The sequence below is a fragment of the Oscillatoria salina IIICB1 genome (assembly GCF_020144665.1).
Lineage (GTDB): Bacteria > Cyanobacteriota > Cyanobacteriia > Cyanobacteriales > SIO1D9 > IIICB1.
Window position 1 is genome coordinate 57,672 of the sequence record NZ_JAAHBQ010000004.1, and the last position, 43,088, is coordinate 100,759.

At 40.8% G+C, this 43,088-nt stretch carries 34 protein-coding genes and 1 pseudogene (1 of these 35 only partly in view); 15 read left to right on the forward strand and 20 right to left on the reverse strand.

Features of this window, described 5'->3' with window-relative positions; translation table 11 throughout:
• From G3T18_RS01320 to G3T18_RS01365, 10 genes and pseudogenes are all read left to right on the forward strand, one after another.
• Positions 1 to 626, forward strand: the end of a protein-coding gene (locus G3T18_RS01320; RefSeq protein WP_224408708.1) for a CheR family methyltransferase. Its footprint begins 769 nt before the window's first position; only the last 626 of its 1,395 coding nucleotides appear in the window; its start codon lies off the left edge, out of view; its stop codon occupies positions 624 to 626.
• A gap of 172 nt (positions 627 to 798) precedes the next feature.
• A complete protein-coding gene (locus tag G3T18_RS01325) occupies positions 799 to 1,908 on the forward strand; it encodes a chemotaxis protein CheW (RefSeq protein ID WP_224408709.1) in 1,110 nt (369 codons plus the stop codon).
• A gap of 31 nt (positions 1,909 to 1,939) precedes the next feature.
• Positions 1,940 to 3,394: a methyl-accepting chemotaxis protein gene (locus G3T18_RS01330; RefSeq protein ID WP_224408710.1), complete on the forward strand. Its 1,455-nt coding sequence runs from the start codon at positions 1,940 to 1,942 to the stop codon at positions 3,392 to 3,394.
• Between the two features lie 86 nt (positions 3,395 to 3,480).
• Positions 3,481 to 4,842, forward strand: coding sequence for a methyl-accepting chemotaxis protein (locus G3T18_RS01335; RefSeq protein WP_224408711.1), 1,362 nt, complete (start codon positions 3,481 to 3,483; stop codon positions 4,840 to 4,842).
• A 27-nt stretch (positions 4,843 to 4,869) separates the two neighbouring features.
• Positions 4,870 to 6,315: a methyl-accepting chemotaxis protein gene (locus G3T18_RS01340; RefSeq protein WP_318013912.1), complete on the forward strand. Its 1,446-nt coding sequence runs from the start codon at positions 4,870 to 4,872 to the stop codon at positions 6,313 to 6,315.
• A gap of 29 nt (positions 6,316 to 6,344) precedes the next feature.
• Entirely contained in the window at positions 6,345 to 8,645 is a 2,301-nt protein-coding gene (locus tag G3T18_RS01345) for a hybrid sensor histidine kinase/response regulator (protein WP_224408713.1), read from the forward strand.
• Positions 8,646 to 8,761: 116 nt separating this feature from the next.
• The gene (gene cheB, locus G3T18_RS01350; protein ID WP_224408714.1) at positions 8,762 to 9,880 is read left to right on the forward strand and encodes a chemotaxis-specific protein-glutamate methyltransferase CheB; all 1,119 of its coding nucleotides are present in this window, start codon (positions 8,762 to 8,764) and stop codon (positions 9,878 to 9,880) included.
• Positions 9,881 to 10,530: 650 nt separating this feature from the next.
• Positions 10,531 to 11,871, forward strand: a pseudogene (locus tag G3T18_RS01355) (P-loop NTPase fold protein).
• 967 nt (positions 11,872 to 12,838) lie between these two features.
• Positions 12,839 to 15,064 carry an nSTAND1 domain-containing NTPase gene (locus G3T18_RS01360; protein ID WP_449867543.1) on the forward strand — a complete coding sequence of 742 codons (2,226 nt, stop codon included), beginning with the start codon at positions 12,839 to 12,841 and terminating at the stop codon, positions 15,062 to 15,064.
• Entirely contained in the window at positions 15,061 to 15,747 is a 687-nt protein-coding gene (locus tag G3T18_RS01365) for a WD40 repeat domain-containing protein (RefSeq protein ID WP_318013913.1), read from the forward strand. Before G3T18_RS01360 ends, G3T18_RS01365 begins: the two co-directional genes overlap by 4 nt.
• 395 nt (positions 15,748 to 16,142) lie before the next feature.
• Here the strand turns inward: G3T18_RS01365 and G3T18_RS01370 are convergent, their stop codons facing one another.
• The 7 genes from G3T18_RS01370 to G3T18_RS01400 form a co-directional block, all read right to left on the reverse strand.
• Positions 16,143 to 17,666: an alkaline phosphatase family protein gene (locus G3T18_RS01370; protein ID WP_224408716.1), complete on the reverse strand. Its 1,524-nt coding sequence runs from the start codon at positions 17,664 to 17,666 to the stop codon at positions 16,143 to 16,145.
• Positions 17,663 to 19,207, reverse strand: a complete 1,545-nt coding sequence (locus G3T18_RS01375; protein ID WP_224408717.1) for an alkaline phosphatase family protein — start codon at positions 19,205 to 19,207, stop codon at positions 17,663 to 17,665. The genes G3T18_RS01370 and G3T18_RS01375 overlap by 4 nt, the downstream gene beginning before the upstream one ends.
• An 8-nt stretch (positions 19,208 to 19,215) precedes the next feature.
• A complete protein-coding gene (locus tag G3T18_RS01380) occupies positions 19,216 to 20,451 on the reverse strand; it encodes a Rieske 2Fe-2S domain-containing protein (RefSeq protein WP_224408718.1) in 1,236 nt (411 codons plus the stop codon).
• 24 nt (positions 20,452 to 20,475) lie between these two features.
• On the reverse strand, positions 20,476 to 21,648 hold the full coding sequence (locus G3T18_RS01385) for a glycosyltransferase family 4 protein (RefSeq protein ID WP_224408719.1): 1,173 nt from the start codon (positions 21,646 to 21,648) through the stop codon (positions 20,476 to 20,478).
• A gap of 116 nt (positions 21,649 to 21,764) precedes the next feature.
• Entirely contained in the window at positions 21,765 to 22,655 is an 891-nt protein-coding gene (locus tag G3T18_RS01390; protein ID WP_224408720.1) for a sulfotransferase family protein, read from the reverse strand.
• Between the two features lie 145 nt (positions 22,656 to 22,800).
• Positions 22,801 to 24,312 (reverse strand): M16 family metallopeptidase, encoded by a 1,512-nt coding sequence (locus tag G3T18_RS01395; RefSeq protein ID WP_224408721.1) that lies wholly within the window; start codon positions 24,310 to 24,312, stop codon positions 22,801 to 22,803.
• Between the two features lie 32 nt (positions 24,313 to 24,344).
• Entirely contained in the window at positions 24,345 to 25,874 is a 1,530-nt protein-coding gene (locus G3T18_RS01400) for a M16 family metallopeptidase (RefSeq protein ID WP_224408722.1), read from the reverse strand.
• Positions 25,875 to 26,514: 640 nt separating this feature from the next.
• Between G3T18_RS01400 and G3T18_RS01405 the strand changes: the two genes are divergently transcribed.
• Positions 26,515 to 27,141 (forward strand): TetR/AcrR family transcriptional regulator, encoded by a 627-nt coding sequence (locus tag G3T18_RS01405; RefSeq protein ID WP_224408723.1) that lies wholly within the window; start codon positions 26,515 to 26,517, stop codon positions 27,139 to 27,141.
• Positions 27,142 to 27,191: 50 nt separating this feature from the next.
• Here the strand turns inward: G3T18_RS01405 and G3T18_RS01410 are convergent, their stop codons facing one another.
• Together G3T18_RS01410 and G3T18_RS01415 are read right to left on the reverse strand one after the other, a co-directional pair.
• Positions 27,192 to 27,413, reverse strand: coding sequence for a hypothetical protein (locus tag G3T18_RS01410; protein ID WP_224408724.1), 222 nt, complete (start codon positions 27,411 to 27,413; stop codon positions 27,192 to 27,194).
• A gap of 384 nt (positions 27,414 to 27,797) precedes the next feature.
• The gene (locus tag G3T18_RS01415; protein ID WP_224408725.1) at positions 27,798 to 28,868 is read right to left on the reverse strand and encodes a pentapeptide repeat-containing protein; all 1,071 of its coding nucleotides are present in this window, start codon (positions 28,866 to 28,868) and stop codon (positions 27,798 to 27,800) included.
• A gap of 147 nt (positions 28,869 to 29,015) precedes the next feature.
• Between G3T18_RS01415 and G3T18_RS01420 the strand changes: the two genes are divergently transcribed.
• Positions 29,016 to 29,867 carry an MOSC domain-containing protein gene (locus G3T18_RS01420; protein ID WP_224408726.1) on the forward strand — a complete coding sequence of 284 codons (852 nt, stop codon included), beginning with the start codon at positions 29,016 to 29,018 and terminating at the stop codon, positions 29,865 to 29,867.
• An 88-nt stretch (positions 29,868 to 29,955) separates the two neighbouring features.
• On the opposite strand, the gene G3T18_RS01425 is transcribed toward G3T18_RS01420, so the two are convergent.
• The 3 genes from G3T18_RS01425 to G3T18_RS01435 all read right to left on the reverse strand — a co-directional run bounded on the left by G3T18_RS01425 (position 29,956) and on the right by G3T18_RS01435 (position 32,767).
• Complete coding sequence (locus G3T18_RS01425) at positions 29,956 to 30,330, reverse strand: DUF1257 domain-containing protein (RefSeq protein ID WP_224408727.1); 375 nt, start codon at positions 30,328 to 30,330, stop codon at positions 29,956 to 29,958.
• A gap of 12 nt (positions 30,331 to 30,342) precedes the next feature.
• Positions 30,343 to 31,971 carry an AAA family ATPase gene (locus G3T18_RS01430; RefSeq protein WP_224408728.1) on the reverse strand — a complete coding sequence of 543 codons (1,629 nt, stop codon included), beginning with the start codon at positions 31,969 to 31,971 and terminating at the stop codon, positions 30,343 to 30,345.
• Between the two features lie 265 nt (positions 31,972 to 32,236).
• The gene (locus G3T18_RS01435; RefSeq protein WP_224408729.1) at positions 32,237 to 32,767 is read right to left on the reverse strand and encodes a hypothetical protein; all 531 of its coding nucleotides are present in this window, start codon (positions 32,765 to 32,767) and stop codon (positions 32,237 to 32,239) included.
• A gap of 210 nt (positions 32,768 to 32,977) precedes the next feature.
• Here G3T18_RS01435 and G3T18_RS01440 point away from each other — a divergent pair, with 210 nt between their 5' ends.
• Positions 32,978 to 34,678, forward strand: a complete 1,701-nt coding sequence (locus G3T18_RS01440) for a potassium channel family protein (RefSeq protein WP_224408730.1) — start codon at positions 32,978 to 32,980, stop codon at positions 34,676 to 34,678.
• Here the strand turns inward: G3T18_RS01440 and G3T18_RS01445 are convergent.
• The 3 genes from G3T18_RS01445 to G3T18_RS01455 all read right to left on the reverse strand — a co-directional run bounded on the left by G3T18_RS01445 (position 34,661) and on the right by G3T18_RS01455 (position 37,263).
• Entirely contained in the window at positions 34,661 to 35,467 is an 807-nt protein-coding gene (locus G3T18_RS01445; RefSeq protein ID WP_224408731.1) for a DUF4058 family protein, read from the reverse strand. The two genes, G3T18_RS01440 and G3T18_RS01445, sit on opposite strands and share 18 nt — an antisense overlap.
• A 58-nt stretch (positions 35,468 to 35,525) precedes the next feature.
• Positions 35,526 to 36,308, reverse strand: a complete 783-nt coding sequence (locus G3T18_RS01450; protein WP_224408732.1) for a DUF4058 family protein — start codon at positions 36,306 to 36,308, stop codon at positions 35,526 to 35,528.
• Positions 36,309 to 36,390: 82 nt separating this feature from the next.
• On the reverse strand, positions 36,391 to 37,263 hold the full coding sequence (locus G3T18_RS01455) for an MBL fold metallo-hydrolase (protein ID WP_224408733.1): 873 nt from the start codon (positions 37,261 to 37,263) through the stop codon (positions 36,391 to 36,393).
• Between the two features lie 648 nt (positions 37,264 to 37,911).
• Between G3T18_RS01455 and G3T18_RS01460 the strand changes: the two genes are divergently transcribed.
• Complete coding sequence (locus tag G3T18_RS01460) at positions 37,912 to 38,049, forward strand: CHAT domain-containing protein (RefSeq protein WP_224408734.1); 138 nt, start codon at positions 37,912 to 37,914, stop codon at positions 38,047 to 38,049.
• Between the two features lie 284 nt (positions 38,050 to 38,333).
• On the opposite strand, the gene G3T18_RS01465 is transcribed toward G3T18_RS01460, so the two are convergent.
• The 4 genes from G3T18_RS01465 to G3T18_RS01480 form a co-directional block, all read right to left on the reverse strand.
• Positions 38,334 to 39,107 carry a ZIP family metal transporter gene (locus G3T18_RS01465; protein ID WP_224408735.1) on the reverse strand — a complete coding sequence of 258 codons (774 nt, stop codon included), beginning with the start codon at positions 39,105 to 39,107 and terminating at the stop codon, positions 38,334 to 38,336.
• An 8-nt stretch (positions 39,108 to 39,115) separates the two neighbouring features.
• Positions 39,116 to 40,009 carry an alpha/beta fold hydrolase gene (locus tag G3T18_RS01470; protein WP_224408736.1) on the reverse strand — a complete coding sequence of 298 codons (894 nt, stop codon included), beginning with the start codon at positions 40,007 to 40,009 and terminating at the stop codon, positions 39,116 to 39,118.
• A 366-nt stretch (positions 40,010 to 40,375) separates the two neighbouring features.
• Positions 40,376 to 40,534, reverse strand: coding sequence for a hypothetical protein (locus tag G3T18_RS01475; protein WP_224408737.1), 159 nt, complete (start codon positions 40,532 to 40,534; stop codon positions 40,376 to 40,378).
• A gap of 25 nt (positions 40,535 to 40,559) precedes the next feature.
• On the reverse strand, positions 40,560 to 41,111 hold the full coding sequence (locus G3T18_RS01480; protein WP_224408738.1) for a hypothetical protein: 552 nt from the start codon (positions 41,109 to 41,111) through the stop codon (positions 40,560 to 40,562).
• A gap of 112 nt (positions 41,112 to 41,223) precedes the next feature.
• Between G3T18_RS01480 and rseP the strand changes: the two genes are divergently transcribed.
• Positions 41,224 to 42,315 carry an RIP metalloprotease RseP gene (gene rseP, locus G3T18_RS01485; RefSeq protein ID WP_224408739.1) on the forward strand — a complete coding sequence of 364 codons (1,092 nt, stop codon included), beginning with the start codon at positions 41,224 to 41,226 and terminating at the stop codon, positions 42,313 to 42,315.
• Here rseP and G3T18_RS01490 read toward each other — a convergent pair.
• Positions 42,309 to 43,088, reverse strand: a 780-nt coding sequence (locus G3T18_RS01490) for an RNA-guided endonuclease InsQ/TnpB family protein (RefSeq protein ID WP_224408740.1), incomplete at its 5' end; no start/stop codon positions are given. The genes rseP and G3T18_RS01490 overlap by 7 nt on opposite strands.

The following is a 43,088-nucleotide window of genomic DNA, read 5'->3' on the forward strand; positions in this document are numbered from 1 at the left end:
ACGCAGAATTATACGGTCAAAATCTCCAAAACTTCCAGACAAAAATCTATCCAGAATCAATTGTTTACCAGCGTAGCAAACAGCGATCGCTATTGAAAAGTCCCAGCGATCGTCCGGTGAGAGAGCGGGCGAAAATAATCGAAAAACCCCCCATTCGTCAGTCAATTACTCCAGCACCGACTACAGCCAAAAATCTTTACAGCGAAGCCCAAACCAGGTTTCAGCAGAAAGCATACACCAGCGCGATCGCCAAAGCCAAACAAGTGCTTCAGTTAGAACCTCGTAACTTTCGAGCTTACTTTCTCCTCGCTCAAATTTATGCTAATCTGGGCAAGTATGAGCAAGCAATCCACTATTGTCACCAAGCAATATCCATCGATTCATTTGCTATCGAAACTTACCAATTGCTAGCTAAAATTGCTGAAGAACAAGGAGATATTCAAACAGCCAAAAATTTGTTAAAAAAAATTATTTATCTCGACTATCGTTGTATCTCAGCTTATTTAGAACTTAGTCACTTATACGCCAGAGAAGGAGACAGCAAACGTGCCGAAAAAATGGAAGTAGCTGGGAAAGAACTTCTCAGAGAATTAACCAATGATTCTTCTTTCGCAGAACCCGGTTAAATGAAATTAAACTCCCTAAAAATTACCATTTTTAATCGCTGGAGAGCAAAAAAAACACAAAGATTGCCAAAATTAACTTTTTGTGACTAGAACTTAACTACTGTCAAGGCAGGATAAATAATAGAAAATGAGGGTGGGAAATTAGGCACCGAACGCCGAGTTAAGCAAATATATGAAAGAAAACCCCTATCTGATCTTTAGCTTGAATAATTCCTTGTATGGTGTAGAAGCACTCTCAGTTGAAGAAGTTTTTTTTCTACCTGAATTGACACCAGTCTTGGATGCCGATCGCTACCTAGTTGGTGTAGTTAATCTTCGAGGAAAAATTATTCCAGTAATCGATCTGCTTCTTCGCTTAGGCTATCGCACTCGAAACTACCAACTAACTGATAGCGTGGTGGTATTAAATTGGCAAAATCAACGTTTTGGGATCGTTGCTCATCAAGTTCGTGAAGTACAAAATATTGCCGAGGAAGAAATTAGCCGACGCCAAGAGTTTTCTGTTCGCTTAGCGTCTCCAACAAATTTAGAAGAAGAAGAAAATCGTCTTTCTTCTTCTTCTCTAGCTGAGGTAAATACTGATTCTTCCAGCAGTTTCTTATCTGGTATAGCTCGACTTGAAACGGAGATAGTTCTGTTATTAAATTTAGAAAATTTACTGCATTTAGAACCAATCCAGTCAAATTTGGTTTCCGAACTAGATTCCCAAACTTTAGCAGAAAAAGAGTTATTAGCAGAACGATTATTTGCTCCTCATGCTACTCCAGAAGAAAAAGCAATTTTTCGGCAACGAGCTAATCATTTAAGGCAAGTTAGCGAAAGTGAAAACCTTACTGGTGCGCTTCCTTTAGCAGTGATTAATTTAAACGGGGAATTGTTAGGAATTAACTTGCATTTAATCCGGGAATTCACCGAGATAGAAAGAGTAACTCCTATTCCCTGCACGCCAGAGCGGATTGTCGGAAATATGAATCTCCGAGGCGAAATCGTCACCTTAATTGACCTACGCAGTGCGTTAAACTTGTCTTTAAGTAATGCTCGATCTTACTCAAAAGCAATGATTGTTGAGGTAGAAGATTTAGTGGCAGGAATAACTATCGAAAACGTTCGTGATGTAACCTTTATTTCTCCAGAAAAAGTGACTGCTGTACCTGCTGCTCTCCATTCTACTAACGATGAATATTTTCAAGGAACAGCAAAATATTGCGAGCAGATCGTGACGATTCTCAACTTGCCCAAAATTTTCCAAGAAGGTGGCTTAATAGTAGACGAAGAAGTTTAAAGTTAGCTCGAAAAAAAGAGGTGAAATAGCTATGTTAGCTAAATTAAAACTGCGCGATCTAATTTTATTAGGATATGGAGTGCCTGTAGTCGTTTTGTCTATCGGAGCAGCCGGATTTATTTACTCGACAACTCATCAAGTATTTAAAACCTTAAAAGATGTCAAAAGAGTACAGTCGGTGATTATTCAAGCAAATGAAATGGGGCTGGAAACTCAGGATACTATTCGGAGCGTACGTGGTTATTTTGTCGATCCAAATCCCCAGTTTTTAGCAGAGTATCAACAGTCGAGAGAATCATTTACCCAAGCAGCAAATGTTTTAGATCGACTGATAATTAACGAAACTCAAAAAAGACGTTTGAATAGGATGATTTACCTGAATTCAGAATATCAAAAACTTTCCGAACGAATGTTAGAATTATTAGATAATGGTCAAGAAGAGCAGGCAGTAACTTTGTTTCAGCAGGGATTAGGTAACTCTTTTGTCGAAGAATTCGATCGCGTGAATGAAGAATTTCTGCAAGCAGAAAGCAATTTACTGGAAACAGAAACGCGACGAGCAGAAAAGGCTTTAGAATTTCTGCTGACAATACTGATTCTCGGTTCGTTGTTACTGGCTGGTTTAGGAGTAGGTTTAGCTTTTTGGATTTCTTCGGGAGTAACGAGAGCTATCGATCGCGCGACAAATGCGATCGCCACCTCTTCAAGCGAAATTGCTAGTACCATCGAACAACAAGAGCGTACTTCTAACCAACAAGCGGCATCAGTTAGCGAAACGACAACTACGGTGGATGAGTTGGGAGCTTCTTCGCGTCAGTCAGCCGAACAAGCTGAAGCTGCTGCAAATGCAGCAATGCAAGCACTTCATCTCACTGAAGGCGGAAGCCAAGCGGTAGATCGTAGCTTGGAGAGAATGTCAGAGTTGAAAGAAAAAGTAGGCGCGATCGCCGAACAAATTTTGTGCCTCAGCGAACAAACAAATCAAATTGGTAATATCTCTCTGCTGGTGTCCGATCTTGCCAATCAGACTAATATGTTAGCTCTGAATGCTGCGGTGGAGGCAGTGCGTGCGGGCGAACAAGGTAAAGGTTTCGGCGTCGTGGCAAGTGAAATTCGCAAATTGGCTGACCAAAGTAAGCAATCTGCGGACAAAATTAACACTTTGGTTGGCGATATTCAAAATGCAATTAATTCAACAGTGATGGTGACAGATGAAGGAACCAAAACTGTCGAAACTGGTGTAGAAATTGCTCGCCAAACTGCTGATGCTTTTGCTGGGGTTGCCGATGCAGTTAATAATATGGTTTTGAGCAATCAACAAATTTTACTTAATATCAAGCAGCAAGCTAGTGCTATTGAACAAATCGTCCAAGCTATGAACAGCATCAACCAAGGTGCTCAAGAAACTGCTAGCGGCATTAGTCAAACGAAAATTGGCACTGAAAAATTAAATGATGCTGCTATCGAGCTAAAAGCCATTGTCTAAATTAACTATTTTAATTGTTGATCGTTTATGAGTTTATTGATTTCAAGTTTCTTTTTAATTCAGTTTGTTGAACGCCAGGTAAAGACATGACTCAAGTTATTGCTCGGTTACGTTTAATTGTAATAGTTCTCTTTATTTTTGCCTTATTCAACTTAGTTACTATCTACACTCAAATTAAGACAATGACAAATGATAGTAGGATTATTAATTTAGCTGGTGTAGTTCGAGGTAATAGCCAAAGAGTAGTTAAATTAGAATTACTGAGGCAAGATTCAACGGAGCAAATTTTAGCAATCGAGGAAATTATTGAAGGTTTGCTGGTTGGCGTTCCCGACATTGATTTAGTCAAAACTAGCAATGAAGATTTTTTGACTAAAATGCGCGAAGTTAAACAACAGTGGTTAGAACTCGAAGCAATTCTTCAAGCAGTAAATATAACTCCTGAAAATTCCAACAAGCTTTGGCAAGCAAGCGAAGTTTTTTGGGAATTAACCAACGAAGCAGTAGCTGCTGCCGAAGCTTTTGCTAAAGCCAATGTTATTAAAACGGAAAATTTAGCAATTTTAATGTTTATTTTTCACTTATTTATTTTAACAATTATTTGGCTAATTCTGCGTAAAATTGCTTCAAGACTGCAAAGAACTACTTCTACTATTGCCTCTACTTCAACAGAAATTGCTTCCACAGTAACCGAACAAGAGCGAGTAGCTACCCAGCAAGCTACTGCTTGTAACGAACTAGCAATTACAATGGAAAATTTAGGCGAGTCTTCTGGCAATTGTACCCAACAAGCTCAGGCAGCCGCTAGTGCAGCTCAAGCGGCGCTAGAACTTTCAGATCTAGGTAGTAAAGCGGTAGATCGTAGCTTGGAGAGAATGTCAGAGTTGAAAGAAAAAGTAGGCGCGATCGCCGAACAAATTTTGCACCTCAGCGAACAAACAAATCAAATTGGTAATATCTCTTTGCTGGTGTCCGATCTTGCCAATCAGACTAATATGTTAGCTCTGAATGCTGCGGTAGAGGCAGTGCGTGCGGGCGAACAAGGTAAAGGTTTCGGCGTCGTGGCAAGTGAAATTCGCAAATTGGCTGACCAAAGTAAACAATCTGCGAACAAAATTAACACTCTGGTTGCCGATATTCAAAATGCAATTAATTCAACAGTGATGGTGACAGATGAAGGAACCAAAACTGTCGAAACTGGTGTAGAAATTGCTCGCCAAACTGCTGATGCTTTTGCTGGGGTTGCCGATGCAGTTAATAATATGGTTTTGAGCAATCAACAAATTTTACTTAATATTAGGCAACAAGCTGGTGCTATCGAGCAAGTTTGGCAAACTACGAATGATATTAATCAAGGTGCTAAAGAAACAGCTACTGGGATTAGTCAAACTAAATTTGGGACAGAAAGATTAAATCAAATAGCTTTAGCTCTCAAGGAAATGATCTAGAAAATAGCAAATTATCTAAGATTGAAAATGAAACTAAGCAAAAAATTATATGTGGGTTTAGCAATACCAGTCATTTGCATACTAGGCATTGGCGTATATTCTCTCAAAGCTTTCACGTTGATCGATCGGCAAGTAGGAACAATTTATGACGATCGCGTAATTCCTTTACAACAGCTTAAACTGATTTCTGACGACTACGCCGTGTATATTATCGATGCAGTAAATAAAGCAAATTCTGGTATATTCACAAGCGCACAAGCGTTAAACTCGGTCAATCAAGCGATGACTAGGATTGAAGAACACTGGCAAGAGTATAAAAACACAAACTTGACAGAGCAAGAAGTAGCAATTGTTGCCGAAGTCGAAAAATTGTTTGTCACAGCCGATGCAGAAATAAACCAGCTCGTAACAGCCCTAGAATCAGGCGATCCCGAGCAAATAGAGAATTTTGATGGCGAACTCTATGCCGTAATCGATCCTTTAACAGCGAAAATTCAACAATTAATTAGCTTACAATTAGAAGTTGCCCAAAACGAACGAGAAAAAGCAGCCCAGCTATACAATAATATTCGGATTTTTTTTTCAATCTTGTTAATTTTAGCCATTGTCTTAGCATCGCCAATTGGCTCGATCCTCAGCCGTTCAATTACTGCGAGTATCCAAGAAGTAATTAACTCCTTAGTTTCAGCTTCAAGCCAGATTGCCGCCGCTACCGAACAACAAGAACGCATCGCCTCACAGCAAGCCGCCTCAGTAAATGAAACTAGCACGACAATGGATCGACTCGAAGAAGCAGCGCAAACCACAGCTACACAATCAGAAACCGCAGTAGCAAATGCTCAACGGGTGCTCTCTTTGGCACAAGAAGGAATGGAAGCGGTGAATAGTACCCAGTCGGGAATGTGGGAATTAAACGAAAAAGTAGGCGCGATCGCGGAATTGACTTATCGTTTAAATGAACAAGCCGATCGAATTGGGATCGTCTCTCAATTGGTCTTCGAGTTAGCAAATCAAACTAATATGTTAGCCCTCAACGCCGCCGTAGAAGCGATTCGCGCTGGAGAACAAGGAAAAGGTTTTGCTGTGGTTGCTAGCGAAATTCGCAAACTAGCAGACCAAAGCAAACAATCTGCTGACAAGATTAATGTTTTAGTTGCCGATATTCAAACAGTAATTGGTAAAACTGTCACCGCTACCGAAGTGGGGACAAACAAAGTTAAACAGGGACTAAGTAACACCGAAAAAACTGCTACAGTTTTCCAAGAAGTCGCTGAAGCGATCGACGAAATCGTTCTTAGTTCGGAACAAATTTCTTTAACAGCCCAACAACAAGCGATCGCGATCGCCCAAGTTGTCCAAGCAATGAATGCCCTTAACCAAGCAGCTAAAGAAAGCGCCGAAGGTATTAGCCAAACCAAAATCGGCACTCACAAACTTAACGAAACTGCTTTAGAACTTAAAGAAATGGTTTAGTCAATTTTATATTTTAAAATGGGGATAAAATGACGATCGAAGACGAAGAATTACGCAATCTTTATCAAACTTCTAGTGAAGAACACTTACAAAAACTAAACAACGGTTTATTGTATTTAGAAGCGCATCCAGAAGACAAAACTCCCTTTGAAGAATTACTCCGAGAAGCGCACAGTCTCAAAGGAGATTCGCGAATGCTGGGTGTCAACGATGTAGAAACTTTAATTCATCAAATCGAACATATTTTAGGAACAATTTATCGCGGAGAAACCGAATTAACTCCCGAAGTAAGCGAGATTTTGTATGCGGGTTTAGATAATGTGACTAAACTGGTTCGCGAAGCTGTTACTGGCGAACTCAGTGGAGTTAATATTTTCCAAGCTCTGGCTCAATTAATGGGTGCATCAACTTCGAGTAATGAGGGTGAAAATGTTAGTAAAACCGAAGAAGAAATTGAGTCAGCAAATGATAGTATAACTGAGTCAGATAGTGAGAGTTTCACGGAAGAAATTGAGCCAAAAACTGAGCTTGTGAATCAAGATTTAGGAGAAATCCGCGACAATCTCACGGCAATTCCTAACGGAAAATCCCCAGTCCCCAGTCCCCAGTACCCAATTCCCAATCCCCAATCTCAACCTTATCGCATTGAAACAATTCGCGTCCAAACTCGCCATTTGGATGCGTTAATGACTGAAACTGGTGAGTTAACAGTCACGCAAATACGCATTGCTCACCAATTAAACCAAATTGAAGAAATTGCCGCTTTGTGGTCAGAAATGCAGGCTAACAAGCAAAAAAAGGTGGCTTCTCCAGAAATCGAACAGCGCATCGAAGCTAGTCTTAAACAGTTATTAACTTTCGCCCAAGAAAACGTCGCCCGACTCGACATTATCTCCAACGATTTAGAAGAAAAAATTCGTACGCTGCGACTTTTACCTTTAGCAAACATTTTTAACTTGTATCCGCGTACAGTTAGGGATTTAGCTAAAGAATTTGGCAAAGAAGTAGAACTAATTATAGAAGGAGGAGAAACCACCGCCGACAAACGTATTCTCGAACAAATGAAAGATCCTTTGCTGCATTTAATTCGCAATGCGATCGATCATGGAATTGAAACCAAGAGCGATCGCCGAGAATTAGGAAAGCCTAAAGTTGCTCAGTTGCGCTTGCGAGGCTACCAAACTGCTAATAATATAGCGATCGAAGTCTGTGATGATGGGCAAGGTTTAGATACAGAAAAAATTAAGCAAACTGCGATTAGCCGAGGTTTATACCATCCCGAAGAACTCGCAGCCATGACACCAAATCAAATTTATAGTTTGATTTTTGCTCCGGGATTTTCGACTCGCACCTTTATTACTGAGGTATCTGGAAGAGGTGTAGGTTTGGATGTGGTACGGTATCATGTAGAACAATTGAAAGGTACTATCGAAGTCGAATCTACGCCCAAAAAGGGAACCACGTTCCGTATGCTACTCGGTAAAACTCTCGCTACTGCACCAGTTTTGTTGGTAGAAGTTGACGGAATCGCTTACGGTATACCTTTAGAGTTCGTCCAAAGAAACTTACTTGTCTTCCCAGAAGAAATTTTTACGATTGGCGGAAAAGACGCGATCGCGATCGACAGACAAGCAATCTCGGTAGCTTGGTTAGCAGATTTATTAGAAATTTCTCCTAACTTAACTGACAAAAACAATCTCCCTAAAAAGCAACTAATTTGTATTCTTTTGCAAGTTGGACAAGAAAAATTTGGGCTATTTGTTGACCGATTGTTAGATACTCAAGATGTTGTCCTCAAACCCCAAAGTAAATTTTTGAAACGAGTGCGGAATGTCGCTGGGGCAACTATTCTCGGAACTGGAGAAGTTTGCACGATTCTTAACCCGATTGACTTGCTTAAATCAGTCCAAAAACAAACTTTATCTCTCTCAACCGTTAAAGAAAAATCTACTCCCACTCACTCCAACAAACCAGTAATTCTATTAGTTGAAGATTCCATTGCCACTCGTACCCAAGAAAAACGCATTCTTGAAGGTGCTGGCTACCAAGTAGTTACGGCTGTAGACGGTTTAGATGGCTATAATAAACTTCGCCTTAGTGACTTTGATGCCGTCGTCTCTGACGTCCAAATGCCCAATCTTGATGGTTTATCCTTAACCGCTCGCATTCGCCAACATCAAGAATATAACGAATTGCCAATTATTTTGGTCACTTCTTTAGCTACGGACGAAGATAAAAGAAGAGGCGCTGAAGCTGGCGCTAATGCTTATATCACAAAAGGAGATTTTAATCAACTGTTTTTGCTAGAAACTTTAAAAAGATTAATTTAACTAAGCTGAGGAGAGAAAAATGCCGTTTAATTCTTATCGAAACGGCTACTAAAAAAAGTAGATCTTTGCTCAATGTAAACTAGAGCTTAACAGTGGAGGAGTCTGACTTAAAAACAATGCCAATTCGAGTTTTAATCGTAGAAGATTCGTTGATTGCGATGACAATTTTAACTAGAATTCTCGCTTCATCACCAGAAATTGAAGTAGCGGGAACTGCTCGAACTGGTAAAGAAGCACTAGAGTTAATTTCTGAAGTTAAACCAGATGTAATTTGCACGGATTTACATATGCCGCAGATGGATGGTTTAGAGTTTACAAAAGAAGTAATGATTCGCTATCCGCGACCAATTTTAGTTATTAGCGCTTCCGTGCAACAACAAGAAGATTCGAGTAATGTCTTTCAGCTTTTAGAAGCGGGTGCGGTAGACGTTTTTCCTAAGCCTCCAGGCGGTTCCGCAGGCGATTACGAAGCAATTAAACGCGCCTTAATTAGTAAGATTAAAATTTTATCGGGAGTGAAAGTATTTACACGGCACTCGCGTCGCAATCAGGAGACTAAGCAAGAGCAAAAACCAAAAGAAAAATCAACTTCTACTTGTCAAAAGATTATTGAATCTCCACCTCGAAAAATTATCCGAAATCGCAGTCTGCGGCTGCCAGCAAATACACAATTTAAAATGATTGTAGTGGGTGCATCGACAGGAGGACCCCAGGCACTAAAAACCTTATTGACTGGCTTACAAAATCACTTAAATTTACCAGTAATTTGTGTTCAACATATAAGTGAAGGATTTTTACAAAGTTTAGTGGATTGGTTAGGAAGTAGCTGTCATTTACCAGTACAAATTGCTCGTCCCGGCGAGTTACCACAACCAGGAACAGTTTATTTTGCTCCCGAACAATTACACTTAGAATTAGATAATATTGGGCGATTTATTTATGCTGCTACGGTGCGAGTAGACGGACATCGTCCCTCAGTCACAGTAACATTTAAATCGGTAGCAAAATTGTATGGCAAAAGAACGATTGGAATTTTATTAACAGGTATGGGTAAAGATGGTGCAGCCGGAATGGAAGATATTGCGAAAGTTGGCGGTTTAACTATTGCCCAAGATGAAGCGAGTAGCGTAGTATTTGGAATGCCGAAAGCGGCGATCGCGCTGAACGCAGCCCAGTATATTTTACCAATTGACGCGATCGCGCCTCACTTGTTACAAAAAGTTATCCTGCGGTGAATGCGATCTCGTCAATCAAACATTGTCCCACAAGTTTCGCAGCAGTGAAACACTATTGACAGGGCATCACATACAAATCACTCACTGAACTTATCTCGCGGTGAAAAATATCGAGAAATTCACTGACGTAGCCAGATTTGGTCTGTTAGAGTAGTGCGAGCATCTTGCTCGCTAGTTTTAGACAATTTAAATGCAAGCTAGGTTAGTGTAGTCCGATCGCCACTCCAACTAAAATTGTTATTTGACGCTCCCCTGCCTAAAGGCGCGGGGATTCTTGGTTCAACGACACTCCTTACAACTAAAAGGAATCAGTCTCGCCGATTCGACCCCTCCCTTGACAAATTAACAAAAAAGCAATTTTATCAAGAGCGGCAATTAGTTCCAGTGGGATATATCTCCCCAAGCGTAAATTCTCGTGCGCCCCACGATACTCGAAAAAGCAAATTTCTTAACCACTGGTTTTCGGTACTCTGTCGAGTCCGGTGCGTTTTTTAAGAGGTTGTTCGCGCCTCATGTACTGGTATCGCTTTACGTCGTCAACTTAAGACAGTACCGACGAATCCTGTCTGTACCAGGCTACTTTCTTAGAATAGCATCAAAGCCGTCCTATAAGGACGGGGCTTGAAACCCATTATTCTTGGTCACTAGATATCAAACGCTTCTTTCAAGTCTGTAATCCGGCGAAAATCTTAGATTACGGTAATCCTGAAGACAGACAATACTACATTGATTTTTGTGAAGTTCGAGGGAGCGATAACATTAAAGAAATTAGACGCACGATTATGCTCTCTGGAGATGAAGCCACTTGTCAATTATTTACCGGACATATCGGTTGTGGCAAGTCCACAGAATTGTCCAGGTTGAAAGCAGAATTGGAAAACCAAGACTATCACGTGGTTTACTTTCAGTCATCCCAAGACTTAGACATGGCAGATGTCGATATTAGTGATATTTTACTGGCGATCGCGCGTCAAATTAGTCAAAGTCTCGAAGCCGCCAAAATTCGCTTGCAACCCACTCGCTTACAAAACTTACTTCAAGGCGCAGCGAATTTGTTAAACTCAGATATCAAAGGTTTCAAGTTAAACATCCCCCAAATGTCTGGTGTTGGTGTTACTTCTGAAGAAGGCAAAGTTTCTCTTGGTTTTGGAATTGGCGAACTTACCGCCCAAGCTAAGGATAGCAAAGATATTCGCGCTTTATTACGTCAACATTTAGAACCGCGTGTCAACAACATTTTAGCAGCAATTAACCAAGAATTAATTATTACCGCCAAACAGCAACTTCAACAACAAGGAAAAGCGGGTTTAGTCGTAATTATTGATAACCTCGATCGCATCGATAATAAACCAAAAACTACCTTACGAATGCAACCAGAATACTTATTTGTCGATCGCGGCGAACAATTAAATGAACTTCAATGTCACGTGATTTATACAATTCCTTTGGTATTGGCTTTTTCTAATGACAAAGAACAGCTTACCAATCGCTTTGGAAGTTACCCCCAATTGTTACCAATGGTAAGAGTACAAAACCGAGATGGAAGTATTTGCGAAGAAGGGTTGGAATCCCTACGACAGATGATTTTTGCGAGAGCATTTCCCGATTTATCACCTGAAGAGAGGCTTAATTCTCTTACCTAAATTTTTGACTCAAAAGCCACTTTAGATCGGCTTTGTCAAGCGAGTGGCGGTCATGTCAGAAATTTATTAGTTTTGCTCCATAGTTGTTTAAAAAAAGACGATCCGCCTTTTAAAAGTAAGTTAATTGAGCAAGTTATTAGTCAGCGTTGTGGCGAACTCAGCAAAGCAATTACACCCGACGAATGGGAATTATTGCGTCAAGTGAAAGTACAAAAAACAGTTAGAGGAGAAGACGAATATCAAACGCTGTTAAAGAGTTTGTTTGTCTTTGAATATCGCGATGAAAATGACAGTTGGTTTGATATTAATCCGGTTTTAGCAAGTGCTGAGGAATTGAGCGATGGCTAATCATCAACCAGAAGAAGTTGAGATTCACAATCAAGATTACTTGCGAGAAATTAAGCGCATGATTTCTTTTTATCAAGGTGAATTTGTCTTAATTTTGGCGAGTTGTAATAGCCCGATTTTGCGAGAAAAAGTTGTTACTCAGTTGCGACAAGAATCGGATTATAAAATTAAAGAATTACATTTAAACAAAGAACCAATTGCAACTCTTTATGGTACGCTTGTCGAAACTTTCGGCGCTGAAAATGAAGAAGCGGTGATGGTATTTGGCTTGGAATTATTGCCAAATTTAGATGCAGTTTTGACCGCAACTAATCAAATTCGCGAGGAATTTCGTTCGCTTCATTTTCCGTTAATTTTGTGGGTAACGGATGATTTATTAGCGAAAATAATTCGTTTAATTCCCGATTTCCATAGTTGGGCGACTACAGTTGAATTTACTCTGAGTACACCAGATTTAGTCAATTTATTGTCAACAAAAGCTACAACTATGTTGACAGATGACCTCGATTATGGTGCAGAAAATGATTTAGGAATTAATCTTTATCAGCCAGACGAACTAAAGTTTATTCTCCAAGAATTAGACAAGCGCGGAGAAGTTTTAGATGCAGAAAATGAGGCAAAACGAACCTACGTTGCCGGGAGAATTGCTTATTTTCACTGTCAGCAAGAAGCAGCGTTAAGTAATTATCAAGCTAGTTTAAATTTATGGCAAGAACAAGGTAAATTAGTTTATCAAGGTTTGTTGTCTTATCGCCTCGCTTTGTGTTATGCTGACCCACATCTTTATTGGCAGGTAAGTAAGTCTAATTGGCAACAAGCGAGGAATTATTTAGACCAGTGTTTGCATAGCTTTGAACAAGCAGAAAGGCAAGATTTAGTTGCAAAATTTATTACTTTTTTGGGCGAAACTTTACGTTATTTAGAATTGTGGGACGAGTTAGAAATACTTGCTCAGAAATCTTTAGTTATGCACGCAAGCGAAGAACTATTTTGCTTGGCTTTTTTATTAGCTAAAGATTACGGTTTTCTCGCCGAAGTCGCCCTTAAACGACAAAATTGGCAAACAGCAAAACAATTTGCTCAAACAGCAGTAAGAGAAGGAATAGATCGCACACCACGTCACGAACTATATCGCTTGTTTCTTGCCCAAGCTTACCATCATTTGGGTGAGTTAAATACAGCAATTTCAATCTTAGAAGAAGCGAAAGAGGAAGGTAAACCTGAATACGACCCGCCGCTTTATATTAAGATATTAGGAGAATTACGCGATCGCTATTTTCAACGAGGCGATTATCTCAAAGCCTTTGTCACCAAGCAGGAACAACAATCTCTTGAACAACAATACCGTTTTCGTGCCTTTATTGGTGCGGGACGTTTGCAATCGCAAAAAAGCGTCATTAATCGCAGTCGAGATGAGAGTAATTCTCAGGAAAAGGTAGCTCAAGAACTTACGGCTTCCGGGAGAAGTTTAACGATTGAGCGCTTAGTTAGTCGCGTAGAAAGGGACGATTATCAATTAACCATTATTCATGGTGGTTCCGGAGTAGGAAAAAGTTCTTTGCTACAAGAAGGTTTGATACCTAATTTACAAACCAAAATTATTGAGACGCGCCGCGTTATCCCCGCTTTGCAACGGTTGTACAGTAATTGGTGTCAAGAATTGCAACGCTGTTTGTTGAATAATCCCTTGACAAAAAGCTTAAATTGTGAAGCAAAAAATCCCGCAGATACGACGACAATTCTCAATCAATTGCGCGAACTTACAGACTCAAATTGCTTAGTTGTCCTCATTTTTGACCAGTTTGAAGAATTTTTCTTTGTTTATCCTGAACCAGCCCAGCGCCGGGAGTTTTTTCAGTTTTTACGTGAATGTCTTAACCTTCCTTTTGTGAAAGTGATTCTCTCGCTGCGAGAAGATTATATCGCTTATTTATTAGAAGGCGAACGCTTGATGAGTAAAGACAATTCCGACAGTCATTTACTCGATGATATTCTTCGCAAAAGCAATCGTTTCTACTTGGGTAACTTCGCACCAGAAGAAGCAAGAGAAATTATCCATAACTTAACTGCACAAAGTCAATTTACTCTCGAACCAGCATTAATTCAACAAATAGTTAACGACTTAGCCGCCGACTCTGGGGAAGTGCTACCAATTGAAATGCAAATCGTCGGCGCACAAATGCAAACCGCAGGTATTACTACGCTGGAAAAATATCATGAATTGGGGACAAATCCCAAAGCCAAACTCGTTGATGATTATTTAGCGAATATCGTTCAAGATTGCGGTCAAGAAAATCAAGAAACAGCCGAATTAATTTTGTATTTGCTGACTGACGAAAATAACACCCGTCCGCTTAAAACAAAAGCTGAATTAATTTCTGCTTTGTTTGATAAAGCCGCCCGACTAACTTTAGTTTTAGAAATTTTAGTGAAGTCGGGTTTAGTTTTTGAGTTGCCAGAACATTCTGAAGCACAGTATCAACTCGTACACGATTATTTAGTTCCCTTTATTCGTCAGAAACGCGGTGCAGAATTAGTTAAAGAACTCGAACAAGCTAAAGAAGCCAAACGCTTGAGCGAAGAAAAATACACTCGTTTTCTGAAAAAAGCTTTGGTGGGTACAGTCGCGGCTGTATTAGTGATGACAATCTTATCAATTACCACTTTTGTCTCGACACTCAAAGCTACTCGAGAAGAAATTAAAGCTTTGACTCGCTCTGCTGAATTAAGTCTAGAATCAATCTCAGAATTTGATGGCTTGGTGGGAGGTTTACGTGCAGCTAAAAAACTGCGGTCGGGGTTGGGAAAGTTAGCTTTTACAGGTAAATATGAACTAGAAAGAGATGTTAAGTTGGTTCTGGCTAAAGCATTTTATAGAAATGACAAACTAACATCTAAAGTAAAAAATCGCTTAGAAAAACATGAGAGAGTGGTGACTGACGCGATTTTTTCTCCAGATGGAAAACTAATTGCCACCGCTAGTTGGGATAAAACTGCTAAAATCTGGAGTCTTGATGGTCAAGAACTTGCCACTCTCAAAGGACACGAGGATTGGGTCAATCAGGTAAGCTTTTCCCCAGACGGAAAACTACTCGCTACTGCTAGTGGGGATGGCACTGCCAAAATTTGGAGTCTTGATGGTCAAGAACNTTTGCCACTCTCAAAGGACATGAGCAACTGGTCAATCATGTGAGCTTTTCCCCAAATGGAAAACTACTCGCTACTGCTAGTGGGGATGGCACTGCCAAAATCTGGAGTCTTGACGGTCAAGAATTACATACTCTCAAGGGACACGAGGGAATAGTTCCTGATGTGAGCTTTTCCCCAGAGGGAAAACTAATCGCCACCGCCAGTGGGGATGGCACTGCCAAAATCTGGAGTCTTGATGGTCAAGAATTGCATACTCTCAAGGGACACGAGAAATTGGTCAATCAGGTGAGCTTTTCACCAAATGGAAAACTAATCGCCACCGCTAGTTTCGATCAAACTGCGAAAATCTGGAGTCTTGATGGTCAAGAATTGCATACTTTCAAGGGACACGAGAAATTGGTCAATCAGGTGAGCTTTTCACCAAATGGAAAACTAATCGCTACCGCTAGTAAAGATGGCACTGCCAAAATCTGGAGTCTTGATAGTCAAGAATTGCATACTCTCAAGGGACACGAGAAATTAGTTAATCAGGTGATAATTATTTTACCGGATGGAGAACTACTCACCATTGCCGGTAATGATGGAACTGCGAAAGTCTTGCAGTGGGAGGATGTTAGTTTAGAAAATTTTATGGCGGAAGGTTGCGCGTTGATAAGCGACCATCTGAAGCATAACCCGAATGTGTCAGAGAGCGACAAGCATCTGTGCGATGATGTTTTACCGTGAGATTGGGGACTGGGGACTGGGGCGCATTGATCAGTTTTGCTTGTCTCCATTATGTCATCCTGAGCGAAGCGAAGGATCTGGGAGATTCTTCGCTTCGCTCAGAATGACATTGAGTGGATGGGATTCTATAGCAAAGAACGAATTAGTTAGGACATCCTCATTTTCGGAAAACCTTGCTAGCATAGGCTCTCATCACTGTTTACTGTTCACTGTTTACTGTTTACTGCTATTCTCTTCGAGAACGCTTGGCTCAGGATGACAGTGAGTGGATGAGATTCTACTCTACCCTTCGGGAAGGCTACGCCAACGAGAACGCTACGCGAACGCTTCGCTCAGGATGACATTTTATTTCCCTTAAAAAGAGGAGAAATTTCCCCTAAATACCAATAAAAATTCTATGTAAATTTTACCACATTTCCGGTTAATTCGGGTGGTATTTCTACTTTCATTAAATCAAGAAAAGTTGGAGCCAAATCGAGGATAGAAACATCCTCCAACTCACCTCGAACTTCGATCGCGTCTCCCGCAACTGCCATAAAGCCATTCTGAGAATGATAGCTACCTCGATGATAGGAAGATTTAGCCTGAGTTATTTCGGTTTGGGGATGAATTAAACTGGCTAAGAAATGTTGCGCGGGTTGCCACTCTACGAAGATATCTGGTAAATGTTCGGGTGGTTCGGTATTAAACCATTGTGCGGTTTTGACAATCTGTTTAATCGCAGGTTTATTAGTTACAGGATCGATGAGTTGTTGTAAGTTGGTTTCAATCTCTGTTAAAAGATCGTTGTAGTCTTTTCCTGGTTGAACAATTCCTTGGGGTTCTCTTCCTGCTAAATTAACCCGAATAAAGCTGGTATACAAAGAAGGAATGGCAAATGCACGGGTTTTTTCCCAGTCAGTGGTATTTGCGAAGTTATCATTAATTAATCTTTCTTGTACACTTAAAGGTAGACGCTGACTAATGGCTTCACGCCAAGATTGAGGGAGAAGCTTCCGGGCTAAAGGCAATGGTTTCAGCGATCGCTCCTCAGAAGCAGTCAGTAAGACTTGATAACCGAATTTTTGACAAAAATCAGGTATTAGTCCCGTCGTGGGATAACTATCTGCCATCCCAAAGGCAGAATAAATAACTACATTTGCTTGCTGAGGTAATTCCTGCAATAATAATTTAATTTGGGTATCAATTGCTTGGTAAATATCTCGGATTGCATGAGTCAGTTGATTTTCTTCCTCTGGGGCTGCTTTGAGATATTTCCAGAAATAATGACTTCCAGCATGGGATTCGTAAAAACCAAGACTAATTAAATCAAAATCGTCGCGCTGACACAACACACGACAGAGTTTTCCTTTTTTTTCGATTCGTTCTAAGACTCGATGATACATGATTACATCCTGAGCAAAACTTGTTTGAGGATTGAACTCAGAGATTGTAATCGGTTTGCCGAAAATTTGGCGTACATCTTCGAGTAATTCCGGTGGATTAGTGCAAGGAAGTAAAACATCCATAGAAAGGCGATCGCGATAAGCTGCCCAATTTGCCACTTGAATACCCTCAAGATTGGCAACCATAGCACTATCCGGTGCGTCAATAACGGCAACTTTTTTGTTGGTATTGCTCAAATGAGTCCAAAAAGGCAAAACTTTCGTATCAGTGAAATTATAAGGAGATAATTGATAAGTTTTCGGGACTAACTGGCGAAAATAATAGTATCCGTGAACCGCACGCGAAACACCACTAACCAGAGATAACGATGTCCCATGTTCAGCCAGAGATTCAACTCCGCCAACTTTCCCGTAACAGCCGCGTTCCATCACGGAAGCAATAGTCGGTAGATAGCCTGCTTTCACCCAAGTTTGAATTAGGCGATCGTCGGCACCATCAATAGCAATTAAAATTAGGGGAGGATGAGTTGTCATGATTGAATAGATGTATTTTTGAATAGGGTCGCAGCTTGCATCCAATCAGGTATATTATCGCCCATGAGAGCGACAAAAGTGGGAGCTAAGGATAAAAGAGATATCTCGCCGATGTCACCTTTTAAGGGGATATCATTTCCAGCAAAAGCAACAAATCCTTGATGAGTATGGTCGCTTCCGCGAAAGAATTCCGGTTTGTTTTGAGTTAATTCCACTGTGGGATGTTGGACTCGTTCCATGAAATAGGGAAACGGTTGCCATTCGATCAGTAAATCGGGTAATTCGGGATGGCTGTTGTGTCCAAAAAGCTCGTCACTACGCCAAATCTGCTTAACTGCTTTTTTCCCACTCCGCACATCAACAAGTTGGGCTAAATCAGCTTCAATTTGGCTCAAAACTTCTTCATATTCTGCCCCCGGACTCACAATACCCTGTGGTTCTCTCCCTTGTAAATTCACGCGAATAAAACTCATATAAGCTGAAGGAATGGCAAAAGCTTTCGTTTTACTCCAATCGGTGCTGTTGCGAAAGTTATCGGCTAATAGTTTCTCTTTAACATCTCTAGGTAGAGGTTGACTCAAAGCAATGCGCCACTTTTCGGGAATAATTTGACGTAGCAAAGCCAGAGGACTTTTTGGGGTATCTTGAGGAGGAGGGGAAGCTTGATAACCCAGTTGGCGACAAAAATCTTCAATCAATCCTTCGGTGGGATAACGGTCTGTTAAACCAACGCTCGAAACTAAGACTACATTAGCATCTTGGGGTAACTCGTTCAGTAATAAGCCAATTTCGCGATCGCACTCTTGATAAATTTCTCTAATTCCATCGGAAAGTTCATTCGGGAGAGCAACTTTCTCATCTCCTTGGGCTTCCGGGCGATATTTCCACAACTGATGTCCGCCCGTATGACATTCACCAAAAACAGCCACAATTAAGTCAAACTCAGCTTGGCTACAAAGCTGACGACATAACTTACCTTTTTTCGCTACTCGCTTTTTTAAACGCTCATAAATCCGTTTATCTGTGGCAAAGTTGTTGCTAAAATCTTCGGTAATATAATCCGGCTTACCCAAAGTTCGCTTAACTTCAGCTAATAAATGACTCGGATAACTCACTGGCGGCAGATAGTGAGAATTATGGACAGCCCAGTTACTTACCTGAACTCCTTGCAAATCAGGCAGAATAGACATTTCTGGCACATCAATCAAAGCTACCTTTTTTTTCGTTCCTTGGTAAAGTGACCAAAAGACTTGCTCAGTCGCATTAGTTTCGTCTACGGTATATAAGTCATAGCTACCTGCTTTCAGTTGCCGAAAGTAATAAAATCCCTGTTCTTTTTGGGGAATACCGCTAAATAATCTTGTCCAAGTCCCATCTTCATTAATCAAATCAACTCCTCTGGTGCGTCCCCAGCAGCCTTTTTCCATAATCGAGCGAATATTGGGTAGATAACCAACCTTAGCCCAATTTTCGATCCAATCTGGATCTCCGGCATCTAAGCCTAAAATAATTAGAGGTGAAGATTTGATGTTACTTGTCATGGCAGTTTTTAGGGATTAGGAATCTGTTTTTTTAGGGACAAAGGAGGAATAGCAGCACAATTAGGCTTTCCAGTTTCGAGATCGAAAGCAAGGTTATGCCAAGCACAATATAGCTTTCCCTCTTCGATATATCCCTGCGCTAAATCACCTCCTTGATGAGGACAATAGCGAGGAAATTCAATCATTCCATCTTCAGTATTAACAACACAGGTGCGAGCATCTTTGATTTTAATGACGTGGGGATGAGCTTTTAAATCAACATTGGGAGTAATGTTTAGAGATTCAGTTTTTTCTGGAGTAGTCTGGGGAAAAAATCGATTTTGCAGATGATTTTTTATTCTCTGCCATCTTTTCTTTTGATTTTTCAGTCGATAGCCAATATGAGCGTGAGAAAAATGCGATCGCGCTTGGGCTAACCATTTCCAGCGAGTCGATACCCAACGAGAATCATACCAAGAACGCCATTGATCGAAGCTTGGGCTTTGAGGAAAGGTTAACGAAAACCTCATTGTTACTGCACAACGAGTGTCTTCGGTAGTGTTAATTTCTGATGAATGCAAGTGTTCCACTGAAAACAGTAAAGTGTCTCCTGGTTGCAGAGCAAATCTTAACGGTTTCTCCAGAGGATGATTTCGCTCAATATGAGTAATCGCAGTAGGAAGAGGAATATGTTTTCCCCATTGCTGAGGGTAAAAGAGCATACTATTGCCTAATGATACCTCGTCAGTAGCGATCCACAAATTAATCGCTGTTTCTGCGAAACCTCCTCCCCAACTATCTCGGTGAGGAGACTGAAGTTGTAAAGTCCCTAAATGAGGTAGGAAAGTGCTTTGATTTTCGGCAAAAACCTGATATGGCACAAAAGTTCGGACAATAGTATCGCTGTAGAGATAAAAGCGATCGCGATATTGCAGAAAGTCACTGACAAATTCCTTTGCCCATTGTAGCAAGAAGGGTTCAGTTAACTGATTTATTTTTTGATTAATCCCAAGTAACTGTTCTCCTTGCAGATATAGATGCAACTTTTTCCAACTTTGAAGCTCGATGTCTGGATGAGATTTATGAATCGAATCGAAGGCAATCTGATTAAATTGCTGCACTTTTTCTTTCATGAACTCGCTGTCACGAATGATAATAATTTCCCCTTGTTGAACCCGCGATAAAACTTCTTCCAGAGAACAACTACGTTCTTGATAGGGAGGCTGAGGACTAATCGCCGTAATTTTAGCTTGATTTACTAACATAATATTTTTTCTAATAACTCGTTTCTAAAGTAACCTATTGTATAAACTTAAAAACCGATCGACAAAAATATCTTCAGTCAATTCTTGGCGGGCAAATCTCCGGGCGTTTTCTCCCAAGGTTTCTGCTAATTCTCGATTTTGTAAGAGAATTAATAACTTTTCTGCTAATGCTTTTGCATCTCCAGGCGGTACTAAAAACCCAGTTTCACCCGGTTTGATAATATCCTTTAATCCTCCTGTTGCACTAGCAATTACAGCCGTTCCCCGCATCATCGCATTTGCCACAATCAAGCCAAATGGCTCTGCCCATAAAGAAGGTACAACTTGTACCCAAGCTGTGGCAAACAGAGCTTCCATTTCTAAACGAGGCATTTGTCCAGGCATCACTACATTTTCAGTTAAATGAAGTTCCTTAATTTGCCGTTGCAACGATTCTCGCTCCAAGCCATCTCCAACCAAGTATAACTTTGCTGCGGGAATTTTGGCTGTTACTTCAGCAAAGGCACGTAACAAAACTTCTGCTCCTTTTTCTTTCACTAACCGAGCCGCAAAAGCAATTGTTGGCGGTGCTTTTAAAGCAGGGCGTTGGGGCTCTAAAGGTACTCCATGCCAAACCACTTCAACCGGGCTAATTTCTGCCTCTAACATTCGTTGTTTCACTGCTTCACTGGCTGCAACAAAAAGATTGAAATGATGGCGTTGTTTTTGCCACTGCTTCATCTGAAACCTCAGAGGAAGCCAATCTCGCAAAGGAAGACAATGATTTTGATAACAGGGAACTCCAAAAGTAACTTGACAAGGGGTTTTATCAGGTAGCAATTTCGTTCCCACTGGACAAATAGCGCGATACCAAACAGCATAATAAATACTGGGAATATCTTTGATTAAAGGCAAGATTAAAGGGGAAAGTTGGGTTAAAAAGAGGAAAACATGGACAACATCGGGCTGAAATTCTTGCAGCACTTGCTTTAAACGACGAACAGCCCAAGGATTAGCTGTTTGTAAAAGTGTCCGCAAGCGAGAAGTTGTGCCATAACAGAGGTAGTCGGCTTGGGTAGCAACTGGGAGAGGTTGGGCTGTACTGGAAAAGCAACGAGCATCATGTCCTCTCTGGCGTAACTTATCCCGCAAAGCCAGTATTAATAACTCTGCTCCTCCAGTGAGAGTTGAATAGTCATTAATCAGCAAAATTTTCATTGTTGAGCAGAAGTAAATAGCAATGATGGAACCGAAAAAACTTCCCTCAATAAATTAGGCAAAAATATGATTAATGTCAAATATTTTCCGATCGGCATTAAGCAATTTCCTAATCCTTAAATACACCAATCACTAAATTCTTTTCCAGTACATTCACGCAACTGATTGATGTCATCTTCTAGGTAGCTAATCAGTTTATCTCGCAAGTCTTGGTCGAGTTTTGGCTTCTTAATAGCAGTAGAAAAAGGAAAGTAAATTAGCTTATCTAGATGAAACCTGATGGGAGCAGGAAGATCGTTTAGTTGGCTCATTAATGGTAGCTCGGCAATAGCATTTCCGAGAGCGTTTTTCCTACGTTTGTGAAAAGATCGATGAAATTTTCCCCGATAGTCGATCGAACTGATGTCGTCAGAAACTTCTAAAAATCTACAAATGGTTGACAGCACTTTGTGAGGATAATTTGCTAATTCTTCACTGGTCAAAACTAAAATTTGAGATAAAGAATAATATTCTAAATACTGCTTTAACTGAAAATAGTAACGACTTCGACTAATATAATAATTGTGGGGATTATTTTCAAAATCAGCTAGAGCTTCAGTAATACTCCGGTTCTCTGTACCGCTTGCGTATTGATGCACATATTGGGAAATAATGCGTTCAATGGGATCTCGTAAAATATAAATTAGTTTAGCATGGGGAAGCACTTGATACATTCGTTTGGGAACTCCTACCCAACCAGGATATTTGGTATAGTTGGGAGATGCTTCGCCATAAATTTTGGCATTACCTCTAAATTGAGATTGATACCAATTAAGCCCTTTCTGCCAGTTTCTTTCTGCGATAAAGAAGTTTAATTCTTTATCTCTTGACATAGAAATTTCTGGATGGGAATTAAGATAGTAATATAAACTGGTAGTTCCCGATTTCATTGCACCAATGATAATAAAATCTGGAAGAATTTTTTGTTGCTTTTTTTGTAAAGATGAAGGTTGATTTTTGTTAATCATCTGAGATTATACTCGGATTGACTTGCTTATTTTTGTCTGAGTAGCAAATACCTGCTGTGAAAACTGGCTATCCCCCTTTTTTAGTAGTAGAGAATCTAAAAAAGGGGGAATATTAGTTAGTCTCGGTTAAAAAAGCGAGTGCAAACTAACTACTGGGTGGACTAGGAATGGAAACGTCAACGGTTTGCACTTGTGTCCCCAAACTACTCAAAGGTGGTTGCATTTGACTTTGATTTCCGACTACCAAAACGACAATTTTCTCTGGGGCTAAATATTCTTTAGCGACGCGCAGCACATCTTCTCTGGTGGTTGCTTTGACTTGCTGCTGATATTGGAAAATATAATCCGAGGGATAGTCGTAATATTCGTAGCGCATCAAGCGAGAAAGGGTTTGACTGGGGTCTTGAAAATTAAAGACAAATGAGTTGAGAATTGACTCTTTGGCATATTCTAACTCAGCTTCGGTGGGCGGTTCTTGGCGTAATTTTTGCAATTCCGAGACGATCGCCTGGACAAATGGTACTGTAGCATCGGAACGAGTTTGTCCGCCAGCGACGAATATTCCGTCATAGTCGTAACGAGGACTCCAAAAGCCGTATACTGAGTAAGCAAGTCCTTGACGCGATCGCACTTCGTTAAATAATCTTCCTCCAAAGCCATTGACGACACCATTGAGTACATCTAACTCTGGATAGTCGGGATTAATTAATTTACCGCCAAGATGACCCAAGAGTATATTACTTTGGGTAAGCTCCGGGCGATCGACGACAAAAACACCACCTGTTTGTTGCTGGGATGCGTCGGGAACCTCTGGTAAACCCACATTAGCAGGCGATCGCCAATCACCAAAGTTTTCCGCGATTAAAGCCTTCATTTCCTCGGAGTCAAAATCGCCGACAATGCCCAAAATCATGTTATCCGGGCGAAAATACTTTTGGTAAAAAGCAATCAAATCGTTCCTTTGGATATTATCCAGCGTCGCATACTCCACAGTCCGCGCATAAGGACTCATCGGACCATAAATTAACTTACGGAATTCCCGCGAAGCAATATCGCCGGGATTGTCATTCCGCCGCGCAATACCACCCCGCATCTGATTCTTCGCTAATTCCAGCTTATCTGGGGCAAAGGCAGGCTCGCGCAGCACTTTTGAGAATAATTTGAATACAGTGGGTAAATCCTCGCTGAGGGCGCTAAAACTGGCATTTCCGGCAGTTGTCCCAATTCCAGTTTCCACGCTAGCGGCTCGTTGTTCGAGCATTTGATTCAACTCATCCGGGGAATATTCTAACGTCCCCCCGCTACGCATCACAGCCCCAGTTAACTCAGCCAAACCAACTTTATCGGCTGGTTCGAGACGAGAACCAGTATGAATCAAAGCCATCCCACTCACCAAAGGCAATTCGTGGTCTTCCATCAAATAGACTACCATACCGTTCGGGAGTTGGTAGCGATCGTAGTCGGGGATTTTCACTTCCGAAAGCGGAGGAAAATCTAATTCGGTGTAATGTTGTGCAGTAGCGGCGATCGCTGGAGATAAAGTTGATAAAAATGAGTTAGGTAGAGAAATTATTCCCCCACTGACGAAGGTTAACAACATCGTCATTAATGCTATCCCTAGCAAGCGAATACTTTTACGCTTTTTGTTCTCGATCATTGCTTGTATGTTCTTAGTTATTAGTTCTCTGTTTATTTTGGTAAAATGCGCCCGATAGTTTTATTTTCTGGCTGGAAAGTTGACCGCGCAACTCGTTGGATATCCGCAGCCGTAACTTCATTCAAAGCTTCAAGTTGCTTAAACAAATTCCGCCAACTACCAGTTTTCACTTCATATTCTGCCAGCAATTGTGCCATGCCCATATTGGAATCTAAAGCCCGCAAAAGTTCAGCCCTCGCTTGGGTTTTCACTCGTTGTAAATCTTCCGCCGCTACAGGTTCGTTTTTCAATCTTTCGATTTCTATATCTAAAGCTTGGGCAACTTCTTCTACTGTGTGACCCGGCGCTGTGAGAGCATAAAAAAGCAATAAATTGGGATATTTATCGCCAGGAAAACCGCTAAATCCTACGGCAGAAATGGCTACTTGCTTTTCTTCAACTAAAGATTTATACAAGCGCGAAGTACGACCATCACTTAACAAGCGAGTGATAATTTCATATACTGCATGGTCGGGGTCATCTACACCGGGACGATGATATCCTTCTAAGTACCAAGGCTGACTTTCTAATCTTAAAGTAACTTCTCTAGTTTCGGTTTGTTTGGGTTCAATTTCTGTTACTTCTGGAGGTGCAGGTTTTGCTTCGTAACGACCAAAATAAACTTCGGCTAATTGTTTGACTCGTTCAATTTCAACATCGCCAACGATCGCTACTGTGAGATTATTGGGTGTGTAGTGTGTCTCGAAAAATTCTTGTACGTCTTCTCTGGTAAGATTACGAATGTCTTCGTCGTAACCAATAACGGGACGTTTGTAAGGATGTTTGGTGTATGCTGTATCGAGAAATGCTTCGACCATTTGACCGATTGGTGAGTTATCGGTACGCAATCTTCTTTCTTCGAGAATGACTTCTTTTTCTTTATAAAATTCCCGGAATACTGGGTCTAAAAATCGTTCTGATTCTAAAGACATCCACAGTTCTAATTTATTCGCGGGAAAGCTATAAAAATAAATTGTGTAATCGGTAGAAGTAGCTGCATTTAAACCTACTCCTCCGGCTGTTTCCACAATTCGCCCAAAAGCATTTTGTTCGACGTATTGATTAGCTTGGTTTTCTACTTTGGTAAATTCAGCTTGGAGTTTATTTACTTCTGCTTCTTTCCCTGCTGCTTTGGCTGCCCTAATTTGTTCGTCTAGTTCGTCTAAACGTTCTAAAAGTTGTTCTTCTGCTTGATAATTAGTAGTACCAATTTTAGTAGTACCTTTAAAGGCTAAATGTTCGAGAAAGTGAGCAACTCCTGTTTTGCCATCGGGTTCGTTTGCACCACCAACATCAGCATAAGTTACAAACGAAATTGTCGGCGATGTTTCTTGTTTTAGGATAATAAACTTCATGCCATTATCCAAAGTATACTCGGTGACTCGCGAACTTACTCGGTCTAAATATGGTTGAATAGAGTTAGCAGCTAGGATTGTTGTTTCGCTGCGTGCTTGTGCTACTCCTGGGATAAAGTTCCAGGTTAGTAAGAAAATACTCAGGAAACAAATTAAACTTCGACGCATTTTTTAACCTATAAAGATTGGGGATTGGGTATTAGGGATTGGGTATTGGGTGTTAGGATTATTTTTTGCACAAATACCCATGATTTAATAGATTACATCCTTTTTTATTGTGCTAGCGAAATAGATTCTGGCTCATAGGTTAAGTTAGATAAAAGCTAACTAAGAAGCCGAGAATGCTACAAATGTAGTCATGTTTTTTAGTTCGGCTATCGCTCGCTTGAACTTTACTTATAGTTTATTTTAAGCGACTTTATTAGTGAAGACGTGAAATTACGCCCTTTCTAAACTTCAAGCTGGGTTGGGACTAATTTGCAAAATGTTATCATCTCCAAAATTAACCTCCGCGATCGCCAGTGCCTTTTCCAGAATATCTGTTTAAATTAAAATTGTGTGTGCTTGAGAAAAGCTCGTCAGCAAGATTCTGGTTGAGAGAGATTATTGTTTAATTATGAAGCTTTGTTGTAATTACTGTTCGGCGATCGCTAAAGAAGGCTAGGGTATCTTTAACGATCGTTTAGCAGTTGTATTTAGCAAGTCACTTGCTTCCCTAAAATTCAAGTAGCGAGCTTAACGTATATCATAAAAATTCGTAAATGTCAACTGTTAATTGATAACTGATAACCGATAACTGTCAAGTGCTATGCGAGTTTTTCATCGGCGACAAAAGGGAGAAACCCACACAGAAGAAGATACACGCAGCCGTATTTTACAAGCGGCATTGCGCTTATTTGCCCAAAAAGGTTATGATGGCACGACGACAAGAGATTTAGCTGCCGCCGCAGGTGTGGCCGAAGGAACACTTTTTCGCCATTTTGTCAATAAGAAAGCAATTTTAGTCGAAGTAGCCACACAAGGTTGGGTAGAAATACTCACCGACTTATTGACAGAATTGAGTGAAATGGGAAGTTACAAAGCAGTCGCGCAAGTGATGCGAAGACGAATGCTGCGAATGCAAGAAAATAGCGATTTAATGCGAGTATGTTTTATGGAAGCACAATTTCACCCCGAATTGCGCGATCGCATCCAATCAGAAGTCATCGAAAAAATGACTGATGTCGCCGAAGCTTTCTTTGAAACCGCGATGGATAAAGGTATATATCGCCGCACGAATCCCAAAATAGTAGCACAAGTATTTTTAGGGATGTTCGCGATCGCGGGTTTCTCCGATCGTACCATCATCGACCCGCAAGCCTCCCCCCAAGCCATGAAAGAAATGGCAGAAGGTATCGCCGATATTTTCCTCAATGGAGTCTTAGCCAAAGATTAGAATTTCTCTCGATGCTAAACAATTCACCGTCATTGTTTTTTGTTTAACTTTTATCTCAACTGTGCCAAAAGTTCCTCACGAGAAAGATTAGACAAATTGAGCAATAACTGAGTACGCTCAGAATTAGAAAGTTGTACGATAGCAGGGATTAGGTTTGATAATTCCTCATCCAGCATTCCAAATCGCCCGATGAGTAAATTTTCAACCATCTCTGTTTGTCCTTCTACTCGCCATTGTTCCTTTCGTTTTAAGTAAGCTGATGATAAATTCATAATCAACTCGCGATCGTCATTAAACTGTTAATTTAGTAAATTGAAGATTAATTTGTTTCAATATCTCTTTCAATCTCTAAATTGTATTATCTTATCAAGAATCTGGAGGCGGAGCCTCCTAGAAGCATTCCCAGGTGGAACCTGGGAACGAGGAATTTGTTTCAATATCTCTTTCAATCTCTAAATTGTATTATCTTATCAAGAATCTGGAGGCAGAGCCTCCTAGAAGCATTCCCAGGTGGAACCTGGGTACGAGGAATTTGTTTCAATATCTCTTTCAATCTCTAAATTGTATTATCTTATCAAGAATCTGGAGGCGGAGCCTCCTAGAAGCATTCCCAGGTAGAACCTGGGAACGAGAAATTGCTCAGAATCACCACATTCTTACTCCGCAAAAATTGCGCCGCGTTGCTGTAAATTCTCTTTCATTTCTTTAGTAATTCCGGCATTTTTGCCAAATTTTGCATTAGCTACTTTCGCACCACTAAGATTAACATTACTCAAATTTGCTTCTAACAAATTGGCATTTTCTAAGTTTGCGCCGCTAAGATTGGCTAAGGCTAAACTGGCACAATGTAAGTCTACAAAACTTAAATTTGCTTCGCTGAGATACGCGCCACTTAAATCAGCACCGCTTAATTTTGCCCCTTGTAAATTCGCCCCGCTTAAGTCTGCGTCGTCTAATTCTGAACCGCGAAGATTGACTCGGAAAAGGTTAGCGCCACTTAGATTAATATTACTTAAATTAGTTGCCATTAAGTTACCGCCAGCGAGATCGGTAAGAGGATTAATTTGGGCGATTTTCGCTAATTCAAGGAAGTTATTAGTTTGGGCTGTGGTAATCTTTTCAATAATTTTTTTTAACTCGCTTAATGCTTCTGTAGCTTCGGAATTTTCGATTGGCTTGTTGGGTGTATCGCTGCACAACTGCGCTTGAGAAATATATGGAGTTAATTTAGTTGCTAACAAAAATAACGCTAGTTTACTATCAAGAATGGCGTGTTTGTTTGGGCTGATGTCGTGATGCCATAAACCTTCAGCTTCAGTTAAGCAAATGTCTTGTCTTTTGACTGTAAATTTGGCTTCTAAATGATAAGGTTGTGCTTGTACTTGTAAGGTTCCTAATTTGGCTTTTGACACGGAACCTTGTAAGGTGGTTATACCCGGAGGAACCGCAAAGGTTAAAACGAGGTTGCTATCGGTGGCTAAATCTGTCACCAGCGCAGCAAATTCGCCGAAATCCTGCTTATGAGTGGTGATTACCCCATTTTTGACGTTGAGACTCAATTGACCGCCTCTGAGCGCAAATTTGACTTTTCCATCCAGGAGATTTTCCCACTGTTGGTTAAAGTTTAGTGTCAAATAAAGTTCAAATTGCTCTTTTTCGCTGCGAATGGCTGTTAATTCTAGCAGCAAGCAGTCTGGGTATTGGTTGTGAGACTCAAGTGCAAGCATACAGCAAGGGGTTAGTAAGGTTCCTTTGTCAGATTAGCACGATCTTGAACGCGATCGCGCATTCGGCTTTAGCCGTTCCCGTAAGGGTAGGCGCGGAGGGTTTGCTTGTTTGGGGTAGGATTGCTATGTGGGAGTTTTTTTGGGTTTATGCGGGTTACTGGGGTTTTTGTTTATCCGATTAAGTCTTGTCGGGGTATTCGAGTTGATTGGGCTGAGGTTACTGCTAAGGGTTTTGTTGGCGATTGGGGATTAGGCGATCGCGAGTTTATGATTGTGGATGAGAAGGGTAAGTTTGTTACTCAGCGACAATATCCGAGTTTGGCGACAATTGAGGTAAAAGTTGCGGGAAATGAGCTTATTTTGTCGGCTGATGGGGTTAATCTCGATTTTTTGACGTTTCAGCCGAGTTTGTCGGGAAGGGAAATTAGGGTGGAAATTTGGCGCGATCGCACAACGGCGATCGATCAAGGTGATGAGGTGGCAAAATGGTTTCAAGCTGCCCTAAATGTCAGTCAAGATTTCCGTTTGGTGAGACAATCTCCTCGTTATCTTCGCCCGATTAATCCTCAATTTGCAACCGCAGAAAATCAATCAGTAAGTTTCGCTGATGGTTATCCTTTTTTATTAATTGGGACTGCTTCTTTAGCGGATTTGAATAATAAATTGGCGGCGAAGTATCAAGATGATTTTCAACCTTTACCAATGAATCGTTTTCGCCCAAATTTGGTTGTTGAAACTGATGAGGCTTTTGTTGAAGATAAGTGGAAAGTTATGCAAATAAATGACATTAAATTCAGTATAGTTAAGCCTTGTAGTCGCTGCGTTATTACTACTACAAATCAAGTTACTGGGGAAAGAAATAAGTTAAAAGAACCTTTGTTAACTTTGAGTAGTTATCGTCAATTTTCTGGCGGAATTATGTTTGGGCAAAATGTAATTCCGGAGCAAATTGGGACTGTTAATCTAGGCGATGAGGTGCAGGTTTTACAAGTATGTTGAATGGGGAAATTATTAATTAAAGTTAGCGCTGAAGCACTAACTACAAACTGTAGAGACGTTGCCGACAACGTCTCTACATAAGTGAAAATTAAACCCAACTGCCGACAACAACTCTAACAGTACCATCCGCGAGAGTTTCTTGTTCTTCAACATTGAAACCTTGCTCTTTGACGGTAGCCATTAAAGTTTTGTGAGCGTATTTTTGACTAATTTTGTGAACAAAATCTTGGCGATCGATTTTCGCACCCCAAAAATCTGCTACTAACTCATAATTTTCGCCATTACGACGAAATCCTAAATCGTAGCCATTGGCTTGACGAATCACGTATTCCGCATTAGTAGTATCGCCGTGATAACCACGCACTGTGGTATTCAACTCAACGTTGTAACCCAATTCTTGCAAAACCTCATTGAGAATTTCGCCCTGCTTGATTTGTACCTTAATCGTGCTGAAATGAGACATAGTAATTTACTCCTATTCAAACTCTGAGCGCCGAATACCCTGCTCTACCCTATATTGCCTCAACTCTTCCATTAACTGCACGTTATTCGAGGCTGTACGCGCACCGCTTTCCGCAGCCCAACGTTTGAGTGCGTCAATTTGAGCAGAAGCGATCGCGGCGAGCGGAACTGTTTCCCGAATTGCGCCAAATATATCTTGAGTGGTAAAATCTCGTCGTCGATTGTTTTGTCCGCTACTAAATGCTCGCTGCATTGCATCAACGATCGCTTGTTCGATTTCTGCACCACTAAAATCTTTAGATTGACTACCCAATAATGATAAGTCGAAATTTCGCCAGCTACTAGGGCGTAAACGCTGTAAATGAACCCGAAAAATCTCTTCTCGCTCGGTTTCGGTGGGTAAATCTAAGAAAAATATTTCATCAAAACGTCCTTTTCGCAATAACTCCGCTGGGAGAATTCGCACGTTATTTGCTGTCGCAACAATAAACACCGGAGAAGTTTTTTCTTGCATCCAGGTAATCAAGGAACCGAAGACACGCCGCGAAGTTCCCGAATCGCCATCTCTGCCACTAGCAATATTACCAAATGCTTTATCAATTTCGTCAATCCAAAGCACGCAAGGAGCCATTGCTTCGGAAATTTTAATCAACTGACGCACACGACTTTCACTTTCGCCAACAATACCACCAAATAAACGTCCGGCATCCAAACGTAACAAAGGTAAACGCCATTCGTGAGCAATTGTTTTCGCGCAGAGAGATTTACCAGTTCCCTGAATACCTACTAATAATAATCCTTTGGGGTTAGGAATACCATAGCGTCTGGCTTCTTCACTAAAGCCGTCTTGACGCATTCTTACCCATTGCTTGAGATTTCCTAATCCACCGACATTTTTGAGTGATTCAGCCGCAGGTAGAAACTCTAAGATTTCCGTTTGACGAATAACTTGTTTCTTTGCTTGTAAAACGCGATCGATTACAGATTCATCTACTTGTTGTTTTGCAGCGATCGCTTTAGCTAAAACTCGAATAATTCTCGTGCGAGTTAAACCCTGAAACGCTCTTACCAGTTGTTCTCTACCTAATCCCGCTACTCTCAGTTTATCAGCCGCTACCTGGGAACTAATCAAAGCATCAATTTCTGGAGGACTAGGTAAAGGAAAATCAATAACTGTGGTTTGCTCTCTTAATTCTAAAGGTAATTCGAGATTATATCCGGTGACGACTAAAGTTTTGCGACTAGACTTTAACTCTCGCGCGATCGCTGTTAACTCCTGCAAAATTGGAATCGTATTCGGGAGATAAGGATTTTTCAACAACAAATGGAAATTGCGTAAGACAAAAATCGTATCTTCATTAACATCAGCTTTGGCAATTCGATCCAAAGCCGCCATCGCCGAGCCTTTCCCCGATCCATTATCCTCCCAACCGCGCACTAAATCCCAAAATAAGATTCTCCGACTGGGTTGAGATTGGGCTGCAACTTGAATTAATACTTGCTCCACTGGTTCTTCTTCCAGTGAAACAAAGTAAATTAAAGGATAGCGGGCGCGAAGCATTAAATCTAGTTCCGCTACCAATTCTTGATGCAAGTTTGTTGAGCCAGAATTAGGATGAGTGTTTGGCTGGTTGGCGTACATTAAATTTACTATCCTCCCGAAAGAGTTGTTACTCTCTCTCAGTTGTAACCGATAAAGGTTGGGATCGGGGACTAGGTTCAGTTATCAGTTATCAGTTACCAGTTAACAGTTACCAGGGAACAGTTAACATTGACTAGCGATTAGGGAACAGTTAAAAGTTATCAGTTTATCCCCTAATTCCTCCCTCTCTTCCCCCTCTTCCTTGTCTCCCTTGTCCTCCCCCTCTCCCTTGTCTCCCCCCTCTCCCCCCAATCCCCAATCCCCCTCAATCAGCGATCGCCCAACGCACATAGGGACGATCTGTAACTGTATCAGCAAAGAGAATTTCTTGGTAAGGTGCTTGGAGATCGCGCAAATTCACCCGAAAGTAAAGTTTACCTTCACGAAACTCAAAATTATACACATTCGGAGCCTCAGATTGAGCTTGGGCGATACAATCCAAATAGCGATCGCTTAAGTTACTTTGATATTCGACAAATTTATCTTCTTCGACAGCTAATTTTGTTTGATTAGCAAAAGGTTGAGTTTCTGCGACAACTAGATGATCCGCTCCACCTTCATAAGGTAACAAAAAGCTATAAACTCCCACAGTTTCCGGACAAGTTCCCGATTGTCTTTCCAAAAGTATAGTTATATTAGGCTCGGCGGGCGGTCCAGGTGGTGTTTCTCTTTCCAATTCCGGCGAAGCTTGAGCAATTGGGGTAGAATCGGAATTTTTTATCTCCGCACAAGCTACTCCTAGCGCTAATAAAGGCAATAAAGCAAGAATTTTAAGTGAATTAGTCAAAACTTTCATTGAACTAGCTATAAACGTAAATATGTGGCTAACAGTAATCAAGACTAGGAATCAATTTCCTCTGTTCCAGAATTTTCAACGACAAAACCCGGCGATCGCAACGACCAACTACCAACTGATAACTGATATACAGTCAGTTTCTCAAAAGTGAGTCAAAATAAGAACTTGAAACTCTATCGGTAGAAAACTATCTGCCAAGAATCCTCACCAATGCAACCCCGAATTATTGTCTCTGGTTTAGGTAGTACAGGGTATAAAATATTTTGCTTGCTCAGACAGCAAGGCGCAAATGTCATGGGAATTAGCGATCGCCCGATGGCGGGAATACGCTCAGAACAATTAGTAATTGGCGATATGCGCTCTGTTTCTACTTTAATGGCAGCAGGCATTAAAGAAGCACACACCCTGGTATTAGCTCACAGCGACGATGCTCTCAATCTAGCTATTCTCACCCAAGCGCGAGTGCTTAATCCACGCATTCGCATCATTAATCGGTTATACAATTATACCCTCGGCTCTCGCTTGGATCGAACCCTGCCGGATCACGTAAGTATGAGCGTTTCTGCACTCGCTGCGCCGATTTTTGCCTTTGCAGCAATGGGAAATCAAGCGATCGGACAATTACGTCTATTTAATCAAACTTGGCCGATCCATGAAGAAATTATCTACGAAAATCATCCTTGGTTGGGAAAACCGATAAGCGAGCTTTGGGAAGATATCTCGCGGATGTTAATCTATTACTTACCCAAACATGGCGAAGAAGATTTAGTCACCGCAGTAGTTTCCGGAAGAGTATTAGAAGCAGGCGATCGCTTAATTATCGGAACAAAGCCAAATGTCCGTAACCGCCGCCGCAATCGCTTGTGGAAAATGCTCAAAGCCCTAACTAATTTACGACAATTTCAGCGTCACGCTCGTCCAGTTGCTTTGGTGACATTGGCACTACTGTTTACTATTTTAGTGGCAACAATCACCTACATTTGTGTTAACTACAATACTTCCCCTGTCGATGCTCTTTACTTTTCCGTAGGGATGATTACTGGAGCTGGAGGTAAAGAAGAAGTAGCTGAGTCTGCCCCTGATAGTATCAAACTTTTCACCGCCATTATGATGATTATTGGTGCGGGAGTGATTGGCATCTGCTATGCTTTGATCAACGATTTTATTCTCGGTAGTCGTCTAAAACAATTTTGGGATGCAGCAAGAATACCCAATCGCAACCATTATGTCGTTTGTGGACTCGGTGGTGTGGGAATGGAAATCGTTCAGCAACTGGTTAACCAAGGACGAGAAGTTGTCGTCATTGAAAGCGATCCTAACAACCGTTTTATTCACAGCGCTCGTTCCCTTTGCGTTCCTGTCATCATCGAAGATGCTAGTTTATCAAGTAGCTTACAAGCTGCTAACCTCCCCAAAGCAGAAGCACTACTAGCAGTGACGAGCAATGACATGGTAAATGTCGAAATTGCTTTGTGTGCGCGAGCGATCGTTCCTAAGTTACCAGTAATTGTCCGCAATCAAGACGCACAATTTTCCAGCGCAGCACAAGAAGTCTTTGAATTTGAAACGGTACTTTGTCCCACGGAAATTGCTGCTCCTTCTTTTGCAGCCGCAGCTTTAGGAGGAAGAATTTTAGGTAACGGTATTACCGAGCATTTGCTTTGGGTCGCTTTGGCAACGATAATTACTCCCAACCATCCTTTTTGTGGGAAAAATATCAAAGAAGCGGCAATGCAAGCCGATTTTGTCCCACTGTACCTGGAAACTAAACATGAGACAATTCACGGCTGGAGTTTATTGGATACTTGTCTCAAACCAGGAGAAATACTTTATCTGACCATGCCAGCAATGAAATTAGAACAACTGTGGCGAACTGTCAATACTGACTCTGAATTAATTATCAGTGCTTAAACCTTGTTGTGCCAACAACTGAGCCGCCCAAGCTGCATCTGCTTCTAACAAAGCTGGTGCTGGCTCTTTCGTATAATCGACAACGAGATCGTAGCTGCCGCGATCGTATGCTTGATGTAATAACTCTTGTAAATTAATCTTTGGCTCTGGATCTTCTCCTGCTAATGGTAAAGGGAAAATTGGAATTTCAGATTGTAAGTTAAACGCATACAAATCGGCACTTGGGCGGGTTTGACTCCGACTTACTAAAATACGATAATCAGTTTTGATTCCTTTACTATCCATCGGCATTTCTTTCCCACCGCGCAGTAAATCTATCTCAATCAAATGAGTTGAACTACCCAAGATTTTTTGCCGTTTCCTTTCATATTGATTTCTCCCTTCTCCCGCTCGTTTATTTTTCGGAGACAAAATTTCAATTACTGTAATAACTTTACCACTGCCCACTGCTCGTACTTCTAAATACCATTCTTTCACAGTTTCGGGTAAGGGAATAGTTACTGTTACGGGTTGCGTTGGAGGTGCAGCCACAGCCACGTTAGTTTGACTAGATTTACTCGATTTAGTGGTTGTTTCCGCAGTTTGAATAATCACATCATCAGGAATACCTACTAGCACTGAATTATCATCTTTATTTTCATAAACTCGCTCTTCAATTGCCGCTCGATATTGAGGACGTAATTGAGGATTAATTACATCAGCAATTGCTACAATTAACCATTTGTGTATTCCTTGCCAAATTCCGGGTTGCTCTAAATAAGGATTCATTCCTGGGAATGGTAAAGGCATATTTTTATCTTCCTAAAATTAGTTTCAAGCTTAACAATTATTTTAAATGTTTTGATAATTATCGTAAACCTTGTTTCTGTAACAAATCATTAGCCCAAACTGAATATTCTGCGGATAAAGAGGGTACAGGTGGGCGACTATAATCTATTCTTAAATCGAAACTGCCCAAGTCGTACACTTCATCAACTAGCTTTGATAATTCTACCACTGGTTCTACATCTTCTGAACGCAAAGGTAAGGGAAATGAAGGTATTTTTTCTGGTAAATTGAAAGCATACAAGTCAGCGTTAGGGCGAGTGTTACTCCGACTAATGAGAATTCGATAATCACTTGCTACTTCTGTGCCATAAAAAGGTAAATAACGTCCTTGACGAAGTAAATCTATTTCTACTAAATTAGTTAAACTTGCGAAAATTTTTTGGCGTTTGGTTTCATATTTTTGACGACCTTCACCAGAAGCTTTATTTTTGGGAGAAAGAATTTCAATGGTTGTAATAACTTGTCTTGTGGCAACTTCTCTTATTTCTAAATAAGCTTCTTTTTGCGTTAAAGTTAAAGGAACTTTTACAGTTATTGGTTTTGTCGTCGGATTAACAACTGCCAGATTTGAATTAATTGATTTATTTGTTTGAGTTTGGATTACTAAATCATCGGAAATGCCAATAAGTGTCGATTCTTCGCCACTCGTTTCATAAATTCTTTCTTCTACAGCAATATAGTATTTAGGGCGTAATTTACTACTCAGAGAATTAGCCAAATTATTAATTAGTCGATTATGAACATCTGACCAAGTTGCCGGATTTTCTAAATAAGGATTCATTCCTGGAAATGGTGAAGGCACAATTTTTTCTCCTAGTAATTAAATCACTTAAATTGGTAATTGATAAACCACAAAAGTTTGAGACACTTTTGTGGTTTTGAATTTACGCAGTTTCCATCCAATTAAGTAATTCTTGCATTTTTTGCTGCATTGTTGCTGTATCAGCGTGGTAGCGGCGACCGTGACCCGGTAATACCCATTCAAAGCTATAATTAGCTAGCTCGTGCATTGATTTGACTAATACTGACCAAGAATACCAGCAATGATTGCGAAAAGCGATTAATTGCTGAAGATGATCTGACCAAGCTAGATGATCGCCTGTAAAGAGGAATTTATCCTGGTAAAGTAGGACAGTGTGACCTTTGGTGTGACCGGGAACGGGGATAATTAATAAATCTGGTGCTATTTTAACCGGATCTAGTCCTTGAAGTTGAATTTCGATGTCCTGAGTTTGAGAGGAAATTTCGTCTTGATGGAGGATGCGATCGCAGTTAAAATGTTCTCTGAATTTGCGATGATCGGCAATGTCATCTCGATGAGTTAAGTACATATACTTTACCCCTCCCATCCTTTCGAGTTGTTTTACCAGGGGTGGCGTAAAACGAGGAGAATCCACTAAAATGTTACCTTCAGAGCGTTGAATTAAGTAACTCGCTGCACCAAAAGAACTTTCTGAATGATAACCGCAATGATAGACGTTCTCGGCGATTAAAATTGGTATACTTGTCTGGGCTGCTTTGATATCTTTTGGTTTGTCTACTGTACCGATAGATGCAGTTGGACAAGATAAAAGCGCTTGCAAGGCACGTAAACGCTCTTTTTCCGATTCTGGTTGATGATATACTGCTGATTGTCCCTCCTGTCGATTAAATACTTCTGGTGTCATCCAACGACAGGTATCGCAGTCGATGCAGGTACTATCGACGTAAAAATTCCCCGCAATATTTTGGGGGCGTTTTTTCTCTTGGGTAGCCATATTGTCAAGTAAAAGATACAAAAATTAATTCTTACGCACTATATTTGCGTAGTCTTAGATATTCATTTTAGCTCTGATACCAGAATCCAACCTTTTCCTTAAGAGATAGAAAGATCTTAGTCAAATTCCTGACAAATGACAGTGGTGCGCTCGTACAGATTAATAATAGTTTGATTTATTCGTCGAGTAATCTCAAATTCTTGTAATTAACCAATAATTGAAAATCAGCATTTCACTCAATCTCCAATTATCTGTTATCAGTTAGTAATTGGTAGTCGTTGTCTTACTCCCTACTATATTGCGCTTCAAGCCCGGTCAAAAAAATATAAACTTTTGTAACAAAATCGTTGTTTAGATATGGAAATGACCCAATACAACCTTATATAGGTAAAATATTAAGGCTTATACTACAGTCTTGTCAAGCCCTAATTTTCCGTCGCCTTATTGACTTTATTTTTCAATAAGCAAGAAATTTTTAGTATAGAGTGATACAAATATCATTGGTGTATTAATTTTAGCCACTTTTAAGTTACAAAGATAATACAAAATCCAGAGATTGTCTAAATTTTCCCTCCGACCGTATCAATTAACAGTACAATTTTTGTGGATTGTTGATAGCTCATTTTTAATGAATAACAGGTAACTAGAATGACTCGTTTTTATCGGCTAATGGGGCAAGAAAAACTTTCGCCTCCAGAAGCTTTGCGAGAAGCACAATTGGAGATGCAAAAGAAAACCCAATGGACGGAGCCTTTCTCTTGGGCAGCATTTACTTGGCAAGGGTAGTGGGAGGCAATGAATAAACAATATTTAATGATACCAGACCAATTTCTTTTAAGAGTTAGAGTATTTTATCGGTACTTTCGTGTAGCTCAACTTGATTATTGCTAGAGCAAGATGATTACTCTGGCAATAATCCCTAGATTTCTGAACAAATCAGCCGTTAAGCTTTTCATTATTTTGTAGAGGCATTGTAGACAACATCGACAAATAATATCTAAATATCTAGACAAATTTTTTCTTGCTTACTTCCCACCTCACAAATCCTCAATTTCCAATCCCTCATCCCCTCAACCTAAACCAATATCCAGAAACGTCATTACTGCAAACCCTGCCATAATACCTAGAGTACCTTCTTGTTCGCGTCCATATTGATGAGATTCGGGGATAATATCATCACTAATAACAAATAGCATTGCGCCCGCAGCAAAAGACATCGCCCAAGGTAAAATACTTTGAGCAATTGTTACTACTCCTGCGCCAATTAAACCACCAATGGGCTCAACTAAACCAGTTAAAAGAGAAATTCCTAGAGCAGAAAAAATGCTATAATCATGCCCAACTAAAGATAAAGCTACGACTAAACCTTCAGGAAGATTTTGCAAACCGATACCAATAGCTAAAGGTATTCCTTGGGAAAAATCACCGCTACCAAAGTTCACTCCCACTGCTAAACCTTCAGGAAAATTGTGCATGGTAATAGCAAAAATAAACAACCAAATTCGCCTTAATTTAGCACCTTTTTTACCTTCTTGACGATGAAAAAAGTGCTCGTGGGGTAAAAAATGGTGAGTTAACTTTAAAAAAGCACCACCCAAAATTACTCCAAAAACAATTATTCCCGCAGCCCCAAGTTGAGAAGCTCCTTGGGCGATCGCGGCATCTTTTCCTGGTACAATTAAGGAAAAGGCGGTGGCTGCTAACATGACACCACCACCAAAGCCTAACATTGCTCCTTGGGCGCGTTTGATATATCCTAATGGTAAGATTACGGGTAAAGCGCCGATAAATGTTGCTAATCCCGCGATCGCACTGGCAATTACTCCTGCTAAAATCGGATTCATCAGCTTAATTAGTTAAGATTTTTGGTTAGCCAATCAACGATAAGCTGATTAACTTGCTCTGGTTTCTCATCGTGAGGACAATGACCTGCATTCGGAATCGAGTAAAATTGGACATTATCTCTAGTTTCTGCTAATTTTCGGTAAATTGTCGCAGCTTTAATTGGCGTCCAAGGATCGTCTTCTCCCCAGATTACCAGCAAAGGTGATAAACATTTTGGTAAAATTTCTCTGGGTTTGGGTCCGGGAGGTGCAGTTAAAACTGAAGCAAAGACTTTTTCTGCGCCGAGATCGCAACTGGGATGGTAAAGTAAGTCTACCAGTTCGTCAGTAATTGCCTCCCGAGAGCGGTAAACTTGTGTTAAGGTGCGGCGAATGCGATGTTTCTGACGAATGCGATCGAAGATAAATTTTCCGGTAATTGGCGAACTTACAAGTTTCGTAAATGTTCCCATTACTAATCTTAAAGGCAAAGCTAACTCGTCGGGACGATGATTTAGTCCACCCGCACAGTTAATTAAAATTCCACCCGCCGCAATTTCTGGATATGCTGAGATTACCATTAAACTCAGCAACCCACCAATTGAATTACCAACAAATACCGTCGGTTGCTGGATTTTTTCCTGGCAAAAATCTTTAATTTGCTCTTGCCATAATTCTACAGTATAGTCGAGGGTAGGTTTATCCGAACCACCAAATCCGAGCAAATCCAAAGCAAATACTTGATATCCTGCTGCGGCTAACACCGGAATATTTTTCCGCCAGTGTCCGATAGATGCGCCAAAACCATGTATCAGTAACAACGGCTGTCCGCTTCCCATCACTGCATACTGGATTTTATGACTATTCCAGATCCAGGTGTTTTTGTCAAGAGTATTTTTAACTATTGTTTCCTTAGCAGTCACGAGTCGATTGTTAAAATTTGTAGAGTATTTTGTCTATTTTGACTACTCCCCTCCCTCCGCGTTGCTAAAGGGAGGGGATTCACAAGTAGTTCTCTTTCCTCTTGCAGGCACAGTCAAGTTGCCTCTAGACGCTCAATATGTTGACATATAGCCGCATATATTGCGCTTACTTTTTTGAGTTTTATGCTTTCAAACATCCATCACTCAGCTAGTTTAGTACGCTCCTCGCTCTGAAGAAAGCTGGCAGTGGTTTAGTCATACTGCCGTTAGAGCCAATCTAACCGTTGTTTCTTACTTACCGGGTTTTCGACCTACTAGAGCGAAGAATCACGTAGATTTTCGTTTTACTCGCTATCAACTATTGTACTAACTTTCTAGTTTCTTTTCAATCAAAGTCGCCGTAGAACAGCGAGGCTTTAAACCCATTTTTTTTGGTAAAGCCAAAAAGACGATCGCCGACGAGAAAAACGCGATCGCTCTTTGAATCTCACACTCATCAAGATCAAGCAGAGACGTTGCACCCAACGTCTCTACAGAGGTTTCGAGAATGCTATTTCTCTAAATTAATTGACTGAGAGCTAATATCCCCTTGACAAATTTCAATTAATTTGCTGATATTTTGCGGCGAAAGAGTGAGTTTGACATCAATTTGTTGCTGCTTGTCTCGCAACAAAATAATACGCTTTTCCCCAATCGAAGTCCCGACAATCAAAGGATCTTGGAGATCGATTGTCTGAAATTGGACAGTAGCTAATCCGATTCTGACAACCACTTGTTTTTGAGATTGAGGATAGATATAAAGTTTTTGGGTATCGGCGTCAAATTCTAGTTTTTCGGGGGTTAAGTTACGTTCCACATCCGAGTCTTGTTTATACCAAAAAACCGTAATCCCGCGAATTTGCGGTTTTTCAACAACGAACTTTTCATCAAACCTTTGCGGTTCCCAGTTAATATTGCTGACGTTAACATTTTCGCCAATTAAACGTTGGGCGAGAGTAACTTCTTTACCATCAAGAGAAGCCCACCACTCTTGAATAGTAGCAAGGTGATGGGGGTTATTGGGGTTAGTGCTATTGGTAGCCCAAGTAATTTTAGTCATCATGCGATCGCTCTCCACTCTAGACTATCGTTTCCAGGATAGGCTCTCGAAGCGGAAAATTGACCAACTGTTCTAGAATGGATCGAAGTAGAAATAATTTACATTTGTTTAAACTATGTCAGTCCTGGCGGCGATCGCAGTCCTGGCGCTTTTGATCGTAGTGCATGAATTGGGTCACTTTACGGCAGCGCGTTTACAAAACATTCACGTTAATCGTTTTTCCATAGGTTTCGGACCTGTATTAGTAAAATACCAAGGACCAGAAACCGAATATGCTATTAGAGCCTTTCCTTTAGGGGGATACGTCGCATTTCCTGACGACGATCCTGATAGCGACATTCCACCAGACGACCCCAATTTATTGCGTAACCGTCCCATTTTAGATCGGGCGATTGTCATTAGCGCTGGGGTAATTGCTAACTTAATTTTTGCTTACTTTCTTTTAGTCGGTCAAGCTGTCACCGTTGGTTTTCCCGATTATACTTTTGAGCCGGGAGTTTTAGTTCCCCAAGTAATTGCAGAACAAGCTTCCCCAGCCCAAGAAGCGGGAATCAAATCTGGAGACGTGGTTTTAGCCGTAGACTCCCAAGAATTAGCCGCATCAAGAGATGCAGTAAAAATCTTGATGGAGGAAATTCAACAATCTCCCAACCAACCTTTGCAACTTAAAGTTAAGCGAGGTGAAGAAACTTTAAATCTGACGGTGACACCAAAACCAGATGAAAGCGGTCAAGGTAAAATTGGCGTGATGCTCGCCCCGAATGGTCAATTAGTCCGCAATCGCCCCGATAACATTATTGCTGCTTTTGCGGATAGCGCCCAAGAGTACCAAAGAATTACGCTGCTTACCTTCCAAGGTTTCGGACAACTAATTAGTAATTTCTCGGAAACCGCCTCGCAAGTCGCAGGTCCAGTAAAAATCGTTGAAATTGGTGCAACGGTTGCTCGTTCTAATCTCGCAGGTTTGTTTCAATTTGCAGCTTTGATTAGTATTAACCTGGCGATTATTAATATTTTGCCCCTTCCTGCCTTAGATGGAGGTCAATTGGCTTTTTTACTCATCGAAGGAGTGCGCGGTAAACCTTTACCCACAAAAATTCAAGATGGAATTATGCAAACTGGGTTAATGTTACTGCTTGGTTTGGGTATTTTCCTAATCGTGCGCGATACTGCTAATTTGCAAGTGTTTCAGGAATTATTTCAGTAAACAACCTCGCCCATTAGGGTCGAGGCTTTTAGTAGCCCTGGAATTATTGAGCAAGCCAATAACTCCGAACCTCCAGGCTGGTTTACAGAACAGCCCCAAATAGCAATTACTCTAGAAGCATTCAAATCAGCGTCCCCGTGGTGCTGACATTGAGAATTAGGACACCGGAAAGACTTACCACCACGAATACCCAGATGCAGGCATTTATGGCAGGTCTGGGAGGTGTAGGCAGGAGGAATTGCGATAATCTCCACGCCCTCTTTGATTCCTTTGTATTCTAGGAAACTCCGCAATTGATAAAAAGCCCAGGAGTTTGATCGTCTTCTCTCGGTCTTATTTCTGGGCTTTTTGTTTGTTCGTTCGCGAATTCCCGTTAAATCCTCAATCGCCACCAACTTTTGCAGTTGTTTAGCTTCAGTAATAATTGCCTTGCTGATATTGTGGTTAAGCCATGCCTGAAATCTTTTCTCCCGTCCCGATAGCCGTTTCAAAACCTGCCGACATCTTCGGCGGGTTGACCTTGTGCCTTGGGACGCTTTCTTTTGGAGTGAAGTTCGTACACGGCTGAATTTATCTCTTTTGTGTTGAATACTTTTTCCTGACCAAGATTGTCCGCTACTGGTTACAGCAATCTCCCTCCTTCCGAAATCCACTCCGATTGCACTATCAGATTTTGTCGGTTCTGGTACATTATCTTTGAGTTGGATATGGACATACCAATTCCCATCTCGATGCAAGCACACTTGAGCAGAAGTAGGATTTTTCCCTTTGAG

Excerpts from the sequence above, each read along its gene's own strand:
- G3T18_RS01325 (WP_224408709.1), top strand. The coding sequence starts at position 799 with ATGAAAGAAAACCCCTATCTGATCTTTAGCTTGAATAATTCCTTGTAT.
- G3T18_RS01330 (WP_224408710.1), top strand. The coding sequence starts at position 1,940 with ATGTTAGCTAAATTAAAACTGCGCGATCTAATTTTATTAGGATATGGA.
- G3T18_RS01335 (WP_224408711.1), top strand. The coding sequence starts at position 3,481 with ATGACTCAAGTTATTGCTCGGTTACGTTTAATTGTAATAGTTCTCTTT.
- G3T18_RS01340 (WP_318013912.1), top strand. The coding sequence starts at position 4,870 with ATGAAACTAAGCAAAAAATTATATGTGGGTTTAGCAATACCAGTCATT.
- G3T18_RS01345 (WP_224408713.1), top strand. The coding sequence starts at position 6,345 with ATGACGATCGAAGACGAAGAATTACGCAATCTTTATCAAACTTCTAGT.
- cheB (WP_224408714.1), top strand. The coding sequence starts at position 8,762 with ATGCCAATTCGAGTTTTAATCGTAGAAGATTCGTTGATTGCGATGACA.
- G3T18_RS01370 (WP_224408716.1), bottom strand. The coding sequence starts at position 17,666 with ATGACAACTCATCCTCCCCTAATTTTAATTGCTATTGATGGTGCCGAC.
- G3T18_RS01375 (WP_224408717.1), bottom strand. The coding sequence starts at position 19,207 with ATGACAAGTAACATCAAATCTTCACCTCTAATTATTTTAGGCTTAGAT.
- G3T18_RS01380 (WP_224408718.1), bottom strand. The coding sequence starts at position 20,451 with ATGTTAGTAAATCAAGCTAAAATTACGGCGATTAGTCCTCAGCCTCCC.
- G3T18_RS01385 (WP_224408719.1), bottom strand. The coding sequence starts at position 21,648 with ATGAAAATTTTGCTGATTAATGACTATTCAACTCTCACTGGAGGAGCA.
- G3T18_RS01390 (WP_224408720.1), bottom strand. The coding sequence starts at position 22,655 with ATGATTAACAAAAATCAACCTTCATCTTTACAAAAAAAGCAACAAAAA.
- G3T18_RS01395 (WP_224408721.1), bottom strand. The coding sequence starts at position 24,312 with ATGATCGAGAACAAAAAGCGTAAAAGTATTCGCTTGCTAGGGATAGCA.
- G3T18_RS01400 (WP_224408722.1), bottom strand. The coding sequence starts at position 25,874 with ATGCGTCGAAGTTTAATTTGTTTCCTGAGTATTTTCTTACTAACCTGG.
- G3T18_RS01405 (WP_224408723.1), top strand. The coding sequence starts at position 26,515 with ATGCGAGTTTTTCATCGGCGACAAAAGGGAGAAACCCACACAGAAGAA.
- G3T18_RS01410 (WP_224408724.1), bottom strand. The coding sequence starts at position 27,413 with ATGAATTTATCATCAGCTTACTTAAAACGAAAGGAACAATGGCGAGTA.
- G3T18_RS01415 (WP_224408725.1), bottom strand. The coding sequence starts at position 28,868 with ATGCTTGCACTTGAGTCTCACAACCAATACCCAGACTGCTTGCTGCTA.
- G3T18_RS01420 (WP_224408726.1), top strand. The coding sequence starts at position 29,016 with ATGCGGGTTACTGGGGTTTTTGTTTATCCGATTAAGTCTTGTCGGGGT.
- G3T18_RS01425 (WP_224408727.1), bottom strand. The coding sequence starts at position 30,330 with ATGTCTCATTTCAGCACGATTAAGGTACAAATCAAGCAGGGCGAAATT.
- G3T18_RS01430 (WP_224408728.1), bottom strand. The coding sequence starts at position 31,971 with ATGTACGCCAACCAGCCAAACACTCATCCTAATTCTGGCTCAACAAAC.
- G3T18_RS01435 (WP_224408729.1), bottom strand. The coding sequence starts at position 32,767 with ATGAAAGTTTTGACTAATTCACTTAAAATTCTTGCTTTATTGCCTTTA.
- G3T18_RS01440 (WP_224408730.1), top strand. The coding sequence starts at position 32,978 with ATGCAACCCCGAATTATTGTCTCTGGTTTAGGTAGTACAGGGTATAAA.
- G3T18_RS01445 (WP_224408731.1), bottom strand. The coding sequence starts at position 35,467 with ATGCCTTTACCATTCCCAGGAATGAATCCTTATTTAGAGCAACCCGGA.
- G3T18_RS01455 (WP_224408733.1), bottom strand. The coding sequence starts at position 37,263 with ATGGCTACCCAAGAGAAAAAACGCCCCCAAAATATTGCGGGGAATTTT.
- G3T18_RS01460 (WP_224408734.1), top strand. The coding sequence starts at position 37,912 with ATGACTCGTTTTTATCGGCTAATGGGGCAAGAAAAACTTTCGCCTCCA.
- G3T18_RS01465 (WP_224408735.1), bottom strand. The coding sequence starts at position 39,107 with ATGAATCCGATTTTAGCAGGAGTAATTGCCAGTGCGATCGCGGGATTA.
- G3T18_RS01480 (WP_224408738.1), bottom strand. The coding sequence starts at position 41,111 with ATGATGACTAAAATTACTTGGGCTACCAATAGCACTAACCCCAATAAC.
- rseP (WP_224408739.1), top strand. The coding sequence starts at position 41,224 with ATGTCAGTCCTGGCGGCGATCGCAGTCCTGGCGCTTTTGATCGTAGTG.